This window comes from Candidatus Delongbacteria bacterium (assembly GCA_041675285.1).
GTDB lineage: Bacteria > CAIWAD01 > CAIWAD01 > CAIWAD01 > CAIWAD01 > CAIWAD01.
Window position 1 is genome coordinate 1 of the sequence record JBAYTZ010000007.1, and the last position, 57,671, is coordinate 57,671.

The window sequence follows — 57,671 nt, forward strand, 5'->3', positions numbered from 1 at the left end:
CGAGACCCTGGCCCAGATCCTGGCGCGCCGGCGCAGTCAGGATCGATCCCGTTTCGAAGTGGAGCGTGACCGCATGGCCACGGACCTGGAAGAGCAGGTCTTCCAGATCCAGCGGCTCTTGGCCGAGGCGCCCACCCAGGAGCAGTTCACCACGGTCGTCAAGACCCTGGAAGAGCTGCAGGCGAGTGCGTGATGGCCACGCTGGTCCAGAGCGGCCTGCCGGTCGGCGCCGTCTACGTCCTCCAGGACAATCTGTTCCTGGTGGACCGGGGCGGCCGGCAGCACGGCCTTCTGGTCCGCACGGGCAAGGTGCCCCAGACGGGTGTCCTGTCCCTGCCCGGCCTGCGCGACTCCAACTACGCCCTGTTCTTTCGGCCGCTTCACCTGGTGAACCAGTCCCGGCTCTCCATCGACGTTGGGGACCGGGCCTCCTTCCGCCGGCGGCTGGAGCACGTGGTGCCGCCCCCGGTCATCCTGCTCACTGCCATGGCGGATGGGCTCGAAGTGGAGCTCACCTGGACCCATCCGGCGGACGGCTTCGCCGGGCACCGAGTGGTGGCCCAGGCGAAAAGCACGGGAAGTCCCGTCTGGGAGGACGTGGCAGAAACCCGGGACCGCCAGGCGCGCCGGCTGGTGGCGGCTGGGCTTCAGGGCGGGACCTGCTACGCCTTTCGGATCCGGCAGGAGACAGTGGAAGGACGATTCCGCGGGACCAGCCGTGTCTTGAATGCGACGACGGGGGACGCCCCGGCAGGAGATGGATCCGTCAACCTGCAGCGAGGCGGGTCGTTTGAAACGGAAGTCTGGTAGGAGGATTCATGGCGAACGCAATCACACGATCCACGGAGTGCTCGGTCTTCGGCGGCTATTCGATGAAGATCCAGGCTCAGGGCGGGCCGGTGGCGACGGATCTGCTGAAGGTCAACTTCATCGACCTGCGTGGTCTGTCGAAGGTCTGCATTTCGGCATACATCCGCATGCACCTGCGCAATGCCGGCACCTTATACGCACGGATCACGCCCTACTACGAAGACCACATGCCCATGGTGCCCATCGACTGGACGGTGCTGACGCAGTCGGGGGAGACTCAGTTCACGCGCTACTGGCGCAGCTTCGATATGTCGAGGCTCGGTGATGCTGGTGAGCTGCCCCTGGGCACGGTCTTCATCAAGCTCTCCTTTGGCTGGGACGGCGCCCTGGCGTCTGGCACAGCCTACGTGGACGCGGTCAAGGCGGAGCAGGGGGTGTTCCCCACCCACTGGACGCCCTATGGTCTGAAGGAGCAGGACTCCCTGGACTTGGTTTCCGATGGGGAAGTTTTCAAGCGGGTGATAGATGTCTCCCGGGACGGCATGATTACGCCTGGCTCCATTGAGAACGGGGCGGTGGTGAACCCTAAGCTGGCTGATGGGGCGGTGAGCACGACCAAGATCGAGGACGGGGCCGTCCACCTTGGCAGTAAGGTGACGGGGGAACTGCCCAATGCCAACCTGGCGCGTATTGAGCTTCCCAGCCTGATCGCCGACAACCTCTTGCCCGAAACCAAGTTGGACTCGGCTTCCCAGGGCAAGCTGGCCGCCCTGCGCACGGACGGTCGGGTTAGGGGCAACTTGGTGCAGGAAGATGCCGGCGCACCAGGTGGGGTCCGAACCTTGATCAACACGGCCACAGGCCAAGTGACCTCGGACCTGAAGGCTTCGGACGGCTCGGTCATCGACACGGTCATCCGCAATTCCGCTTCCTTGCACACCCGTGCCATTGCCGAGCCCTATGAGGACGGCAACATCCCCGTTGGAAGCATCCACAGCGCTGGCGGCGGGGTCTACACCTACCGCTTGGGCTACCAGGCGGCGAGCGCGGCCATCAACATTGGCGAGTCGGGTGATACCCTGGCCGGCCTCTTTGACCTGTTGAACTCGGCGGGCGGGGACCTGCTGGATTCGGGGGGCAACCCGGTCAGTGTGACGGGCATGTGCCTGAACCAGAACGGTACGACGCCCATCTCCCCTGGGGATTCGCAATCAGGATCCAGTCTGGGTGCGGGCTGGTGGCTGAACGACGGTGGCGCCATTCCGCTCTCCACGGTCTTCATCAAGCTCTCGGCGTTCCCCGCCGTGAGCGTGACCCACTTCGACGTGCTTTACAGCCGGCGCAACACGGTGGGGGCGCTGGGGCGCAATGCCCTGGTGAAGAAGGCTGTCGTCTCCGGCGAGGCGGATCCCAACCTCACCAACACGATCCACGACCTGAAGGGCACGGGGGATTGGAATACGCCCGTGGCAACGGGCCGAAAGCTCATCGAGCTGACCGACTCTTCGGGGAACATCGCCCCGGGCAAGGTCAACACGGCCGCCATTGCGGATAGCGCCGTCAGCTCGGGGAAGATTGCAGCGGGGGCCGTGGGCTCCACACAGATCGGCACGGGCGCGGTCGGCACCACGCAGCTGGGCACGAGCTCGGTGACGGACGCCAAACTGGTGGCGGGGGCTGTCACCGAGACGAAGCTGGACAACGCGGCGGTCACCAACGCGAAGATCGCCAACGGCGCTGTCTCCACGCCCAAGCTCGCCGACGCGGCCGTCTCCACAACCAAGATCGCCACGAACGCCGTGGACAACACAAGACTGGCCCAGGACAACGCCTCGCTGGGCAAGCTGACGGGCAACTCCCTGCAGCGCCAGGCGGACGGGTCGGTCGCCCTGGGTAGCGGCACGCCCTTGGTGCATCTGGCAGACGGGTCCACAGTGGTGACAAGCCAGGGCCTCATCGGGGCCGCCAAGGTGGCCGAAGGCGCTTTGCAGGACGCGGCGGTGACGGGCGGCAAGCTGGCCACGGGCGCGGTGACGGGTACGAAGCTCTCGGACGGCTCCGTCTCCGCGGCCAAGATCGTCGACGGATCGGTGGGGGCTTCCAAGATCGCCACGGGCGCCGTCACCAGCGGCAAGATCGCGGCAGGTGTGGTCGGCTCCACCGAGCTGGGCGCCAGCGCTGTGACAAGCGCCAAACTGGCCGATGGGGCGGTCACGGGAGCCAAGCTAAGCGCGGGGGCTGTGGGCTCCAGCAACCTAGCGGATGCGGCGGTGGGCACAGCGAAGCTGTCGGATGGCGCTGTCTCCCAGACCAAGATGGGCTCGGCCTCGGTGGGCCAGTCCCAGCTCATCGACGGGGCTGTCTCCACAGCCAAGATCGCCCCGGGCGCCGTGGCCACCGACCGGTTAGCGGACGGCGCGGTCTCGGGCACGAAGCTCGCTTCCGGGGCCGTGGGGGCCGGCCATGTGGGGGCAGGGGCCATCGGGACAAACCAGCTGGCCGCGGACTCCGTGACGGCGGCCAAGCTCGCCACCGGAGCCGTCACGCGCGACAAGGTCGACGCCGGCGTCTTCTCGGAGCTGTCCACCGTCAACTTGGTGATCAACGGCTCCTTCGAGACAGGAGTCTGGGTGTAATGGCCACGGGCAGCGCCACTCAGTCCACCAATCGCGTCTTCCTGGGTGGCTTCACCATGCGCATCGAGGCCATAGGCGCCGACTTCTGGTGCGGCTGGTCCAACGCCATTGACGTGCAGCACTTCGCCACCTCGCTCATGCTCTCCTGTTGGGTGTCGGGCGAGACCTTCACCGGCGCCGCCAGTCTGAAGGCGGAGGTTCACTTCTTCAGTGTGCTGGGCACGGATCTGGGATCCGAAGTCGTTTGGGCCGACCACGCGGGGCTGAGTGCGGACTTCACACAGTACATGGCCCAAGTGAAGAAGAGCGCCATGCCAGCCGGAACGCGCTTCATCCGCCTGCGCTTCGGCATCACGGATGGCGTGGGCATGGCCACGGGCGTTGCATACGTGGATGCCGTGCAGGCAGTCCCGGGCGAGTGGCTGCCGGCCTGGACGCCCAGCCTGCTCGTGGAAGGAACCACGTTGGACGCCATTGCCGATGGTTCCACCTACGGTCGCGTGAGAAAGACCGCTCTGGATGGCACGGGGCAGCTCGATCTGGCGTCCACGGGCATCAAGAACCGCGGTGCGCTGGCCCTGAAGGACATGGTCTCAAGCAAAGAGATCGACAAGGATGCGGTGACGAGCGCAGTCATCCAGGACGGCGCGGTCATCCAAACCAAGCTCGGCGCCCTGGCGGTGGGCACGTCGCAGCTGGCCAACAGTGCCGTCACTTCCACCAAGATTGGCTCGGGCGCGGTGGGCGCCACGCAACTGGCCAGCAGCGTCAGCAGCCTGACCAAGGTCTCGGGCGGCATCCTGACGGGGTCCGGGAATGTGGCAACCTTACCCAGTGGCAAAACCCTGAACGCGGCGGCTGGCGTCGTCATGCTCAAGACCTTCACGTCCATGCCCACTGTTAGCCAGGTCATCGACGGGGAGTGGTTCGCCGTGACGATGGGCGGCAGTCGGGGGATCTACGTGCGCTCTGGGACGACAGCCTTCAATGGCGCAGGCATCGAGAGCGGGTTCAGTTCCTGACGAAGGGAGGACGGAATGCTGGGAGACACGGGACTGGCGACATGGGGCGGCTGGCTGTTCGGCGCTGTCACCCTTCTCGTGACCATCATCCTGGCCTATGTCATCAAGCCCATCAGCGACCGGGGCCTGCGAACCGAGCGGGACCTGAAGACTCTTTCGCAAACACACGCCGACCGGCTGACCGAACTACGGCGGGAACAGGAGGGGCGCATGGAAGCGCTGCGTGACGACCAGCGCGAGCGGTTGGAGGGGCTGGGCAAGAAGCAGGTGGAAACGGAGACCACGCTGCGCATCTACGTGGAGACCCAGGCCAAGATCCAGCAGGCCCTGGGCCGCATCGAGGGTGGTCTTTCCCAGGTGGTCGGTGCCCAAACGTCGCAGGCCGCATCCCTTTCCAGGCTGGAGGACGAGGTGGGCGAGATCCGGCGACTGCACATGAAGCGGGAGCCCGCATGAAGCTCCGGGTGGTCCTGGGTCTGTTCCTGGCCCTCTTGGGCATCGTTGCCTGGCAGGAATGGCGGGTGCAAGAGGCGCAGGAGGCCGCTGGCGCTGTCAGGCGCGCGGCCGTCCAGGCCGAGGTCCCCCTGCAGGTGGACGACTCGACGACGGTCACCCGCGGGCTGGAAGGCATTTTGCTGGAGCGGGATGCCAGCATCCGGCGACTGACGCGCGAGCTGAAGGCAACCAGCCGGGCCCAGTTGACCCTGGAAATGATGCTGGACCTGCGAGACGTGGAGTTGGCGGAGGCCGAGCTGCAGCTGGAGCAGGTGCGGAGCGCGCCAGCGGACTCGGGCCTGACGCGCTACGAGGTCCCCTTCACTCTGGACCAGGGGGACAGCCTCGATGGCGTGCACCTGGCCGGGCACGTGGCCCTGGACCAGCCAGGCCCCGACTGGCTGCCCAGCCTGGCCGTCCGGCTGGACGTGCTGCAAAACCGGAGCCGGGTAGAGATCGACCTGGTGGAGGGCGAGGACGGCTGGCGGGCCATCACCCGCACGGGCAGCCCGGCGCTGACCGCCGACGTGACCCTAGCCGTGCAGCCGCGGGAGCTTGGCTTCTGGGAGCGCTTGCACCCGCTGGCTGGATTGGGCGTGCAGGATGGCCACCCGCGGGTTATTGCCGGCGCCCGGCTGGATCCTTGGGGCACAGCGGTATCCGCTGGCGCGGGGGCCGTGGGCGTCTACGTGTTCAGGGCATTCTGATAGGAGGGATCCATGTTCGATCAACTGGTGCGCGCGGCTGCGGTGAACCTGGGCTACACGGCCCTGATGGTTTTACTGGCCGTGGGCCTGTGGAAGGCCGCCGACTGCTGGCTCTTCCCGGGCATCGACTTCATCCCGGAGATCCGAAAGGGCAACGTGGCCGCGGCCATCCTGGCCGGCGTGCTGCTGCTCTTCTGCGCCCAGTTGGTGTCCTCGGGATTGAACTGATGGGAGCGCCATTTATGGCATCGTGGTCAAGAATGGCACTGCTCGGTGTCGTCCTTTGCACGACACTGGCAGGGGCCGGGTGGACCACCCGGTTCGATCCCCACTTCCGGAAATACTCCAAGCGATACTTCGGGGCGGACTTCGACTGGCGCTGGTGGAAGGCCCAGGCAATCGCCGAGAGCGGTCTGGATTCGACGGCGAGAAGCTGGTGCGGAGCCCAGGGTCTGATGCAGATCATGCCGGGCACCTGGGCGGGCATCGCTCCTATACTGGGCGTCACCTCGCCCTGGCTGGTGAAGGACAGTATCCAGGCGGGGATCTACTACGACGCCCGCATGTGGGCGATCTGGAAGGCTCCGCGCCCGCTGATGGATAAGATCGCCTTCACCCTGGCCAGCTATAACGCCGGCCCGGGACACATCATCAAGGCCCAGACTATGGTGCCGGGCGGCCAATCAAGGGAGTGGGATCCGGTGGCTGCCCAGTTGCACAAAGTCACAGGTAGGCACGCTGAGGAGACGCGGAGCTACGTCGTCCGGATCGGTCGCTACTTCAAGGTCCTGCGAAGTGCAGAATAGACCGCGTTCATCCTCCAGCAAGCTGAGTGGTAACGGTGATGTCCTCGGCTTCTAGGAGCATTGTCTCTGTGTAGTCATCAGGCTTTCCATCCCAGAATCGGCCATCAACGTAGACCCACTTGCTTGAGGCGCTGAGACGCGCGAGTTCTTCCACGGCCTCCCAGACGGGCAGCGTCACCTCGCGGTGCCCTTCAATTGAGAACATTTTGTACGTGACCAACATGATGCTCTCTCCTTCAAGACTTTGGCCCCGGGCAGGTATGCGGACGTGCCAGGGATTCGTTTGCAGGATCAAGGTGGACTGTGGCAATCTTGGGGATCCATGGTCCTGTCTCCTTTGGAAAGAGACGGGTGCCGAGCCAAGGAGACGGGGAGGAGACCGATAACGAAAAAGGGTCCCGCCTTTCGGCGGAGCCCTTTGTCCATCAAACGCACCCATGCCCGGTTCGGTTCCTCCTCAACGGCGCGGAAGAAGGCCGGCAGCTCATCCGGCATCAGGCGTCGGCTGCGTTTGGTTGCCCGGCAAAAGAGACCGAGGCTACGAGTTGCGGATCCGGCGATTGCATCTGGGGCTCAGCCACCCGCCCTAGCATTCATGCCGGGTGTCGTTTGAAATGTCCCACCGCCCCGTTACCATTGGTTCCGAGGTTCCCGGAGGCGACAACCGTGGGACGATTCACGAGATCAAATTGCTGATCGATGGCCCCCCGCCTGGGGGCCATTTTATTGATCTCATCCTCCTCTTCGGCGCTCTCTGGACATTTCGGTCACATGCCGGTCAAATGATTTTCCGTGACAGGGCCATCACCGCCGGGAGTTTCCCAACACCTGACCATCTCGTAAGTCTTTGTCACAGCGCACTTACGGGAGCTTCCGGGAGAAAAACAGAGGAAGCCTTAGGCTTCCTCTGCTTGTCACTGGATCAGGAAAGACCGCTGAGCGCGGCATTGGAGGTTGGTGAAGGAGGCTGACCCCGCCAGCCGCGGGGCCGGTTTCGAAGTCAGGGCCCCTTATACCCGCGGAGCGGGTCGAGGTTCCAACCGGCGACAACTTTTTTGGACGCGGATTCGCTTCCGGGCGGCCCGGTGGATCCGCGGCCCGGTCCGGCCGGCGTCCGGGGCTGCCGATGGGCTGGCGCCCCTTTTTTACCTTCGGCCCGTCAGCCATCATCGCCAAAGCAAAGGCCGCCCCATGATCCCCTTCGTTCGCCGCCCGCGGATGCTCCGCTGGACCCTGCTCGTTCTGGCCCTGGCCAGTCTGCCCTTCGGGTGCGGATCCCGGGAAAAGACGCTGATCATTCTACACACCAATGATATCCACTCCTGGTTTGCCGCCTATGACGGGCAGTTGGAAGGCGGCGAGCCCGCCCGCTTCGGGGGCGCGCCCGTCCTGGCCGGCCTGGTGCGCCAGTTCCGGGCGGACAATCCGGGCCAGGTGCTCTACCTGGATGCGGGCGACATCTTCCAGGGCACGCCCATCAGCACGCTGACCGAGGGCCGGGCCTGTGTGGAAGTGCTCAACCTGCTGGCCCCGGATGCCTTCGAACTGGGCAACCACGAATTCGACTACGGCATGGAGGCCCAGCGCAAGGCCTTGAGCAACGCCACCTTTCCCTATCTGCAGGGCAACGTGCGGATGGTCGGACACGCCCAGCCCTACTGCCCGTCGGATCTGTTGATCAACCGCAACGGCCTGCAGGTGGCCGTGCTGGGCCTGAACACGGACCAGCTCCACCGGGTCTGCGACCCGCGCCTGACCAGCGGCTTCAAGGTGGATTCCAGCCAGGCCGTGACCCGCAAGTGGCTGACCCGCGTGACGGCCGATGTGAAAATCCTGCTGTCCCACAACGGCTTCGAAGCCGACAGCCTGCTGGCCCTGGCCGTGCCCGGGATCGACCTGATCGTGGGCGGACACAGCCACACGGCGCTGGCCCAGCCCGTCAAGGTGGGCGGAACCTGGATCGTCCAGGCCGGCGACAAGGGCCGCTATCTGGGCGTGGACACCCTCTGGGTCAAGCCGGGCAAGGGCGTGCAGCGCTGTTCGGGCCGTCTGGTGCCCGTGCTGGAGGGCGCCGCCGGGCCTGCCGCGGACGTGGCCGCCGTGGTGGAGGGCCACGAGCGGCAGGTCAACGAGCAGCTGGGCGGCCAGGTGGCCACCCTGCTGGGGGACTGGCCGGCGGACGCGCACAACGAATCGGCGCTGGGCAACTGGCTCTGCGCGGCCATCCGCCAGGAGAGCGGCGCGCAGATCGGGCTCTGGAACAGCGGCGGGATCCGCAAGGGCATGGTCGCCGGGCCGCTCCGGGTGCGGGACTTCTGGGAGATCTCGCCCTTCGGCAACGAGATCCTGGTGGCGCCCATGAGCGGCGGACAGCTGCGCAAGCTCTTCGTGGACGAGGTGGCCCGCGGCTCCCTGCACCTGCACTTCGACGGGTTGCGGGTGGGAGTGGACGAACAGGGCGGTGTGGGCAGCATCCTGGTGGGCTCGCAGCCCCTGGCCACCGACAAGACCTACAGTGTGGCGCTCAGCGACTTCCTCTGGAACCAGTTCCGCCAGCCCGCGGACAGCCTGATCCGGCCCCGGCGCACGGGCGTGATCGACCGGGACATGCTGATCGCCCGGGCCCGGGCCGAACAGCAGATCCAGCCCCTGACCGACGGCCGCTGGGGGCCGGGCCGCAGCCATGACACCCCCTGAGGACCCGGGCATCCGCTTCAATCTGGCGCCGGGACCCTCGCGCCTGCTGCCCCTGATGCCCCGGGCCGCCGCCAACTTCCTGGAGTCCGGCCTGGGCGGCCTGCATCACCGTTCGCCCGAACTGGGCGCACTCACCGGGCGGCTGGTGGAGCGCCTGCGGGCCTGCCTGGAGCTGCCGGCGGACTTTCAGGTCTGGTTCGTCTCCTCGGCCAGCTACGCCATGGAACTATGCGTGCGCAATCTGGTGCGCGATTCGTGCTCGGCCCTGGTGGCCGGCGCTTTCGGCGGGCGCTTCGCCCAGGTGGCCGAGTTGACCGGCCGCCGGGTCTGCGTGTCACGGAGCGCGCCCGGCACGGCCCCCACCGCCCCGCCGGAGGATCCGGCCTGGCGGTCCGGCGAGGCCTGGCTGCTCTGCCACAACGAGACGGCGACGGGCACGGCCCTGCCGCTGGAGCGCTGGCCCGCGCCGCGGCCCGGCGATCCCCTGCGGCTGGTGGACTGCGTCTCCAGCGCGGGCGCCCAGCGCCTGCCCTGGCAGCAAGGCGACCTGTGGTTCTTCAGCGTGCAGAAGGCCTTCGGCTGTCCGCCGGGCTTGGCCGTAATCCTGGCGGGCCCGCGGGCCGTGGCCCGGGCGCGCGAGCTGGAGGCGGAGGGCCGGGACACGGGGGCCTGGTTCTCCTTCGCGCGGCTGGCGGACAACGCCGCCCGGCGGCAATCCCCCTGCACGCCCAACAGCCTGGGCCTGCACCTCCTGTCCGAGGCCGCGGCCTGGCTGACGGAGCGCGGCCCCGCGGCGGTGGAGGCCCACGTGCGCGACCTGCGCGCGGCCTGTCTGGACTGGCTGGAATCCCATCCCGCGCTGGTGGCGGCGGTGACGGATCCCGCGGCGCGCTCGCTGACGGTCACGGCCCTGCGGCGGCGGGACGGCGGCGAGCTGACGACCCTGCAGCAGGCGTTGCGCGCGCAGGGCATCGTGGTGGGTGGCGGCTACGGCGACTGGCGCGGGACCTCGCTGCGGCTGGCGCACTTCCCCGTCCACGAACGGGAGGAGCTGGCCACGGTCTGCGCGGCCATCGACCGGATCGTGCTCGCTTGAGTCCGATGAACGCATGGTGCGGGCCCGTGGCGCGCCGGGAGGAAGAATGAAGGACACGACGCACGGCCTCGCGCCGGACACTGGCGCGGCCGCGCTGCGCTACGTGCGCGAGCTGCTCCTGGCCGACCTGGAGCAGCGGCCGGAGCCGGAGCTGCCCGCCGGGCCGGAACTGGAGCGGCTGGCTGGGGCCTTCGTCAGCCTGCACAAGGCGGGTCATCTGCGCGGCTGCATGGGCTGGCTGGAGGCCGACCAACCGCTCAAGGCCGTGCTGCGCCACGTGGCGCGCAACGCGGCCTTCGACGATCCGCGCTTTCCCGCCCTGCGCCTGGAGGAGCTGGCCCAGTGCGCGGTGGAGATCACCGTGCTGGAGCCCGCCCGGCCGGTGGCGGGACCGGAGGAGATCCAGCTGGGTCGGCACGGCGTGATCCTGGCGGCGCGCGGCCGGCGGGCGGTCTTCCTGCCCCAGGTGGCTCCGGAACAGGGCTGGACGCTGGAGGAGACCCTCACCCAGCTGGCCCGCAAGGCCGGGCTGGCGGCGGACGCCTGGCGCCGGGAGGACTGTCGCCTGGAGGTCTTCGAAGCCCAGGTGCTGCGCGAGGACTCCGCGCCTCCCCCGCCCGGGCACTGAGGCTGGGACGCCTGCTTTGCTACCTTGGCGGCGGATGGGCAGGAGGGACAGCGGCAGGAGGTGCGCGGCATGAGCGGAATCACGGACGAGGATCTGCTGGGCAAGGCCTGGGAGGCCCGCAAGGCCGCCCGCTGCGGCTACAGCGGATTCGCGGTGGGGGCGGCCCTGGAGGCCGCCGACGGTCGTGTCTTCAGCGGCTGCAACGTGGAATCCAGTTCCTACGGCCTGTCCTGTTGCGCCGAGCGCGTGGCGCTCTTCAAGGCGCTCTCCGAGGGAGCCGCGGAGTTCACGCGCATCGCCGTGGTGACGGACGCGCCCCAGGTCTGCCCGCCCTGCGGGGCCTGCCGCCAGCTGCTGGCAGACTACGCGCCCCGCGTCCGCGTGCTGATGGCCAACGCCCAGGAACGCCTGGATCTGCCCTTCGCCGACCTCTATCCCTACGGTTTCGACCAGCAGTTCCTGGCCCGCCCATGAAGCGGCGCCCCATCCTCATCGGCATCGCCGGCGGCACGGGCTCGGGCAAGACCCTGGTGGCCCGGACCCTGGTGGAGCGGCTGGGCAGCGACCGAGTGGCTGTGATGGAGCAGGACAGCTACTACAAGGCCAACTGGGAGCTGCCCTTCGAGGAGCGCGCCAAGGTCAATTACGACCACCCCGACGCCTTCGACCACGACCTGCTGCTGGACCACGTGCGCAAGCTGCTCAAGGGCGACGGCGTGGACATGCCGGTCTACGACTACGTGCAGCACGCCCGCTGCCGGGAGCGCTCCATCCGGGTGGAGAACCACCTCTGCGTGATCCTCGAGGGCATCCTGGTGCTGCACGATCCCGTGCTGCGCCGCAAGATGGACATCAAGGTCTTCGTGGACACGGACGCCGACGTGCGCTTCATCCGGCGCCTGCGGCGGGACGTGAAGGAGCGCGGACGCTCGCTGGACGGGGTCATCGAGCAGTACGAGACCGTGGTGGCGCCCATGCACCTGCAGTTCGCGGAGCCCACCAAGCGCTTCGCCGACATCATCATCCCCCAGGGTGGCCAGAACCTGGTGGCCATCGACCTGCTGCAGACCAAGATCGCCAGCCTGCTCAAGGATTGACGCCGCGCGCGCCGGCCCCTGGCGGACGTGCCAGCGCCCGGGCGGCCGGAACAGGTCAACAGAATCGATGCGGGAGAGGGACGGCATGCTATTCATGAGGCCCGGCAGCGGCTGGATCGAAGTGATCTGCGGCAGCATGTACAGCGGCAAGACCGAGGAGCTGATCCGCCGGCTGCGCCTGGCGCGCATCGCCCGCAAGAGCGTGCAGATCTTCAAGCCCGAGCTGGACACGCGCTACTCGAGCACGGGCATCGTCAGCCACAACGAGCAGAGCCTGGGCAGCCTGGTGGTCGCGCGGGCCCGGCAGATTCCCGAGCTGGCCGGCGACGCCGAGGTGATCGGCGTGGACGAGGCCCAGTTCTTCGACGACGAGCTGGTGCCCGTCTGCGAGGAGCTGGCCCGGGCCGGCCGGCGCGTGGTGGCGGCCGGGCTGGACAAGGACTGGCGCGGCGAACCCTTCGGCCTGATGCCGCGGCTGATGGCCGTGGCGGAGTTCGTCACCAAGCAGCACGCCATCTGCGTGGTCTGCGGCAACCCGGCCAACTTCTCCCAGCGCAAGACCCTGGCCCGCGAGCAGGTGCTGCTGGGCGCGGGGGACGTCTACGAGGCCCGCTGCCGGCACTGTTTCCAGGTGCCCAGCGAGGAGCAGCTGCGGTTGTTCGACCACAGTCCGGAACTGGACTGATCCACTGGCGGAGCGGAACAAGGAGCGTCCATGCTGGAACGTCTGATGAGCTTCGCGGGCATCTTCGCCCTGCTCGGCATCGCCTGGCTGATGTCCAACGACCGCAAGCACGTGAAGGCGAAACCGATTCTCTATGGCATGCTGCTGCAGCTGGCGCTGGGCGGCCTGCTGCTGGCCTGGGCTCCCGGGCGGGCGGGTTTCCAGTGGTTCTCCGACGGCGTCGCCTCGTTCCTGGCGCTGTCCGACAAGGGCGCCGAGTTCCTGTTCGGCAACCTCACCCGGCCCGAGCACTTCTTTCCCGGCGGGGGTTTCTGGCCGGGCTTCGGCTTCCAGTTCGCCTTCAAGGTCCTGCCCACGATCATCTTCTTCTCGGCCGTGATGTCCATTATGTATTACCTGGGCATCATGCAGGTCATCATCAAGGGCATGGCCCGCGCCGTGCAGAAGGTGATGGGCACCAGCGGCTCGGAGACCCTGAGCTGCACGGCCAACATCTTCGTGGGCCAGACCGAGGCCCCGCTGCTGATCAAACCTTTCCTCGCGGGCATGACCAACTCCGAGCTGCTGACCGTGATGGTGGGCGGCTTCGCCACCATCGCCGGCGGCGTGATGGCCGGCTACATCGCCATGGGCGTCAACGCCGGGCACCTGATCGTGGCCAGCGTGCTGAGCTGTCCGGCGGCCCTGGTGGTGGGGAAGATCATCCAGCCGGAGACCGGCGTCTCCCAGACCGCGGGCAGGACGGAACTGCCCGTCATCAACGTGGGCGACAACGTGGTGGACGCCGCCGCTCGCGGCACCACCGACGGACTGAAACTGGCCGCCAACGTGGCCGCCATGCTCATCGCCTTCATCTCGCTGATCGCGCTGGTGGACTGGATGCTGGGCGGCGCGGACGCGCTGATCGACGGGCGGCTGCTGGGTGGCGCGGCGCTGCCCTCGGGCGAGTTCGCCGGCTGGTTCCCGGGCAGCCTGCGCACCTTCTTCGGCACGCTGCTCGCGCCGCTGGCCTTCCTGATGGGCGTGCCCTGGCAGGACGCCGGGGCCGTGGGCAACCTGCTGGGCATCAAGCTCAGCATCAACGAATTCGTGGGCTACTCCACCCTGGCGGAGTTGATCCAGACCCAGAGCATCACGCCGCGCGCGCAGGTGATCGCCACCTACGCCATGTGCGGCTTCGCCAATTTCAGCAGCATCGGAATCCAGATCGGCGGGATCGGGGCGCTGGCGCCCGAGCGGCGCGGGGACTTGGCTCGGCTGGGGCTGAAGGCGATGTTCGGTGGCGCCATCGCCTCCTGGATCACGGCCTGCATCGCCGGCATGATGATCTGAGTTCCCGTCGGATCGGACGCTGCGGAGTCGGCTGGATGTTGGCAATCACGGATCCCGGCCTCCGCCGGGATGACAGCGAAGGATCGGCATATCCATGCATGAGCAGATCCGGCAGGCCGCCGCGTTCGTGAGACAAGAGCTGGGCGAGATCCCGCCGCGCGCCGTGGTGCTGGGCAGCGGGCTGGGCGTCCTGGTGGACCACATGGACGGGGCCCGGGAACTGTCCACGGCGGCGATTCCGCACTTCCCGGTCTCCACCGTGCCCGGCCACGCGGGCCGGCTGGTGGCCGGGCGGCTGGACGGCACGCCCGTGCTGGCGCTGAAAGGACGCGTCCACGCCTACGAAGGCTACAGCCAGGAGCAGGTGGTCTTTCCCATCCGCCTGTTCGCCGCGCTGGGCGTGAAGGCCCTGGTCACCACCAACGCCGTGGGCTGCGTCAACCGGCTGTTGCGGCCGGGGGACCTCGTGCTGCTGACAGACCAGCTCAACCTGATGTTTCGCAATCCCCTGCGCGGCCCCAACGACGATGCCCTGGGTCCGCGCTTCCCCGACATGAGCGCGGCCTACGACCCGGGGCTGAACCAGTGCGCGCGCGAGACCGCCCGGGAACTGGGCCTGGACCTGAAGTGCGGCGTGATGGCCGGGCTGCTGGGCCCCAGCTACGAGACGCCGGCGGAGATCCGCATGCTGGCGCGGCTGGAGGCCGACGTCGTGGGCATGAGCACCATCCCCGAGGCCATCGCGGCCCGCCACCTGGGCCTGCCCATGGCCGCCATCAGCTGCGTGACCAACTACGCCGCCGGACTGGGCGCCGGGACGCTGAACCACGCCGAGGTCACGGACGTGGCCGAGCAGGCCCGCGAGCGCTTCTCCGCCCTCTTGTCCGCGCTGCTAGCCAGGATCTGAGATGAGCGCGCGCTGGCTCCCCGCCTTGCTGCTGGCCTGCCTGGCCGCCCTGGCCCAGGAGGAGCCCGACGAGAGTGCGGGGCCGGCTCCGGGCGACTGGACCGAATGGCGCGTGCGCAGCCTGCACTGCACGGGCCTCATGCACACGGACTCCAGCGTCATCCTGCGCGAGCTGGAGCTGCGGCCCGGCGTGGGCTACAGCGACCGGCTGCTGCAGGAGGACGCGCGCGCCGTCAAGAACACCAACCTGTTCGCGCGGCTGGTGGTCTCGGTCAACCCGGACAGCAGCGAAGAGGCGGTGGACATCGTCTACGCGGTCAGCGAGCGGCCGAGCTGGCTGGCCTATCCCATCCTGACGCCCACCGATCGGCTGGGCTGGGTCTACGGCTTCGCCCTGATGAACCGCAACCAGGGCGGGATGGGGCGCCGGCTGGACCTGCAGGCCGAGTTCGGCGAACACCTCAGCTATTCTTTCTACCTGCAGGAACCCTGGTTCCTGGGACGACGCCAGCCGGTCTCGCTCTACGTCAACCGGCGCCGCAGCGACTCGGCGGACGGCGACTACCGCAAGGTCAACAAGGAAGTGCGGCTGGGCTGGCAGCACTACTTCGACCGGGAGACGCTGTTGGGGGTCCATCCCTCCTGGCAGGAGGTCACCGTGCACGACCGCCGGCCGCTGGCGCAGCCGGCCACCAGCAATCCGCTGGGCGTGGACGTGTTCGGCGGGCTGGGACTGGTCGTGGAGCGCAACACCACGGACTACCACGCCAGTCCGCGCACGGGCTCGGTGCAGAGCGCGGGGCTGAGCGCCTTCGGGCTGGGGGGGTCTGAGATGCCGGCGGGACTGGCCGCCGGGCTGTCCCTGAGCCGGTTCCAGCCCCTGGGCGACAACCTGGTGCTGGGCCTGCACAGCGCGGCCGACCTGCTGACGGGGCGGCGCGCGGACTACATGAAGCACTATCTTGGCCAGCGGGGCCGAGTGCGGGCCGGCGGCGTGGACCAGTGGCCGGGCTGGAGCCTGTGGCACGGCAGCGCCGAGTTGCGGATGACCCTTCTGCCCAGGCAGGTCTTCTTCCAGCACGTGGACTTCGGGCTGGGCGCCGTGGCCTTCCTGGACGGGGGCCTGGTCTGGAGCGACGTGTTCCAGGGCCGGCGGCTGGCGGCGGGGGGCGCGGGCGTGGGTCTGCGCCTCTACGCGCCGTTCGTGGAGGTGGGACGGGTGGACCTGGCCTGGTCGCCCACGCATGGAGCCATGATCCAGATCGGACAGGGGCATTCCTTTTGAATCGACTTGCCACCCATCGCCTGCCCGTCTGGGCGGGATTGATCCTCCTCTGGCTGTTGATCCAGGGCGCGACCAGTCTGGCGGGACCGCAGCCGGGGCGCTCCCTGGCCGCCCCCAAGGACACGCTGGCCCGGGACAGCGCCCAGGTGGATCCCTTCCTGCCCTTGACCCGCCGGCCGGCGCCGGGCGGGCTCTTCATTTCCACCTTGGTGAATTCCGGCAAGGAATTGTGGGCGGTGGGCGACTCGGGCTTCATCGCCCGCGGGCCGTCGGACAGCCTGCTGCGGCGCGTGGCCCAACCCGGCCGGGCGGCCCTGCATTGCGCCGTCTGGTGGGACGAGGCCCTGGTCTGCGCCGGAGACAGCGCCCGCGTCCTGCGCGTGGCGGGCGGCCGTGTCACACGCGCCCAGCTGCCCGGCCAGCGCGCCGTGCGCGATCTCGATTTCAACGACCGGCTGGGCCTGCTGGGCGGGGACGAGGGCCTGCTGGCCCGCTCCCTGGACGGCGGCGTGAATTGGGACACCCTGTCGGCCCCGCTGCCCATGCGCTTCCACGCCGTGCTCTGCCAGGACAGCGTCTGGTGGGCGGGGGGCGCGGGCGGACGCCTCTACCGCAGCAGCAATCTTGGCCTGGACTGGAGCGCGGCAGAAGGTTGCACCGGCGCCGTGGTGGATCTGGCCGAGCTGCCGGACGGCTCGCTGATGGTGCTGGAACGCTCCGGCGCCCTGCACGTGCGGGGACCGGGGGGCCGCCGCGAATTGGGTGTGGCGCCCGTGGGCGTGGCCCGGCACCTCTCGCCCGCACCCGGCGGCTGGGCCGTGGGCGGAGAGGGCGGTCGGCTGGCCCTGCTGGACCTGGCCACGGGTCAGTGGCTGGAGCAACGCCTGCCGCTGCCCACGGTGGTCTCCGGGATGCTGCCCTGGAAGGGCGGATTGCTGCTCAGCGGCGCCTGGAACACGCTGGCCCAGTGGCAGCCGGGCGGGACGGGGGCGCGCCTGCTGCAGCATTCCCTCTCCATCTCCCAGCCCGCCGCCGTGGAGGAGACCCGGCTGGGCGAGGGCGAGACCGCGCGGGCGGACTCCGTCGCGACCGCCGAAGTGGCGCTGGACGGCGCGCGCTATTTCCAGAATGTGCTGGACACGGACACGCGCTGCACCACGCCGCCCACGCGCTTGCGGCAGCTGGAGCGCTCCCTCAACCACATGCGCTGGCTGGGCGCTCCGGGGCGCGTGATGCTGGCCCTGGACGTGGATGCCCGCGGCACGCTGGACAGCGTGCTGGTGCTGGACGAGTGGCCCCCCGAGCTGGGTCTGGGCGAGCAGGCCCGCCGGCTGGCGGAGGGTCTGACCTTCACGCCGGGCTTCCGCAAATCCGGCATGGTGCAGTCGCGCCTGCTCTTCCCGGTGGTGTTCGCCGGAGTGCCGGCGGACCATTTGAGCTGGGCCAAGGGTGAGAGCGAGGCCACCCACCTGCTGGACAGCCTCTTGAAACGGCAGCCGCGGCCCTTCAGCCCGCTGGCGCCCAAGGCGCTGGTCAAGGCGCTGGGCTTCCCGCGCAAGGCCAAGCGCTTTGTCTGGGAAGGCGACGTGGCGCTGGAGTACGGGATGGACTCGTTGGGCGCCCTGCTGGAGCCGCGGGTGCTTTGGGAGTCCGACGAACGCTACGACTTCGGCGCCCACGCGCTGAAGGTCCTGCCCAAGCTGGGCATGCGCCTGCCCGACAGTCTGCGGATCGCTCCGGGCGACCATCTCCAGGTGACCCAGCGCCTGCGTTTCGATCGCCGGCAGTTCCGGCGGGCGGCCAAGGCGATGGCCGAGGGCCTGCTGTTCAGCGAGGTGCTGAGCGCCGTCTCCGTGGCGGACTCGGCCCGCTACGAGCCCGGCCTGGCGCAGCTGGAGTGGCTGCTCAACGATTTCCAGAAGGCCGATGCGGCGGGCTGGCCGGAACTGGAGCTGGACCTGGTGCTGCGTCACGACGGCCGGCCTCGCTCCTTCAACGCCCAGGTCCGCGCGGAAACCGGCGGGGCGCTGGACACGGAGATCCTGCGTAGCCTGGCCCTGCTCTTCACCTGGGGCCGGCCCTTGTCGGACACCCAGGACGGGCTGGACAGCCTCAGATTCACCTGGCGCCCACGGGCCTTCACGGCGGATTCCACCAACCGGCCGGCCAGCCTGACCCGGCTGTTGCAGGGAGTGGTCTATTGACGACGACGGCGCTCCCCCCCACGCGCGTCCTCTGGCTGGAGGACCGGCCCGCAGAGATCCGGGATCCGCTGCCCGAGGCCGTGGAGGCCGTGGTGGTGGGCGCCGGCCTGGCCGGACTTTCCGTGGCCCTGCACCTGCGGCGGCTGGGGGTGGAGGTCTGCGTGCTGGAGCGCGAGCATCCCGCGGCGGGGGCCTCCGGCCGCAACGCCGGCCATCTGCTGGCCGGGACCTCCGAGTACTACAACCGCGCCGTGGATTTGCTGGGGCGCGAGAAGGCCCGGGAGATCTGGGCCTTCACCGTGGCCAACCAGCAGGACTTCTCCGCCCACCTGCTCTCGCTGCCCGTGGAGACGGGCTACCAGCGCTGCGGCTACCTGGCCTGCGCCACCACCGAGCACGAGCGTCGCGAGCTGGAGCAGACCGCCCAGTTGCTGCGCGAGGACGGGTTCGAGAGCGAGTTCTGGAGCGCCGAGCAGCTGGTGAAGCGCACGGGGCGCAGTCCCTTCCTGGGGGCGCGCTACTCGCCGGACGACGGACAGGTGCAGCCCGCCCGCGTGGTCTGGGCCCTGGCGGACGAGTTGCGCGCCGCCGGCGGCCGCTTGGCCTCGCGCACGGAGGTTCTGGCGGTGGAGAGCGACCCCGCGGGCTGGCGCCTGGAGCTGCGCACGCCGGAGGGCGCCCGCCGGCTGCGCGCCACGGTGGTGATCCATTGCACCAACGCCTGGACCTTCCAGCTGCTGCCCGCCTTCACGGACCTGATCAGCCCCGTGCGCGGCCAGATGCTGGCCACGGAGCGCCTGCACAAGGTGATTCCCATGGCCATGGCCGCCAACTACGGCTACGAGTACTGGCGCCAGGCCCCCAACGGCGAAGTGGTGCTGGGCGGCTGGCGCTGGTCCCAGCAGGAGCAGGAGATCGGCGTCCTGACGGAGACGCTCAACCCGGAGATCCACGCCGGGCTCTCCACCTTCCTGCAAGGCCACTTCCCCAAGCTCGAGGGCGCGGCCATCCGCTGCGCCTGGACCGGCGTGATGGGCTTCTCCCGGGACGGCCTGCCCTGGGTGGGCGAGGTGCCGGGTCGCCAGGGCCAGTACCTGGCGGCGGGCTTCACGGGGCACGGTTTCGGCCTGGCGTGGCGCTGCGCCCAGGGGCTGGCAGAAGAAATCGTCCAGGGCCGCCTCTGCGAAAATCTGCGCTGGTTCCGGCCGCGACGGGCCTGAGTCCACCTTTCTGCTGGCGCCGGTATGGTGGCCCAACGCCTGTCATCCCCCGGCTTGACCGGGGGATCCCAACCCTGATCAGTCATCCAGGCGGGGGCTGGGGTGCCATGTTTTCCACCTTTCTGCTAGCGCCGGTATGGTGGCCCAACGCCTGTCATCCCCCGGCTTGACCGGGGGATCCCAACCCTGATCAGTCATCCTGGCGGGGGCTGGGGCGCCATGTTTTCCACCTTTCTGCTTGCGCCAGAAAGGTGGAGCCAAAGAGGCGCTTTTTCTCAGCGGCCAGAGTCAGGCCACCTCGCGGTGGCCTTCCGCTGGCCGGCGATTGGCCTTCCTGAAACCGTGTAGTTGGTTCCGCCTGACGGCGTCACCACCTGGTTCTGGTTCAGCCCTGTGGGCTTCACCTCACTCGATCAATGACTCCACCTGTCGCACGACTTCACTGTGCCTCTGTGACTCTGTGTTGAAGAGCCACACCGACCCCTCCAGCAACCACTTCGAGCCTTCGAACCTTCGTGTTCAAGGGCCTCACGGAATGGGCACCAAAACTCTCACGGCCGAGGAGAGCTGAGCGCCACAGATGAGCCGATCGCCACCCAAACTGAACGGCCTGGGGAGTTCCGGCTTTGGGGTGGCGCGCGATCCATATCAACATAGAACGGGGTCGATTGAGTGACGCGAGAGTCACACGGGGACGCCGGAGTCACGTGGCCCTGGAGTCACGCTTGCCGGGTGGGCGGTGGGACAGGTGGCGCCGGCAGGCTGCAGTGAGAGCGGAAGTGGTTGTTGTAGAATGGAATTATGCCCAATGGCGGCAGGGCGCCAGGTGCATCAAAACTGGCCCTGCCTTTGCATAGAGTTCCCCAGGATTCAACCTGTGACAATAACCCATCGAAGAGGAGTTCCCCATGAAGAAATTGCTGACCCTCGCACTGACGGGCGTCCTGGCCGCCGCCGCTCTGGCCGTCGAGTCTGAGCCCTCCAACACCGTCGGCTTCATCAGCCGTTCCACCACCGCCGGTTCCTACACGGCCTTCAGCGCTTGCCCCAAGGGCCTGGGCGTTGACATGCCGGCCGTCAGCGTCCTGGGCACCCAGGGCTTCAACGGCGATCAGATCCTGGCTTATGACGGTGGCTGGCTGACCTACAGCTACACGCCGGACAACACCTGGGGCGGCCTGACCCTGGACTACAACGGCATGTACATCTATCGCAACAACCACGGCGCCGCCGCCACCCTGGTCGTCGCGGGCGACGTCATCCCCGAAGGCACCAACGTGACCTTGGCCACCTTCCCGGGTGCCAATACCTACGTCGGCTTCGGCAACCCCCTGCCCATGGACGTGGATCTGGACACCAACGACCTGACGCTGGTCGCCGACGGCTTCAACACCGGCGACATCGTCCTGGAGTACAACGGTGGCTGGCTGACCTACGTGTACAGCGGCAGCTTCGGCTATGACCTGACCGCCGGTCGCTCCTACGTGATGCGCACGGGCGCCGCCTTCACCTGGGACTACACCATCCCCACGGGTGCTGTGGCCACCACGAGCACGGCTCCGATGAAGGTCGCCAAGGCTGCCACGTCGGTCGAGCTGAACTAAGCGCAACTGAAGCAAAAGCATCAATCATAACCCAAGGAGTTTACCCATGAAGAAGATTCTGCTCGGAACTCTGGCCGTTGTCAGCCTGGCTTCCATCAGCTCGGCCAACCTGCAGCTCAATTTCCCCTCCACGAAGCTCGGCGTCGGCCCCGAGAACGTGGTGGGCAACGTGTCCGCTGACGCCATGTTGACGGTGGACGGCACGGATGTCGCCCGCGTCCCGGCCAACGTGATCTTCGAAGGCGGCAGCCCGCTGGCCGTCTCCCTGGTGTGGGCCTACGATTCGGATCCCGCCTACAACCTCGAGTTCCTGATCGGCGAGGAAGGTTCCTTCGTGGCCATCCGCGACGTCAAGGTGTACCTGACCAGCTCCTGCGATCCGCCGCAGGTCCTGACCTATTCCCGTGGCGTGAGCAACCAGTATGCCTACAACCTGGGCACTCCCTTCCCGGGCACGCTGCCGACCTCCATGCCGGTCTTCGCCACCTTGGAGCCCTGCGGTCCGGCTTGCGAGCCTGGCTTCACCTTTGCGCCGGCTGGCTATGATTTCGGAACGGTGATCACCAATGTTCCGCAGACCACGACCTTCGAAATCTGCAACACGGCTGTTGGTGACTGCCCGCCCATCGGTGGCACGGTGACCGAGAATTGCGCCGTCTTCTCCGTTGAGCCCCTGAACTACGTGCTGGCCCCGGGCGAGTGCCAGATCTTCACCGTGACCTTCACGGGCGTCCGTGGTGGACCGACGGTCTGTGACATCATCACCGACCATGGCGTGTTCACCTGCACTGTGGACGATCAGGTGGCCGGCACCGAGACCCCCGCGGTCTTCGCGCTGGGCGAAGCCTATCCGAACCCCTTCAACCCCACCACCACCCTGAGCTACTCGGTGCCCGAGAATCAGGAAGCCGTGCTGAGCGTGTACAACACGAACGGCCAGCTGGTGAAGACCCTGGTGAACGGCATGGTCGAGCGTGGCGAGCACAAGGTTGTGTTCGACGCCAGCGACCTGGCCTCCGGTGTGTACGTCTACACGCTGAAGACCGCTTCCCAGAGCGCCATGCACAAGATGGTCCTGGTCAAGTAAGCTGCTTCACAGCCTGCTGATCCTGCGCCCCCCGCTTCGGCGGGGGGCGCTTTTTGTAGTGTGGTCGTAGTTGTGTTGGACGGAGCATTGACGGCACGCCGCTTCAGTTATCGAATGATTGGCCTTGTAATTGCTGCTGTTTCCGTAACCCAAGAGGGCTTTGCCCCAAGTGGATAAGCTCAACCTGTAGCAAGGAGACAAGAGATGAAGCATGTGCTCGCAGCCTTGGCGCTATGCAGTTTGGCCACGACCAGTTCGGCCAACCTGCAGCTCAGTTTCCCCTCCACGAAGCTCGGCGTCGGCCCCGAGAACGTGGTGGGCAACGTGTCCGCCGACGCCATGTTGACGGTGGACGGCACGGACGTCGCCCGCATCCCGGCCAACGTGATTTTCGAAGGCGGCAGCCCGCTGGCCGTCTCCCTGGTGTGGGCCTACGATTCGGACGCCACCTACAACCTCGAGTTCCTGATCGGCGAAGAGGGTGCCTTCGTGGCCATCCGCGACGTCAAAGTGTACCTGACCTGCCCGCACTACACAAATTATGTGTTCACGTATGCTCGTGGCGCAAATAATCAGTACGCTTACAACCTTGGAACTCCCTTCCCAGGCACCCTGCCGACCTCCATGCCGGTCTTCGCCACCCTCATGTGCGATCCGTTCCCGATCTGTGGCGTTGATGTCACCAGCCTTGACTTTGGCACCGTGTACAATCCTGCCCCCGTGCAGCAGAGCTTCCAGGTTTGCAACGTCGGTGGCGACATCCTGGTGGGCACCGTGACCGAGAGCTGCCCGGCCTTCAGTATCGTAGCCGGCGCTGACTTTTTGCTGGCCGCTGGCGAGTGCCAGAGCGTCCTGGTCGAGTTCGTCGGCGACCACTCCGGCCCGATCGTCTGCGACCTGCTGCTGGGCGACTGCACCGTGACCTGCATCGTGAACGACATCGTGGCCGGCACCGAGACCCCCGCGGTCTTCGCGCTGTCCGAAGCCTATCCGAACCCCTTCAACCCCACCACGACCCTGAGCTACTCGGTTCCCGAGAATCAGGAAGCCGTGCTGAGCGTGTACAACACGAACGGCCAGCTGGTGAAGACCCTGGTGAACGGCATGGTCGAGCGTGGCGAGCACAAGGTTGTGTTCGACGCCAGCGACCTGGCATCCGGTGTGTACGTCTACACGCTGAAGACCGCTTCCCAGAGCGCCATGCACAAGATGGTCCTGGTCAAGTAAGCTGCTTCACAGCCTGCTGATCCTGCGCCCCCCGCTTTGGCGGGGGGCGCTTTTTTGTGGCTGCTCGAGTTTGTCCGCCCCCGTTGCCCGTTGTCAACGGTCAGCTGTCCACTTGATCTGACAGAGTCGGGGCGCATTTCCTGACCCGCAGGATTCGGCTTGTGACCGGCACTTCCTGGTCCTATGTTGCGCCCGCCTACCTGGAAGTCCATCACCGTTAGACGCGCTGGCCACTGGGCATGAGTCGATCCTATGTTCGTGTCGCCGGCAGGGGGGGACCATGAAGAGTTGGAGTCTGTGGCTTGTGCTGCTGCTTGGGCTTGGTCTGGACAGCCGGGCCAACGTGCAGTTCAGCTTCCCGGTCGCGCGGCTGGGAACGGGACCCTACAACACCGTCCAAAACCTGAGTGCGGACGCCATTCTCGTGGTGGATGGCGTGGAAATCGCCGGGCGCCTGCCTGCCAACCAGATTTTCCAAGGGGGCAGTCCGGAGCAGGTGTCCTTGGTTTGGGCCTATGACAGCGACTTCGCGGAGTGGCTCGAGGGTGACGGTGCGCTGGTGCAACTGCGCAACATCCGCCTGACGCTCACCTGCCCGGACGGCAGCAACTCCCTCAGCCAGACCTGCGGGAGCAGTCCCATCCTCTACGAGCTAGGGTCCCATACCTGGTTTACGCAGTCCTGTCCGCCGCAAACCTTTCCAACCCTGGTATGTGGCTGCACGGGGCAATTGGCGCTTGCACCCTCCACGCTGGACTTTGGACGCGTCGGGCAGGCCGACCCGGTCAGCATGTCCTTCTGGATCTGCAATCCGGGACCCGTGGCCTGTCCACCGGTGGCGGGAAGCCTGGTGGCGGAATGCCCGGCCTTTTCCGTTTTCCCGGAAGAGTATCTGGTGCCAGGAGATTCCTGTCAGGAGGTGGTAGTCACCTTTGTCGGCAGCCATGCGGGTCCAACGAGTTGTGAAATCGTGACAACGCACGGTGTGGTGACCTGCGTCGTGGACGACGAAGTGGCTGCGACGGAAGGGCCCGCCGGGTTTGGGTTGGGCGAGGCCGTTCCCAATCCCTTCAACCCCACCACGACCCTGAGCTACTCGGTACCGGAGACCGAAGTCGTCACGCTGAAGGTGTACAACACGCAGGGCCAGTTGGTGAGGACCCTGGTGAACGGCCTGGTGGAGCGAGGCGAGCACAAGGTGGTGTTCGACGCCGCTGAGCTGGCCTCCGGCGTCTACGTAAGCACGCTGACCTCGGCGACCCGGAGCGCCGCCGCGCGCAAACTGCTCTTAGTCAAGTAGGCGCCATCCCAACGCTGTCGAAACCGAAGCGCCCTCCCTCGGGGGGCGTTTTCGCTCTGGCCGGATGACGCCGGCGTCTGCGCAGGCCCCCTGACCGCGGTGGACGGCGGGTTGTGCGGGTGCGGGTGCAGGGATTCCGCGACCGCGCCTGACGGGTAGAGCGGGGCGACTTGGCTGGTGCGGCTGCGGCGAGAGTGCTTCCTTGCCGGCGCAGGGATTTCACGATGAGCGGGAGGAACGGCGATGCGCATTCGACTGGGATGGCTGGGCCTGGGGCTGTGGGCGGCCAGCGCGCAGGCCAATCTGCAATTGAATTTCCCGCTGGAGCGCCTGGGCACGGGGGACTACAACGGCGTCGAGTTCCTGTCGGCGGACGCCCTGCTGGAGGTGGACGGCGTCGCCGTGGTCCGGCTGGCCGCCAATCAGCGGGTCGTGGGCGGCAGCCCGGTGATGGTGGGGCTGATCTGGGCCTATGATTCCGATCCCGCCCACCAGCTGGAAGAGCTGCTGAACCAGGGCGCCAGCGTGGTGCTGCGCGACGTCCAGCTGCGCCTGAGCTGCCCGGCCGGCAGCCCCGTCCTGAGCTGGTCCCGGGGCGTCAACTTCGCCTACCCCTACCAGCTCGGCACGCCCTTTCCCGTCAACCTGCCCGCCGCCATGCCTGTCTTCGACACCCTGGATTGTGACACGGCCCTGGAGGAGGGCGCCGCGCCCCAGGCCCTGAGCTTCGCCCTGGGGGAGGCCCAGCCCAACCCCTTCAACCCGACGACCAGTCTCAGTTACACGCTGCCCGCCAGCCAGGATGTCACTCTGCGAGTCTACAACCCCGGCGGCCAACTGGTGCGCACGCTGGCCCAGGGCCGGATGCCGCGCGGTGTCCACAACGTTCTGTTCGACGCCTCCCGGCTGGCCTCGGGCCTCTACTTGTGCCGGCTGGAATCCGACGGCCGGGCGGTCACGCGCAAGATCCTCTATCTGAAGTAGGCTGGCGCGTCCCCCGGCGGGGCCGGTTCGCAAAGCCGCGCCAGTCCGTCCTAACCGCACAAAAAGAACCGGCCCCCTGCTTGCGCAGGGGGCCGGTTTGCAGTTGGCGCAGGCCGGGAGTCTTACTTCTCGGCGGTCACCACGTAGAAGGCGCGGCCGGTGGCCGGCAGGGTCACGGTGGTGTTGGTGGTGGTGGTCTCCAGCGTGGCCGGGGCGGGATAGCCGTCGATCTGGCTGTAGACGCGATAGCCCGTGGCCAGCGGCACGGCCGTCCAGCTCAGGGTCACCTGGCCGCTGGAGTAGACGATCTCCAGGTTGGGCGGGCAGAACCAGTCGTCCCAGGCGGTGGGCGGCAGGGTCATGTTGGGCGTGGCATCATCCAACGTGAAGGGCCGGTTGGTGATGTTGTCCTCCCAGTTCCAGGTGCTGCCGTCGGTGGTGAAGGCCGTCTTGTACTCCACGTCGAAGACGGAGCCGGCGGGGAAGGTCACGTCCGCTTCCCAGACGCCGTCCAGGTCGGCATCCGTCATGGGCATGCTGCCGGCCGTCCAGTCCAGCGGGGCCACGTTGCCCTGCAGGGAGACGCCGCTCACGGTGCCGATGCAGTTCATGTCCTGGCTGAAGTGCGCCGTGATGGGCACCGTGGTGCCCGCGGGCGGGACGTAGTTGCTGAAGAAGGCGTTGGGCAGGGCGGTGAAGCCGGGGGCCATGCAGAGCCGGCGATTGACGCCGTCCTCATAGGTCCAGGCCGTGCCGTCCGCACTCTTGAGGAATTTGTACTCCAGCGTGTTCAAGGTGCCGGCCGGGAAGATCACCATGCCCGAGAACAGGCCGGGATGGCCCACGTCGCTCAAGGCCAGGGTCGTATCCCAGTTGAGCGGGGCGCGCGTGCCGCGGATGCCCACGCCGCCGGCGTAGCTGGCGGGATCCTGGTGCTGCAGGTCCACGGCGAAGATCACCATGGCGTTGGCGCCCAGGGGAGCCTCGACGCAGGGGCACTCGGCTTCGTCGTTCCAGTAGCCGCTGTATTCGCCGGTGGTGGCGCCGGAGGGCACGGTGAACTCGCGGTTGGCGAAGGGACCGCCGGGCAGGCTTTCCCAGTCGGTGCCGTTGCGGAACTTGAACTCGATGGTCAGGGCGGAACCCGCCGGCCAGACGATGTCGGTGGCGTAGACGCGCGGGCTGACTTGGGTCATGGCCTGGTAGACCCAGCCGTTGAAGGAGCCGGAGATGCCGGGGCCCTGGCCGTTGTTGGTGACACAGTGGAAGTCGCCCACCACGTGCAGGGTGAAGTCCTCGGTGGTGGCGTTCTCCACCAGGTAGAAGGCCGGGGAGGCGGCGTTGAAGGTCGCCTCGGGGCTGCCCGGACGCGCCGTAAAGGCCGCCGCGCCGTCCACGTCGGCGAACTCGCAGTAGAAGAACACGCTGTCGCCGCTCAGGGCCGCCATGGGGATGTCGGCGAAATGCTCGTCCAGGGGATCGTAGCAGTCGCCGATGTTCAGCTGCATGGGCACGCTGGAGTAGGTGGTTTCGCCCTGGGCGCGGTAGAACAGGGTCTTGGTCACGTCGGCGCATTCGGTGCTGTCACACGCACCCGAGCAGCCGGTTTTCAGGTAGCGGGCGTAGACCCGGACGTCGGCGCTGTTGGGCACCGTGTCGCCGGACTCCTGCCACTGCAAGTAGCTCTGCTCCACCAGGGCCGCGGCGGGCTGGGCCAGCAGGGCCAGCAGGGCGGCGACGGCGGAAAGTCGGGGAAAGAGTTTCATCGAAGACCTCTTGAATTGGGTTGCGATTGGGTGTTGCCTGCCCGCACGACGAAGAAGCCGCTCGTGCCGGAGGGCGGGAGGATGAATTCGCTGGCGGGCGTCTCCGCCAGGGGGGTGGGCCCGGGCTCGTCCCAGGGCGCCGCGAGAGCGTAGATCCGATAGCTGAGGGCGCCGGCCACGGGCTCCCAGTCCAGCTTGAGCGTGCCGTCGGCGAGCAGCGTGACGCTGACCAGCGGCGCGGCCGGGGCTGTGGGCACGGGATTGTTGGGCGCCACGCCCATCCGGGGCATGGGTCCGTCCATGGGCGGCTGGGTGAAGGTGAACCAATTGCCGTAGGTGACGTTGGTCCCCACCGGATTGGCCTGGGGCCAGGCCAGCACGGTGACCTGGCTGGCTTCCTGGGTGAAGCCCGCGCAGAGCGCCAGCTGGGTCGGGTTGCCTAGCTCGCTCCAGGGAATGCGCAGCTCGGTCAGCAGATTTCCGCTCCAGCCCTCGTAGCTGCTGCCCGAGTGGCTGCCGAAGGCCATGTAGGTCCAGGCCGCCCCCGTCCAGTGGTTGATCTGCATGCTGTTGCCGCCGCCTTCCACAGCGACGGAGTACTCGGGCCGGCGCGCGCTGCTGAAGCCGATCCGGCTCCAGGAGTCGCGCGGGGCGCCGCTGCCGGCCACGCCGTCCGTGTCCAGGTGGACGAAGAAATCGCCCGTGGCCAGGTTGCGGCCCCGGAAGGCCAGGTAGAGCGCCTGGGCGTCCCAGGTGAGGAAGAGGCTGTCCGCCCGATTCTCCAGCAGTTCCGTGGCGCGGATGAAGTCTTGCGCGCCATCCACCAGGGGCGTGTGCGGCGTGAGCCCGTTGGGCACGGCGAAGAGCGCCGTGTCGTGGGCCGGGTCCACGAGGTTGCCCGCCAGATCGGTCACGCCCGTGGCCGTGATGCTGCCGCCCACCCCGCCGGAGAGGCCGGCCAGCCGCAGGTGCACGCGCCGGGTCCAGGCCTGACGCTCCGCCGAGAGGATGCTGACGCCGCCGGGGAAGCCGCTCAGGCTCCAGTGGGCCGGGTTCTCCGCGCTGGCCTCGTCCACGGCTTCGCTGAAGTCCAGCACGGCCAGGTCGGGCGCCAGCCAGGGGGCGCTGTCCGCCAGCTCGGGACCCTTCACGTCCAGGTCTGTCAGCGCCAGGGACACCAGTTCCGGCACCTGACCCTGCGCGTCGGGAGCCGTGCTGCGCCCGGCGTAGAACAGGAAGCGGAAGCGGCCGTCGCCCTTGATCTCATCTCCCTTGACCAGCGTGCCCTGGAAATCACCGGCGTGCTGCGCGCCGCCGTTGCCCAGCACCAGGGCCGCCGTCCAGCCCGTGGTGGTGTTGCGCTGGCCCAGCCAGTCGCTCTGCGGCCAGGCGGCGCCGGGATCCCAGAGCCGCGTGGTGGAGCCGTTCCAGAGCAGATCCAGGTAGTCCGGCGTGAAACCGCTCTTGACGAGGGTCTCGCTGGGCGTGTCGTAGTCGCAGGTGATGAAAGGTTCGCCGGCGCGCAGGCTGAAGGTCTTCACCAGGCCCGAGGCGTGGCTGAGACGCACGCGCGCGAAGCCCACGCCGACGGAATCCACGCTCAGGGCGTAGGGATCGTTCTCCAGCAGCGGACTGACATCGCTGAACGCGGCCACGTGGTTGTTGGAGGAGCCGTCGTTGAAGTCGCCCTCGGTGTCCACCCAGTAGGCGCTGCAGCTGCCCACCAGGCTGGCGGCGTCCGTGGAATCCTTGGCGAAGATCCAGGGCGCGCGGCCGCCGGCGGGCTCGAAGACGGCCAGCACGCGGTCGCTGTGCAGGACCAGTTCCTCCACGCCGTCGGCGTCCACGTCCGCCAGCTGGGCGCCCGTGCCCTGCCAGGCCTGCCCGCCCCACCAGCGGCCCGCCTCGGCGTAGACGCGGGCGTTCTTGATATGGGAGGAATAGCGGTGGATCCAGCCGCTGATCTCGCCGCCGTCGTGCCAGCCCGTCTCGTAGACGTTGGTCATCAGCACGTACCAGGCCAGGGTGGAGAGCTTGTTGTCCGGGTTGCCCATCAGCCAGCTCCAGGCGTCGTTCCAGGCCTGGCCGTAGTTCCACTGCGGCACGTGCTGGTCGCTGTGCGCGGGCGCGCCGGCGAAGTGCCCGTACCACGAATTGGCCGTGCCGGGACTGAGCCAGTCGCTGCCGTAGCCGCCGCGTCCACCCAGCAGGCCGTAGGTGCCGTTCTGCAGGTTGATGGCCCCGCCGCCGAAACCGCCCAGGGCGGCGTCGAGCTTCATGGACTCCACGGAGCCGCCGCTGGCGGCGATCTGCTGCACGAGCCAGATCATGTTGTTGAGCGCGCTGGGGAACTGCCCGGCGAAGCCCGCCACCTCCGCGGCCACCTCCCAGTCCGTGCCGTAGACCAGCAGCTCGTCCGGCGAGGTGCCCAGGATCATGTTCCAGGCCGCGCCGGCGTCGTGGTGGCAGTTGCCCGTGAACGAGCCGTTGATGGGGATGACGTTCAAGTCACCCTGGCCGGGCACGGGGATGGTGTAGATGTGGCGGTCGTTGGCCCAGTTGTTCTGGTAGTCGCAGTGCTCCTCCTGGTCCAGCAGGACGCCGTAGACGCCGTGGGGCAGCCAGTCGTCGCCGATCCAGTCCAGCACGTGGGCGGCGGTGTTCCAGGGGTTGCCGTCGTTGTCCTCGGGGCTGACCCAGACGCGCTCGGGCACCCAGGCCACGTGGGGCGTGTAGCCGTAGCGCCAGGCGGTCATCTGGCTGTGGGTGTGGACGGCCCAGTCGTTCATGCTGTCCTGGACGAAGGGCATGATATGCTGGGCGTAGGCGCTGGTGAGCATGCCGGCCCAGCCCTCGGTCACGCCGCGGGCCAGCCAGTCGTTCCAGCCCTCCACCGTGCCGTCCGGGTAGTACCACTGGGCCGCGCTCTGCAGCGGGCCGCTGACGTGGAAGTTGCCGGGCACGTCGAGCACGTCGTGCAGGCCCAGCAGCTCATCGAAACCGCGGTGCTCGCTGCCCGTGTCGAGGTACTCGCTCCAGTGCTGTTCGTGGGAATCGGCCTCGTCGCCCCAGAGCACGTCGGTCCAGGTGAGGCCCTGGTTGCCGTGGTGGACGAAAGCCACGTGATGATCGCTGCGCTCGCCCTCCCGGGCGGATTCCAGTTCGTCGGCCAGCGGCGCGCCGGCTCCGGCACGGGTGGCCAGGCTCAGTCCGGTGCCGGATTCCAGCAGGCGGCTCCAGAGGGTCCACTCCGCCGGCAGCCAGAGCTCCAGCACGGCCGCGCCGCGCTCCCGGCGAATCTCCGGGCGCACGCTGGCGAGGGTTTTCCAGATGCCAGCCGTCGACATCTGCCAGCTCAGACGCTCCCGTCCCTCCAGCACCAGCCGCTGACCGTCCGGGGCTTTCACTTCCAACCGGCCGTCTCCCCAGGGTGCCAGGCTGCCCAGCCGCAGCACGCCACGGCCCTCCCGCACGCCGGCGCAGGCCAGGCTGAGGTCGAGTGCCGGGGACATGCCGCCCTCGGCGGGATCCAGGGCCAGCAGCCGCAGTCCGGGGGTGAATCCCGCGGGCGGAGAGGCGGGGGCGGCCGGGGCACCGAGGGGCGCCAGGCAGAGTCCCGCCAGGGCCAGGGCCGGGGCGGTGAGCAGAGACAACTGGAATGGGCGCAGGAGCATGGGGGGCTGCCTTTCTGGGTTCCTTCAGCCTACGCTGTAGAGCAAAAATAGCGCCAGCCCGATCCAGCTGTTGATCCTTTGATATTCAACGTGATGCAATGGAAGCAAACCCGTACTGATTCCACCGGGTTGCCCATCCCGCCGGAAATTGGACAGGCTGCCGGGCTTCAGGACTGGCCTCCAGAGGCAAGGCGGAGGTCCCGACGCTGGAATCAGCGGGTGGAGCGGGCCGCCGGGCGGAACAATTCCAGCCAGCCGGCGAGCAGTCCCGCCGCCAGGGCCAGTCCGGGTCGATGGGCCGCCAGGGCCAATAGCAGGGCGGCCGCGCAGCACCAGAGCGGGAGAGGGCCCAGCGGTCGGGGCTGCGCGTCGGGCAGCGGGCGCCGGTGCCAGAGCAGCGTAAGCACCAGCAACTCGGCGCCGGCCAGCAGCGGCAGGACGCCCGGCCAGAAGACCATGGGTTCCAGCACGAGGGCGGGCAGGCGGTGGACGTGGACCAGCCAGGTCAGGTCGAGGGCCCAGGCCAGCCCGCAGCCGGCCACCACGGCCTGTCCCAGCCACGCCGGGTGTTCGAGCAGCCGGGCGGAGAGGGCCGGGCGTCCGAAGCGGCGCCAGAGCACGGCCAGCATCAGCACGAGCAGCCCGGGGACGGCCTCCCTGCCCAGCGGGTAGGGATGGCGGTCCAGGCCCAGCCAGCCGGGATTCAACACCGGGGCGCTGAGGGCCAGGAAGCTCAGGCTGCGCGAGGCCGGCAGCCAGGCGGGCGCGCCGGACCAGTCCCGCTCCACCCGTCCGCGCACCCAGCGCAGGGCGGCCGCCAGCACCAGGGACGCGCACACCAGCAGGGCGGCCAGAATCCCCAGCCAGAGCGCGAGGAACAGCCGCTCAGGGTCGCTCGCGCCGAGGGCCAGCCACCCGGCCGTGCCCGCAGAGCCCAGCGCGCCGGTCAGGCAGGCCCAGGCCCAGCCCTTGAGGTGCCGCCGCAGGGTCAGGCCCCGCCAGGGGACCAGCCGACAGCCCTGCCAGAGCAGCAGGAAGATGGCGAGCAGGCCCCAGAGGTCGGGGTGGCCCCGGTCGCCCAGCGGCCCGGCCACGCACACGATCCAGCCCAGCAGCAGGAACAGGGCGAAGGAGTGCCCGCGGTCGCCGCTGGAGTTCTGGCCCTGGCTGGTGGCGGCGGTGGTCATGCGCGGGTCTCCTGTGGTGTCACACGAAGGCTGTGGTCTGGGGGGATGCCGGGAGCAAGGTATCGAAGGGCCGAGGGTTTGGCGCGGTTTCGTGAGCACGCGCAACGGGAAGAGCCGGCGCGGGGCCGGCTCTTCGACTGTGTCACGGGTTCGGGTCAGGCTTCTTCGCGCCAGCGCAGCAGCCAGGTGGAGGCGTAGAGCAGCGCCAGGCCCACCAGCACGCCGCCGGCCAGGTCCGGCCACGAGACGACTGATTCCTCCGCCAGTTGCATGGCCTCCACGTAGACGTCGCCCTGCGGCCCGCGGAAGGACCAGCCCGGCGGGACGATGTGGCGGGTGATCCACTGGGCCAGTTCACCACCCGTCAGGTAGAGCCGGTCCAGCATGGCCAGGCCCGCCACGGCCACCAGCGCCGCGAAGCGCCGGGAGGAGTGCCAGGTGTTGAGCGCGTAGCAGAAGCCCAGCGCGGGCAGGAAGAGCAGGAAGTCCAGCAGCAGCTCGCGGGCCATCTGTCCCCAGATCTGCGCCAGCGGGGCCGGCTGCCAGAGCAGCGGGACGGGGTTCATCCCGTGGACCAGGGCGGCGCCGGACAGCACCAGCAGCGGAATCAGCTGGGCCGCCGCGGCCGTGGCGAGCATCAGGACCAGCAGGAGCGGCCCGTTCACCAGGGCCTTGGCCAGCACGGCCTCGCCTTCGGTGAGCGGCATGGACTTGAAGAAGTAGATGCTGCGGTTGGCCGCCTCCTGACGGAACATGTTCAGGGTCAGGAGGGCCGCCATGAAGCCCAGCGGCAGCAGCGTGAACTTGCCGATGACCAGCAGGACCAGCAGCAGCATGTGCGAGCGCACCTGCACGGGCAGACGCCCGAAGAAGTCCAGTAGGTTGGCCACGGTGACGTCGCCCAGTTCCACCACGATCCCGCTGTCGCCCAGTCCCGGGATCAGGCGGGCCAGGTTGCTGTGGGAGCCGTGGAAGCTAAGGCTGTCGCGCCATTCGGTGGGCGGCTCGCTGTCCGAGCCGTTGAAGTGGATGGTGGACTGGTTGGAGCGCAGGTTGGCGTCGATGCGTCCCGGCAGCACCAGGGCCAGCAGGCTGCCCGCCAGCACCAGGCTGGTCAGGATCAGCGGCAGCATCCAGATGGGCCGGTGCTCCCAGAGTTCGCGGCGCATCAGCATGCCCAGGCGCCGCAACTTGCCGCGGAAGTGCGGATTGACGGGGGTGTCGGTTTGAGCCGTCATGAGTCATCTCCCTTCGGTCGCGCGAACGGTTCAGCGCTCTTCGCGCCAGTGCAGGACCTTGACCGCGGCCGCCATCATCAGCAGGCCGAGGAGCACGCCGCTCCACAAATCCAGCGGACCTCCTCTACCCGCCGGCGCGCCCAACCAGGCGGACGTGGACTCCAGTCCGCGCCAGCTCCAGGAGAACCCGACGGGCAGCAGGTGATGGAGCAGCCAGGCCATGAGCCCGCCCCCTGTCAGGTAGAGGCGGTCCACCATGACGGCGGCGAACAGGCCTGCGCCAATCCACATGCCGTTGCGCTGGCCCCGCCGGGCGTTGACACCCAGGCTGCCCAGCAGCAGGGTCCAGCCGATGCCCGGCAGGTACCACAGGGTGTCCACGACCATCTGCGCGGCCAGCACGGACCAGCCCGCCGGGAACTGGGCGGGGCGCCAGAACAGGTCGAGGGCGGAGTGGCCGTGGGCCCAGGCCGCCGCGCTGAACACCAGCAGCCAGACCAGTTGGGACAGTACGATGGTGAGCCAGAGCAGGGCCAGGCCCAGTGGCACGGCGGTGAGCAGTTTGGCGCCCAGGTACTCCCACGGTCCCAGCGGCATGGATTGAAAGAACAGGCTGCTGCGGGTCTGCTGCTCCCGGCTCTGCATGCGCCCCAACAGGATGAGGAGCAGAAAGCCGCCGATGGCCAGGGTCACCCGGGCGTGGCCCATGGACACCTCGCGCAGGAACTCCCCGCGCTCGGCCACCGGCGTGTGGGACGCCACCATCAGCAGGCCGGAGAGGTTCATCGTCTCCCAGTCCACGCGGCGTGTCACGGTGGTTGGCGCGGGCTTGCGCCCAGGGTCGGAGGAGTCCTCGAAAAGGTCTCCGTCGCTCGCCTGGACGAACTCGATGTTGCCGTGCAGGTGCTGGGGCAGCACCAGCGCCGCCAGCGCCAGACCCAGGTGCAGGAGGCCGATCACCACGGGCACCCAGAGCAGCTCCCGATGCTCCCACAGTTCGCGCCGCACCAGGATGGCCAGGCGCCGCCAGCCGCCCTGATACTCGGGGTTGGCGGTGGCGACGGGGACTGCGCTCATGCCGCGCCTCCCTCGCCCATCAGGCCGACGAACAGGTCCGCCACCCCGGGGGTGCGCAACTCGCCCAGGGGCGCCAGTCGCTCCCGTGACACACCGTCGTAGAGGAACACGTGGCGGCCCAGCAGCGACTCCTCCCGCAGCGGCGCAAGCTCCCGCGCCGCCGCGGCGCTGTCCGGCCCGCACACCAGCTGGGCGAAGCGTCCGGGCACCTCGTCCATGGGCAGGTTCAGCACGATGCGCCCCTGGCGGATGAACAGCAGGTCCGTGAGGATGTGCTCCACCTCCTCCACCTGGTGCGTGGAGATGAGGATGGTGCGCTCCTCGTCGAAGAAGTCCGTCACCAGACTGCTGTGGAAGGCCTTGCGGTAGAGGATGTCGAGCCCCAGCGTGGGCTCGTCCAGCACCAGCAGCCGCGCGTCGATGGCCATCACCAGCGCCAGGTGCAGCTGGGTCTTCATGCCCTTGGAGAGCCGCGCCACCTTGAAATCGGGCTTGAGCTCGGTCTTGGCCAGGAAGGCCTCGGCCTTCTCACGGCGGAAGCGCGGATGGACCTGCGAGCAGTACTCCAGCAGCTGGTGAACACGGATCCAGTCGGGCAGCGTGGCCACGTCCGCGATGTAGGAGACCTGCTCCAACATGGCGGCGCGTTCGCGGTGCGGGTCGAGGCCCAGCACGGTCAGCTCGCCGTCGAAGCGCAGCAGACCGAGGATGCTCTTCAGCAGGGTGGACTTGCCGGCGCCGTTGGGACCGATCAGGCCCACGATGCGACCGGCCGGGATGCTCAGGTTCAGGTCCGTCAGGGCCTGGACGCGCCCGTAGCGCTTGCCCAGGCCGGCGGCGTGGATCAGCTCAGGCATGTCGTGCGCCCTCCCCTTGGCCGACAGCCGGCGCGGCAGGCGCCGCGGCGGCCAGCAGCTCGCCCGTGCTCAATCCCAGGGCCTGGATCCGTTGCCGGATGCGCGGCCACTCCACCTCCAGGAACTGCTTGCGCTCCTGCGCCAGCAGCCGCTCGCGGGCTCCCGCCTGGATGAACATGCCCAGTCCCCTCCGTTTTTCCAGCACGCCCTCGTCCGCGAGGAGCTGGTAGGCCTTCATGACCGTGATCGGGTTGACGGCGTATTCGGCCGCCACCTGGCGGACCGAGGGCAGCTGCTCCTCGGTTTTGAGCGCGTCCCCCAGCACCATCCGCACGATCAGGTCGCGGATCTGCAGGAAGATGGGGTCCCGCTCGTTCCAGTGTTGTTGCATGGCCTCACCATTGATTTGGTGTTGTATCAGACTACACCACTAAACCACGCAAACACCCAGGAGAGAGTCAAGCCCCTGGAGCAAGTTTTTTCCACTGCATGAAGTTTCAATCCGGGGCCGCTCTCCGCCGGGCCTGTCGTTCTGGCTGGACGGGGAAACAGCAGGCGGGGCGGTTATCCACGGATTGACGACATGCGGTGCCAGGCCGGTGCCAGGCCGGTGCCAGGTCGGTGCCAGGCCGGTGCCAGGTGGGTGCCAGGTCGGTGCCAGGTCGGTGCCAAGTGGGTGCCAGGTGGGTGCCAGGTGGGTGCCAGGTGGGTGCCAGGTGGGTGCCTGGTGGGTGCCAGGTCGGTGCCAGGTCGGTGCCAGGTCGGTGCCTGGCGCGCTTCGTCAGAATCGGGCCACCAGCTCCAGCTCGGGGCTGTCGAACATGTCGCCGGGGGAGATCACGGTTTCCTCCAGGGGCAGGGAGGCGCCGTAGCGCTCGCGCAGTTTGGCCTGCACGGGCGGGGAGGTGAGGTCGAAGTCGCGCAGCTTCTGCAGTCGGCCGATGCGCACGCCGGCGCCGCGCTCGTAGATCTTCCAGACCAGTTCCAAGCAATAGATGCGCTCGTCGGACCAGGCGAAAGCCAGATCGTAGGGCCGGCCCTCCAGCGCGCGCGCCACTTCCCACATGCGCTCCCGCGCCTCGGGCGTCAAGCGCCGGTCGGCGTGGCGCAGGCGTTTGACCACGAAGTGTCCGTCCCGGCCGCGGGCGGCGAACTCCTCGAGGGGCGTGGCCTGGACGGACTCCGCCGCCTCCAGGACGAAGGGCTGGCCGTCCCGGTGGAAGATCAGCCCCTCGTGGCTGTAGCGCGAGCCCGTGGCCGCCTGGATGGCGCGACTCTGGCCGGAGAGGGAGATCTGGAAGATGAGGTCGCCGTCCTGGAGCGGACGATTGGCGGTCCGTCCGCACGAGATCGCTCCGCAGAGGGCGAGCAGCAGCAGGAGTCGCCAGGTTCGCCGCGTCATGGAATTCCCCCGCGTGTCCTGATCCGACCTCAATAGACGTAGGGAATCAGCTTGCTCACCTGGCGCTGGTAGTGGGCGTACTCCGGGTACTTGGCGAGCAGCCAGGTCTCTTCGCGCCGGGATTTCAGGTCCAGGAAGAGGAAGAGCAGCAGCGTGTAGCCCAGGGTCAGCCAGCCCTGCACGCAGCAGGTCCAGCCCAGCGCGAGGATCAGCCCGCCGCTGTAGATGGGATGGCGCACCAACGCATAGGCGCCGGTGCGGACGAAACGCGCCGCGGGCCGGGGATAGGGCAGGGGCGTCAGGGCTGGTCCCAGCCGCAGCGCCGCCGCGAAGAGCAACAGTCCGCCGGCGGCCATCAACACGCAGCCCAGCGGCAGGAAGAGGCGCGCTTGGACCCAGTGCGGCCAACCAGGCAGGGTACGTGGGCCCAGGAAGACCAGGGCCATCAGCACGACCTGTCCCAGCACCCAGGCCTCGCCGCGACTGCCGCGCCACCACGGCTCCCGCGGGGCGGACGACCGGCGCGCGGAACGCGGGCGGCTCACGCCGGCACCGTGGCGCGGGGCGGCAACAGGTCCACCAGCAGTTCGGCCGCGATGCGGACAGCGGGCGCGCAACGGGTGGCGAACAGATCCTGGGCGCGGGCCTGCTCCAGCCCCGCGGGAGTGCGCACGTCGCAGCCCAGGATGTCCGGACAATCCAGCGCGCCCACGCGCTCCCGGAAGCGCCGCGTGAACTCGCCCGTCACCTCGGCCAGCCGGTTGCGGCCTTCCTTGGTGACACAATCCGGGCCGGCCAGGGCCAGCCCCAGCACCAGGAAGGCGCCGCTGGCCGCACCGCAGATTCCGCCCTGGCGCATGCCGCCGGCGAAGCCCGCCGCGAGCCGTTGGGCCGTCTCCAGCTCCAGGCCGTACTCTGGCGCGAAGGCCTCCAGCACGGCCTGGGAGCAGGCGTGGCCTGCCTGATGCGCCTGCAGGGCGCGCTCGATGGGATTCATGGGGTCCTCCGGTTGCACGCAGGGTAACGCTTGGGCGCCGGACCGATTCAGACGGGTGGCCGCAGGCGCGCGGCCAGACCTGAACAGCGCACCGCCCGCCGCCCCGCCGCCAGCCGCAGGGCATCCTCGGAGGCCACGATCACCAGCCGCCGCCGGGCGCGGGTGGCGCCCGTGTAGAGGAGTTCGCGGCAAAGCAGGGAGGACGGGGCCTCCGGCAGGATGAGCAGCACGTGGTCCCACTCGGAGCCCTGGCTCTGGTGCACGGTGAGGGCCCAGGCGGGGGCCCAGCCCGGCAGTTGGGCCAGACGCAGCTCGCGCGGCCCGGCGCCGCCGGACAGCAGGCAGCGGGCGCCCTCGCCGGCACGCCCTTCCAGCAGACCGCCGTCGCCGTTGAACACGCCCAGCCGCGCGTCGTTGGCCGTCACCAGGAGCGGGGCGCGCACCGCGGGAACGGGGCCGCCGCGCCAGCGCCGCTCGCACCAGAAGTTGAGGCCCTCCACGCCCAGCCGGCCCCGGCGCTGGCCGCAGAGCACGCGGAAGCGTCCCAACGCCGCCAGCGCCGCTGCGGCGGACTCCGCGGCGACCAGCGGCTCATAGCCGGACTCCAGCTCTTCCTCGAGCCGGCGGTTCCAATCCGGTCCACCCGGCGGAAGCCACAGCAGATCCGGCCGACCCGCGCGCAGCAGCTCCGGCAGCTCGTGCGCGCGACCCTCGCGCAGCAGGGCCGTCAACCCGCCGATGCCGCTGTCCGGGGCGAAGCGCCGGCTGCCGCGCAGGCGCACCACCACAGGCAACGGGTCGACGGATGTCGGCTCCTCCAGCCCGGCGCAGAGTTCCTCCAGCACGGCCCCGGCCTCCACGGAGGCCAGCTGGTCGGGATCCCCCACCAGCAGCAGGCGGGCCTCGTCCGGCAGGGCGGCCAGCACGCGGGCCATCAGGGGCAGATCGGCCATGGAGGCCTCGTCCACGACCAGCCAGTCCAGCTGGCGCAGCCGGCCCCGGGGATCCGCCTCCTGCAGCAGGCGGTGCAGAGTGGAGGCCGGCGGCAACTCGCGCAGCCGGCGGGCCGTCGCGTCGGGAAGGCGCTCCAGCTGACCGGCCAGCGCTTCCTGCAGGCGCGCGGCGGCCTTGCCCGTGGGTGCGGCCAGGCGCAGGCGCAGGTCGGGCCGACGCTCCAGGGCCAGACCCAGCAGCAGGGCCACGGTGGTGGTCTTGCCGCTGCCAGGTCCGCCGGTGAGCAGCAGGAGGCGGCGCTGGAAGGCCGCCCGCAGCGCCGTGCGCTGCTCCGGATCCTCCGTGAGCGCGTCGATTCCGTCCGGGTCGGCGGGCGCCTCATCCAGGGACAGGCGGGCCAACACCTGCCTGGCGACCTGGCACTCGGCACTCCAGAGGCGCTCCAGGTACAGGTGGTCGTTCTCCAGCACCAGCGGCCGATCCTCCTCGCCGGCGGCGGCCACCACGGGACTGGAGACCAGCCACGCTTGCCAGTCGTCCAGTGAAGGGATCCGCTCTCCCCAGGGTGCGTCGGCCGCGGTGGGCAGCTGCTGGCCGGCCACGTGAGCCAGGGGCAGGCAGCTGTGCTGATGCCGGCGCCAGGCGCTGCAGAGCGCGGCGGCCAGCCCGATGGCGGGGGCAGCCGCCGGGCGGCCGTCCAGGCGGGCCAGCAGGCGGCCGAGCTCCAGGTCCAGGGTTCCCAGCCCTTCCTCCCGCACCAGTTCAAGCATGGGATCCCCCATGGACGACCTCGGGTCTGCGTGTGTCACGGCGTCAGTCACGGCTCGCTCCCAGTCGGCCGTCCAGCTCGAGGATCAGCTCCAGCGGCGGACGGTCCTCGAAGCAGCCCTGCCCCGGGTGCTCGGCCTGCACGCCGCGCAGGAAGAGATAGCGCAGACCGCCCAGGTGTTCGCCGGGCTGGTAGCCGGGGAGCGTGCGCGCCAGGTGGCGGTGCAGGGCCACCAGATAGAACAGGCCCTGGATGAAGTAGCCGGAGCGCGCCATCTCGTCGGCCAGGGCGCGGCGTGGATAGGCCGCGGCCGTGGCGCCCAGCCGGTTGGACTTCCAGTCCAGCACCCACCAGCGGCCGTCCTGGCAGTGGATCTGATCGATGTAGCCCTTGAGGAAGCCCGCCGGCAGGTCGCCGGGCAGCGGCGGCGGACTGGCAGGCCAGGGCGGCGCCAGCCCCAGCCGAGTCGCGGAGAAGAGGCCGTGGCGCTCCAGCAGCGCGCGGAACTCCGCCGCCGGCAGCGGGGCGGCGCAGAGGTGGAACTCCAGCTCGGACACGCGCTGCCCGTCCCCCAACGCGGAGAGCCGGAAGCCCCGGGCCGTTAGCGGTGTGTCCAGGATCTCCTCCAGCCAGCGGGCGGTGCCCGGGGCGAGGGCCTCGTCCAGGCCGTGGGCACGCAGCTGTCGCCGGCAGTGGTTCTCCAGCTGGGCGGATCCGCGGCCGGGGTTGAAGTCCACCAGCTCCAGCAGCTTGTGCAGGCAGGTGCCGGCGGTGGCTCCGCGGGGAAAGCGCCCGCGCCAGTCCTCGGGCTCGCCGGGCGCCGGCTCCGCCGCCGGGGCCGCGCCCGCGAACCACTCGTCCAGCCGCTCGTCGGCGTGGGCGTCGGTGAGCAGGCTGGAGAAGGAACTGAGCCGCGCGCCCGCCAGAATGCGACCCGTGAAGGGCCGGATCCGCGGGGGTTCCGCGGCGGTGGACCGCGTATCACCCGTCGCCGGGGCAGGTGGAAGTTCCAGTGCCTCCACGCCCAGCACTCCGGGCCGGGCGAGTTCCTCCCAGGCCCACCGCTGGGGTCCGGGACCCTCAGCCCACAGCGGTCTCCAGGACTCCCCGGCGCCGGGCGCGTCCTCCGGGAGCCGGCGCGCGAGCAGCAGCCAATCCAGCGCGCTGGGCCGCCGCCGGCTCGCCGGACTGGGCGCCACGCTGTAGAGCAGGGTGTGGTGGCGGGCGCGGGTGAGGCCCACGTAGGCCAGCCGCAGGCTCTCCGCCAGCTCCTCCTCCTGCCGGGCGGCGCGCCGGGCGTCCGACAGGGGCCGGGCCTTGGACCAGGCCACCAGCTCCGGCCGCTCCTCCCCGTCGTGCAGGAGGGTCGCGCCGAACTCGTCCCGCCGCCCGCTCTCGTCCCAGAGGAAGGGGCAGACCACCAGCGGGAACTCCAGCCCCTTGCTCTTGTGCAGCGTCAGCACGCGCACCAGGTTGTCCTCGCTCTCCAGCCGCAGCTCGGCCGCCGCGCTCTCCTGATCGCGACTCCATTCCAGCCGCAGGGCCAGCTCGTCCGGGGTCAGGCCACCGGGGCCTTCCAGCCCTGGCAACAGCTCCAGCAACTGCAGCCAGTTGGTGAGCCGGCGCTCGCCCCGGCGCAGACCCAGCAGGGCCTCCGGCAGACCGAGCTCCTCGAAGAGCCCGCGCAAGGCCCGGCTGGAGCCCAGCCGCCGGGCCGTCTGCAGGGCCGCGTGGAGGCGCTCCTGCAGCTCCTCCTGGAGGGGCGCCGAACCCAGCGCCGCCTGGGGGTCCGAGCCCAGCGCGAGAGCCAGCGGGCCGGCCAGCACCGTGCGCAGGCGCCGCGTGTCGTGGGGGCGCGCCAGGGCCAGCAGCAGGCGTTGCAGGTCCACGGCCTCGAGGCTCTGCAGGACGGAGCGCGGGCTGAGCTGCACGCAGGCCAGTCCCAGTTCCGCCAGCGCGTCCGCCACCAGCGTGCCCTGGCGGTGGCTGCGCACGAGCACGGCCACGTCCCGGCCTTCGACGGGCACCAGGCCATCGGGTCCCAGCCAGCCCGTGCGCTGTCCGGAGGCCGGGCGCAGCAGACGGGCCAGCAGGCGCGCCAGATGCCGGGCCACCCGTCGTCCGGCCAGGGGCCGGTTCAGGTCGGGCACGTCCTCTTGCAACACGCGGAAGGGCGGCAGCGCCCGGCCGTCCAGCCAGAGCTCCCGTTCCACCACCTGTCCCGACGGCTGCAACTCCGCCGCGTGGATGTCCGGGCGCAGGAACGCGCCGCGCTGCGCGGGAAAGCGCCCAGCGTCGAACAGGGCGTTGACCGCCCTCAGCAGGCCGGCTCCGGAGCGCCAGTTGGTGCGCAGTTCCTCGCGCCGCCCGGCTGCCCGGGCCGCCGCCAGGTAGGCGTGCAGGTCGGCGCCGCGAAAAGAATAGATGGACTGCTTGGGGTCGCCCACCAGGATCAGCGGCAGACCCTCGGCCTGGAAGACGCGCTGGAAGATGCCGGCCTGCAGCGGGTCGGTGTCCTGGAACTCGTCCACCAGCGCCGCGCGCCAGCGCCGGCCCAGCGCCCGGGCCAGCTCCGCGCCGCCCGGGCCGGCCAGCCCCTCGGCCACCAGGCTGAGCAGGTCGCTGAAGTCCAGCCGCCGGCTCTCCAGCCGCAGTCGCGCGGCCGCGGCGGGCCAGTCCCGGAGCGCCGCGTGTTGCAGCTGTTCCAGCACGGAGGTGTAGGCCGCGCCCACTTGGTCGTCCAGCTCCAGCAACGCTGCCAGGGCCTCGAACACCGGATGCTGCGGGCACGTGCCGCCCTTGGTCAACTTGGTGGACAGGATGGCGGGCGTGAAGCGGCGCGCGTCGGGACAACCCTGTGGCGTGGCGCCCAGCTCCAGCCAGTCCCGGATCCAGCCCAGCCACTTGGTGACGCTGGCCGGACGGTAGGAGTTCTTGTTCAGGCTGGAGGCGGCGATCAAGCCAGCCAGATCCTCGATCCCCACAGCCAGCAAGGTGGCCAAGGCCCAACGGGCGGACTCTGCGTGCCGGTGCTCCAGCTCCGGCAGGCCGGCCAGCGGAGCGTCCAGGTTGACGGGCGGCAGCGCGGGACCGGGATGCCGCCGGCCCAGTTCGGCCAGGTGGAGCCAGGGACCGGGATCCAGCAGGCCGCCCTGGCTGCGCAGCCAGTCCAACAGGCCGGGCGGGAAGGCCTGCCACAGGCGGCGCAACTCGTCCAGCCCCACCTGCCGCAGGGAGTCGACGGAATCCTCGCCCAGCTCCAGCTCCGCCGGCAGTCCCAGGGCCACGGCCCGTTCGCTCAGCACGCGCTTGCAGAAGCCGTGGATGGTGAAGATCGAGGCCTCGTCGAAGGACATCAGCGCCATGCGCAGCTGGCGCAAGGCCCGCGCGTCGTCCCAACGGCCGGCCGCCCGCAGGTGGGCGCGCAGTTCTTCCAGGAAGGGATCCGCTGGCGGACCATTGGCCTCCAGCGCCCGGCGGGCCTCTTCCAGCCGCTGGCGCAGCCGGTCGCGCAACTCGGCGGTGGCGGCCTCGGTGAACGTGAGCACCAGCAGCGAGGGCAGTTCCAGCCCCTCTTCCAGCAGAAAGCGCAACACCAGCGCGCCGATGGTCCAGGTCTTGCCCGTGCCCGCGCTGGCTTCCACCAGCAGGGTCCCCAGGAGCGGCACGCGGACGGGATCATGCACGGGGTGGTTCATGCGAGGGCCTCCTGCAGCGGGGCGCCCAGCCGCAGCGCCCACTCCGCCAGTCGGGGCGCGATCCCCGGGTGGGTGAAGGGATCCGCGCCGCCCAGCACGGTCTGCAGCCACGGATCCTCCCAGAGGTACTCGCGCTGCCGGTACCACTCTTTCTCCAGATCGGGCTCGCGCCCCTCGCCCTGCGCCTGCAGGCACTCCAGGGCCAGCGACTCGCTGACGGCGGGCAGCCACGGCAGCCAAGCCCGCTGTCCCAGTCGCCAAGCCTCCAGCCACTCCCGCAGCCGCGCGCGGGGGTCCGCCACGACGGGCAACTCCAGCTCCTCGTCCAGGAAGATCAAGCGTGTGACACCGGCGCCGCCCTGGGCGCTCCAGGCCAGATGGCGCAGCCAGGGCGTGCCAAGGGCCGAGCCGGCGCGACGCCGGGCCCAACACTCCACGCGGCGGGGCGCGGGAGCCGGCAGGCTGGCCCGCAGCATGAACCCATCAATCCGCAGCTCCACGTCGCGGACCTCCGGCAGGACCTCGCCCTGCAGGACCAGCGTGCGGCGCGCCAGCAGATCCTGCACCTCGCGCCGCCCGGCCAGCAACTCGGCGCGGCCGGGATGGCCCCAGGGCAGCAGGCCGGCGGCCCGCAGCCTGGGCTCCTGCTCATCCTCCGGCAGTCCCTGCCCGGCCCAGCGGAGCAGGGTGTGGCGCAGTCGCCCCAGCGTGGGGCGGTCGCTGGCGAAGGGTTCCTCCTCGGCCGGATGGCCGCCGTCCCAGGGCAGGCTGAGCCCCGCCCGGCGCAGCAGGCTGCGGGCTGGATTCGTCTGGAAAGCCTCCAGTTCCTCCAGCGTGAGCTCGGCGGCGGGTTCGGGCAGATCCAGCTCACCCAGCAGCGGATGGCTGGCCCGCAGCTCCGCCGGTTCGCGCCGGGCCCGGTCCAGACGCAGGGCGGCCCGGCCCCAGCCGGGATGGTGGCCCGCCGGCCGGGCCTGCGGGGAGAAGGCCGCGGGGCTGAAGGCCTGCAGGGCGTGCTCACGCACGCGCCCGGCGGGATCGCCCAGCAGGTCCAGCAGCTCGCTGACCACCGTGGAGGGCGGCCGGCGGCGATTCTCCTGCACGTCGCGTCCGGTCCAGAACAGCAGCAGGTTGTCCCGCGCGCTGCCCAGCGCCTCCAGGAAGAGCGCGCGGTCCTGCAGCCGGGGCTGGCGATCCCCCCGCCGCGCGGCGCCCAGGCAGAGGTCCAGCTCATCCCGGCGGCTGGGACGCGGAAAGACCGTGTCGTCCAGGCCCAGCAGCACGACCACCCGGGCGGGCAGGCCGCGGCAGGCCAGCATGGGGGCCAGGGTCAGCCGGCCGTCGAAACCGCCGCCGCGGATGCCCTCGTCCCCGGCCAGGGTGCGGAGCAGGAAGTCCCGGGCACAGGCGAAGGGCAGGACTTCGGCGGCCCCACCGGCCCGCGCGGCGGCCTCGCCGGCCAGCAGGCGCTCGCGCAGCTCCTGCAGTTCGCGCTCCTCGTCCTCGTCCGGGGAGAAGAAGCGCGGCAGCCACTCCAGCAGCCAGCGCGTCCAATCCTCCGGCGTGCGGGGGGATTCGCTCCCGGCCTCGAAGCGGCGCAAGACCTGCAGCCACTCGAGGAAAGCCTGCAGGCGCTCGGGCTGCTCGCCGGCGGCCGGCAGGGCCACCAGACCTTCCACCAGACTGTCCCGGGACATGGCGTAGCCCAGCAGCAGGCGATCCAGGCCGGCGCGCCAGCCGTGTTCGTCCACCGCCGGCAGCCCCAGCCGCCCGCGGGCCTCGGCATCCCAGCCCCAGCGGATGCCCGCCGCGCGACACCAGTCCAGGGCCAGGGCCAGAGCGTCCCCGTCCAGCCCCTGGCGCCGGCGCAGCGCCGCGCATTGCAGCGGGGCGAGCACGCGCCCGCTCTCCCAGCGCCCGCCGGCCAGCTGCAGCAGTTCGGCCAGCACCACGCCCAGGCCACGCCCCGCGGCGGGTCCCAGGACGCGCCAGGGGATCTGCCGCGTGGGTTCCTGGCTGGAGAAGACCGCCTCGAAAGCCGGCCGGACGCTTTCCAGCTCGGGGCAGAGCACCAGGATGTCGCCCGGGCTGAGCCCGGGCTCGCGCTCGAACAGGTCCAGCAGGCAGTCCAGCAGGACCTCCGCCTGGCGCTGGGGCGAGTGGCAGGAGTGGAATTGCAGGCTGTCATCCCGGGGCGGCGGATCGGGCAGCGGACTCACGTGGAACAGGCTGGACTGCAGGTGCTCCAGCAGGGTGCGCGGGGCCGGCGGCTCGTCCCGCGGGCCGCTGAACTCGGCGTCGCGCTCGAGCAGCTCGTCGATCCAGGCTCCCAGCTCGCTGCCGCAGGTGGCCAGCAGGGGTGCGCGCCCCTCGGCCTCGTCCAGGGCCTGGCGGGGCCGGCGGCCCGGCAAGTCGCCCCAGTACTCGCGGGAGGGATTGAGCAGGTAGAGGCGCACGGGCAGGTGGCGGGCGAGGGCCTCGAACAGGTCCAGCTGGGCGGGGGGCAGATTGCCCAGGGCGAACAGGCTCAGGCGCGGCGGCAGTCCGGCGGGCGGGCCAGAGCGCTCGAGGGCGGCCAGCCAGTCCGCCTGCAGGTTGGCGCGGTGGGGCTGGGCCAGCGCCCGGCGCAGGCGCCGCCAGAGCTGGCGCTGCCAGATCAGCGTGGGCGAGTCGGGCGGCGACTCCCCGCCGGGCAGGCGCGCGGCGTCGGGGTGACCTTCCCAGTCCAGCAGCCAGCGCGGCCGGTAGACGAGGTACTGGTCGAAGAGGCCGGCCAGGCGGCGGGCCAGCCCGTGGCGCAGGCTGCCGGTCCGGTCCCGCTCCAGCAGCCGGGCGACGGCCTCGGAACCCGGACCCTCCAGGCAGGCGGGCAGCAGGGCGGCGATCCGCCAGGCGAGGGCCTCGGGCTCCCAGGGCGAGCGCGCGTCATCGGCCGCACCGGCCGGGTGCAGGAGCTCCTCCCAGAGGAAGCGGGCCGGAAAAGGCGTGTGCAGGCCGGCCACTCCACCCAGGCGGGCGGCCAGCTCCAGCGGCAGGCGCCGGGCCATGCCCACGGATTCGACGATCACCACCTCCCGGGCGGCGGGCCCGGGCGGCGCGGCGGCCAGATCCTCGGCCAGGCGGTCGAAGAGGGATTCACCGCGGGCTTCCTGCACCACGTGGATCATGGGAGTCCTGTGCGCTGGGGGTTGGCGGGAGCGCCGGCGCGGCGCTCGCTCGAGGCACAAGATACAAGGAGGCTGGACGGCGGGCGCGATTTCCCGGCCCCCTCGCGTCCCCTACATTCAAGGCGGTTCAACGAAGGAAGCCCCATGCCCCGCCGCAGCCTCACCCGCCTGCTCCGCGACGAATTCGCCGGCTACAACCTCGGCATCTTCCGCCTGGACCTGATGGCCGGACTCACCGTGGCCGCGGTGGCGCTGCCGCTGGCCCTGGCCTTCGGCGTGGCCTCGGGCGCCTCGGCGGCGGCGGGCCTGGTCACGGCCATCCTGGCCGGCCTGGTGATCGGCGGACTCTCCGGCGCGCCCTACCAGATCAGCGGTCCCACCGGCGCCATGAGCGCCGTGCTGATCCTGCTGGCCCAGCGCTACGGGCTGGAGGGCGTCTGGCTGGCCGGCCTGCTCTCGGGCGCGCTGCTGCTGATCATCGGCCTGCTGCGGATGGGACGCTTCATCGCCTTCATCCCGGCGCCGGTGATCACGGGCTTCACCAGCGGCATCGGGCTGATCATCGCCATCGGGCAGCTGGACAATTTCCTGGGCACCCAGACGCCGGCTCACGAGAATTCCCTGCTCAAGCTGCTGGGCTACTTCCAGGGCGGCTGGAGCCCCGACCTGCCCACGCTCTTCCTGGGCCTGCTGGTGACGGGCCTGATGCTGTTCTGGCCCCAGCGCTGGGGCGCGCGCGTGCCCGCCAGCCTGGTGGGGCTGGTGGCGGCCACGGGTCTGGCCTGGCTCTTCAACTGGCAGGTGGCGACCATCGGGGTCATCCCCACCTCGCCGCTGCTGCCCGAGCGACTCAGCCTGGCCAACATCCCCTGGGAGCACCTGTCGGACTTCATCTACCCCGCGCTGACCATCACGGCGCTGGGGGCCGTGGAATCGCTGCTCTGCGGGATGGTGGCCTCCAACATGACCGGCGTGCGCCTGCAGGCCAACCAGGAACTGGTGGCCCAGGGAGTGGGAAACCTGCTGATCCCCTTCCTGGGCGGCGTGCCCGCCACGGCGGCCATCGCGCGCACCAGCGTGGGCATCAAGTCCGGCGGGCGCACGCGCATGACCAGCATCGTGCACGCCGTGGGCCTGCTGCTCAGCATGCTCCTGCTGGCGCCGCTGATGGCCCGGGTGCCGCTGGCGGCGCTCTCCGGCGTGCTGCTGGTCACCGCCTGGCGGATGAACGAATGGGGCGCCATCCGCTTCATCTTCGGGCGGCGTTTCAAGACGGCCATGCTGGCCTATTCGGTGACGCTGGTGGCCACCATCTCGCTGGATCTCACCCAAGCCATTGTGATCAGCACCTTCATGGCCGGGGCGATCTTCCTCAGCCAGATCGCCAGCCTGGACATCGAAGTGCAGCCGGTGGATCCTGACAAGCTGCGCGCCCGGGGCATCGAGGTCTCAGGCAGGTGCCAGCACGTGCGCGTGGCTTTCGTGACAGGTCCGCTCTTCTTCGCGGCGGTGGGCAACTTCAACGAGGCCTTCGCCGGACTGGGCCCGACCCAGACCCTGATCCTCTCCATGCGCGGCGTGCCGCTCATCGACACGGCGGGACTGGAGGCCATCACCCACGTGCGTGAACACCTGCGCAAGACCGGCGGGCAGCTGATGCTGGCGGGCGTGCACGACCGGGTGCGCGTCATGATGGAGCGCGGCGGGGTTCTGGACCAGATCGGCCGGGAGAACCTCTTCTGGAGCAGCGACCAGGCCATCATCGAGGCCGAGCGCCGCGGCTGTCCCTATTGCGCCCGGCCGGCCGTCTGGACCTGGCGCGGCGCGCCGGACCGGCGGCTCTACGAGGAAGGCCCCGACGACAGGGAGCTGCTGGACGACGACGACGAGTCGTAGTCGCCCGGGCAGTCCAGTCGGACGCGCCACTCCCGCTCCAGGGCCGACAGGCGCCGACCGCGCTGGAAGGCGCTCTCCTCGGCCGGCTCCAGGGTGGCCAGCACCTCCAGGCGAAAGGCCGCCGCCCCTTCCCGACTCCAATCCTCCTGCAGGGCCGCGCAGCGGTGCAGTCCCAGTTCCAGCTGGGCGCGCTGGGAGCGCAGCCGGCTCTCCACGCCGCTGGCCCGGGCGATGAAGCGCCGACCGCTGGCCAGGTGCGTGATACAATACACGCCGGCGGCGGCCGGCCCCGCCTCCGGGTTCCGGGCCGGGGCGGGTCCGGCGGCCATCTCCCGCAGCCAGGACGGTCCCGCCGGGGTCCAGGCCGGATTGAGCCGGTAGACCTGCTGCTCGCGCAGCAGCAGTCCGGCGTCCACCAGCTCCCGTCGCACGGTGCAGTAGTCGGCGTGGTGGACGGCGAACAGCTCGTTCAGCGCGCGCTCCGGATATTCGCGCCCCGGCTCCAGCAGCGCGGCGAACTCCTCCAGCAGCAGCCGGCGCTTTTTCTGCTGGACGGGCAGGCGCTCCACCCGGCCCGCGGGGGCGAAGGTCTGCAGCACGCGCCGGCAATAGCCGGCCAGGCGCTCGCGCTCCCGGCGATCCGCGCCCTCGCCGCCGGTGACCAGCTCGAGCAGCGGCCGCTCCAGCGGGGGCCAGCAGACCGAGTACATGCTGAAGTACTGCTCGCGGCTTTTGCTCACCAGGCCCGCCTCCTCCAGCTTTTTCAGATGGAAGACCAGGGTGGAGGCGGCCAGGCCCAGCCGTCCGGCCAGTTCCTCGACGTAGTGGGGACGCTCCAGCAGCGCGCGCAGGACCGCCAGACGCGCCGGGTCGGCCAGGGCCCGCGCCACGATCAGACCGGTGGATTCCGTCATGCTCCGCTCCAGAATTGATTCGGGATCCATAGAATCAAACTGAGAGCGGGAGTGCAAGTCCGTTTCAAGAATCATCGAAATGAATTGACGCGGCGACGGCGCTCAATCGGTTGTCGAGGGCGGTCGATGAGTGGCTCAGCCACCCCTGGGAAGGAGAGCCGAGATGGTGCGGACAGGAAGACGACTGATCCTGCTGGGAGTGATGATCGGACTGCCGGGGCTGTCCTTGGCCGCCCGGCCCTTCGCCACCCAGGATGCCGGAACCACGGGGGGCGGCACGGAGCTCGAGGCCGTGCTGGACGTGGCCGGGGCGCAGCTCTGCAGCGGACTGGGGTTCACCCAGGGCCTGGGGCCCCGGCTGGATCTGGCGCTGGGCGTCTGCTTCACCCACGCGCCGGCGGGCGAGCGCTCCTTCGACGGCACGGTGCTGGGGGCCAAGTTCGCCCTGCTGCCGGGCCTGCTCAGCCTGGCGGGCGGCGGCGAGGCCGGGCGGGCGGCGCGCAATCTGGAACTGGCCTGCACCCGGGAGTTGGCCGGCCTGACCCTGGACCTGAGCGCCGGCGCAGCCTGGGAGCTGTCGCGGGAGCCCGAGCCGGTCTGGGGCCTGGCGCTTTGCCGCCCCGGGCGCGCGCTGGATCTGGGGTTGGAGCTGGGAGGCGATCTGAAGCGGACCCAGAACTGGCTGGTGGGCCTGCGGCGGTCCATCGGCACAGCCTCGCTGGATGCGGGGTTGGGCGGCGCGTTCGGCGACGGGTCGAGCCTGGCCGTCACCGCCGGTCTCACGCTGGGGCTGGCCGCTCACTGATCAGCGGCCGAAGGCGATCTCGTCGGAGAGTTCGTTGCGGTCGTCGCTCTGGTAGGGGAAGTACTCGGCCAGTTTTCCGCCCACCCGGTTCACGGCCTCCGCCAGCCCGTCCCCGAAGCGGTCGGCGGCGAAGTGGGTGGACATGTCTTGGGCGATCTCCCGCCAGAAGGCGTCCCCCACGTGCTGGTGCAGGGCCTCGTCCCCCACGATGGCGAAGCGCTGGGAGCGGGTGGCCAGGTAGACCAGCACGCCGTTGCGCTCCGCCGTGGCGTGCATGCCCAGCCGGCCGAAGATCCGCCGGGCGCGCCGGTAGGGATTGCGGCCGAACCAGGGGATGCTCCCTTCCAAGTAGACGCGGATCTCCCCCGAGGTGAGCCGCTCCGCGTGTTCCACCGCCTGCTTGACCTGCTCCTGTTCAGCCTCGGTCAGGAAGGCCGCCGGTTTGCTGTCGCGTGCCATCTCACCACCCTCCACTGGCGCCGCCGCCGCCGGAGAAGCCTCCGCCGCCGGAGAACCCGCCGCCGCCGAATCCGCCGCCCCCACCGCCGCCGCCGCCCCGCAGGGTGGAGCCCAGGATGCTGCCGATGATGAAGGGCGCCATGCCGCCGCCACGTCGACCGCCGCCAAAGATGCCCAGGAGGGCCAGCAGTCCCACCAGTCCCAGCAGTCCCAGGCCCTGGGGGCGTTTGGTGCGCTGGGGACGCGCCGCGGGCAACTGGCCCTGGGCCAGCGGATCGTCCGGCGCGATGGCCTGGGCCACGCGGATCATCACGAACTGCAGGCGGGCCGCCGCCGGATCGCGGGGAATCTCTTTCATCTCGCGCAGGATGCGTCCGGCGCTGATGTCGGGCAGCGCCTCTTCCAGCCCGTAGGCCACTTCCAGCCGGGAGGCGCGCTGATTGGGCAGCACCAGGAACAGCACGCCGCGCTTGTTCTTGGCGTCGCCGATCTTCCAGTGCGCGAACAGGCGGTTGCCGTAGTCTGCGATCTCCGCGTCCGCCTCGGGCAGCACGGCCACCACGAACTGGATGCCCGTGCGCTGTTCGAAGGCGTAGAGCTGCTCGGCCAGCAGGTCGGCCTCCGGCGCGGAGACCAGGCCGGCCTCGTCCACGAAGTGACGGGCGGGCGGGTCGGGCAGTTGCTGGGCCTGGAGCAGGCCCGTGGTCAGGAAGAGCAGCAGGATGCACAGCCAGAGCCGGGAACGCAGGCGGAACATGGGCTCCTCCGGGGTTGGGGGGGACCGCCACGCTCCAGCGTGGCGGTCCGGGGCAGCTTACTTGCCGAAGTCCACCTTGGGAGCCTGCTCGGCGCCCTCGGCCGCCTCGAAGTAGGCGTGCTTCTGCAGCCCGGCGATGCCGGCGATCAGCGAGGCCGGGAAGCGCCGGATGCCGGCGTTGAACTCCTTGGCCAGGTCGTTGAACATGCGGCGCTCCACGGCGATGCGGTTCTCCGAGCCTTCCAACTGGGTCTGCAGGTCCAGGAAGTTCTGGTTCGCCTTCAGGTCCGGATACTTCTCCACCACCACCATCAGGCGGGCCAGCGCGCTGGAGAGCTCACCCTGGGCGGCCTGGAACTTGGCCAGGGTCTTGGGATCGTTCATGGCTTCCGGCGTGAGCTGGGCGGTCACCTGGGTGGCCTTGGCGCGGGCCTCGATCACGCCGGTGAGCGTCTCCTGCTCGTGGCTGGCGTAGCCCTTCACCGTCTCCACCAGGTTGGGGATCAGGTCGGCCCGGCGCTGGTAGACGTTCTCCACGTTGCCCCACTGGCTTGTGACGCCTTCCTCCTGGGTGACCAGGCGGTTGTAGGTTCCGACGGAACTGAGCACCGCCCAAAGCAGCACGGCCGCGACGACGGCCAGGATGATCCAGGTCTTCTTCATGTCAACACCTCTTTGCTTCTCGCGTGGGGACCCAATATCAGCAATGGCGGGCGGATGAGAGTCACGGCCGCCGGCTCGCGCCGTCCGCTGGATCCGCGCCGGTGGGAAGGGGGAATCAGGCCAGCTTGTGGTCCAGCAGGCGCAACAGCGGCTCCAGCTCCGCGCCGGGTCGCAACTCCAGCCGCAGGCCGCGGCCTTCCGCATAGGCTTTGCTGTCGGCCAGGGTCTGACGCAGGGCCGGCGGAAGGCCCGCATCCGCCAGGGCGGCGGCGCTGGCGCGCTCCCCGAGCACGATGCCCGCCCAAAGGAAGCCCTGCTGGGGCGTGAGGTAGAGCAGCACGCGCTCCTTGAGCTTCAGGCGCAGGGACCAGCCGAAGGACTTTCCCGGGTGCTTCCACTCCTCCTGCAGAGGCCCGTGGGCGGCTTCCGCCCGGCGGCGCAGCTCGCCCCAGAGGGCCGCCGCGGGACCGAGGGCCGCGGCCAGCTCCGCCGCGTCCGGCGGCCGGGAGTTGTCTGCGAAGCAGCTGAGGGCCATGGATCACCCCTGTTTGCCTGTGGCACGAGCGGGATGAATCAAGCCGGCGGGTCGCACCGGGCCGTCCGCCCCTGCCCCAGCCGGCGCCAGAACCAGCGGTGCAGCGCGTGCAGGCCGCGCACCGGCTCCAGGTGCAGCAGCAGGCACTGGCCGGCCACCAGCTCCAGTCCCAGTTCGCGGCCCAGGGCCGCGGCCTCCGGGCTCTCGGAGCCTTGCTGCAGCCAGACCCGGGGGATTCCAGCGGCGAGCGCCTCGCGCAGCAGCCCGGGCACCTGCGCGGGAGGCACGCAGAGCACCAGCGCCTCCACGGGCTCGGTCAGCGCGGCCAGACTGGACGCGCACGGCAACCCCTCCAGCTCGCCGGCGTGGGGATGGACGGGCGTCACCGCCAGCCCCCGGGAGCGGAGCTCGCGCAGCAGGGTGTTGCCGAATTTGCGCCCGCCGCGGGACGCCCCCACCAGGGCGTAGCGCCGCGCTGTCAGGAACCCGGCGGGTGCGCACTCCCCGCCTTGCGGGCTCAGACTTTCTTGACCTGCTTGTCGGCCTTCTTCTTGTCCTTCTGGTCGTGCTTGGCCACGTCCTGCTTCTTGGCCTTGTCCTTGTCCTTCTTGCCGCCCTTGTCGCCCATGATGTCCTCCTGGTGTCGAAACCCGGCGGGTGCAGCGCCCGCCGCCGCTGGGGCATCCACCCCGAACTAGGAAATCAGCTTTTGACCGATGCTGCGGAACTCGCGCACGAACAGCTCCAGCCGCTCCTCCACGGCCGGGTTGGCCAGCACGCCGTCGCGAAAGTCGCCGTCGTGGGCGTAGACCACCCGGGGCAGCTGCAGCATGCGCCACTCGTTCATGCACATCTGGGTGAGGTGCATGGTGCTCAAGTAGCTCTTCTCGCCGCCCGCCGCACAGAGGATGCCGAAGAACTTGCCTTCGCAGCCCTTCATGCAATTGTCCAGCACCAGCTTCAGCCCGTCGTTGATGCTGTAGCAGTGCACGCCCATTCCAAAGATGTAGTTGTCCGCCAGCGCGATCCGTTCCGCCAAGTCCCGCATGGAGGGCGTCTTGCCCAGATGGCAGGGGCGTAGCTCCACCTCGCGCAGGTCCACGAAATCCAGCTCCACCCCGGGCTCGGCGGCCAGGGCCTCCGCCACGCGGCGACACAGCTGACGGGATTGGGACGTGGGGCTCAGGGAACTGGACAACAGCAGAGTTCTCATGGGTTTCCCTTTGGGTGAGGGGTCGGGCCACCGTGCCATGGCCGCAGGACAGCATAAAATAGCTCATGAAACGGCATAAGGGTCAAGCCTAAGTTTGTTCTGAAAACGCCATGGTTAGAAACTAAACTTTCCAGACTTGATGAATGTCCTGCGAACTTTGCGGGCGGCGGTTCATTTTTCAACCGTGACCGCCAGCGTCCCGCGCGCCGCGCGGCGGACAAATGGTCCCAGAACCCGACGGGAGGAACGCATGCCGCAGCAAATCCCAGGTCCGCACGCACTCTTCGCCGCCGCCCGGGGCTGGCTCCTGGCCCTGCTGCTGCTCGGGAGCCTGTCCGCCGCCCGCGCGACGGAAGTCTACTCCCAGCCGCACACCGGCACGGGCGCCATCCACCTCTCGTCCTGGTGGGATCCGGACGGCAGCGACTACGATCAGGTGGTCTGGGACAGCTTCCAGCTCAGTGCCGACCAGGCCATCACGGAGATCCGCTGGCGGGGCGGGCACGATCCCGCCTACGCCTACTGGAGCTCCCCCGTGCTGGACTTCACCGTCTCCATCTGGGCCAACAACGGCACGCTCTGGCAGCCGGACGTGATCCACGTGCCGCTGGCCGAGTACCAGGCCGAGAGCACGTGCGGCGAGACCCCGGCGGGAAGTTTCGGCGGCGTGGCGCTGAGCGACTACCACTACACCCTGCCTTCGCCTTTCCAGGCGGCGGCGGGCACGCGCTACTGGGTCCAGATCATCGCCTGGATGCACGGCATCCCCGACTGGGGTTTCGCCACCGGCAGCGGGGGCAACGGCTCGCACTTCCGCAAGCTGCCGGAGGGCCAGTACCAGTCCATCACGGGCGACCTGGTCTTCAGCCTGCACACGTCGGCGGCACCCACGGCCACCATCGATGCCAGCGCCCTGCCGGTGGACGCGGGCACGGTTTTCGGGGCAGGGGTGTATCCGCTGGGCTCCAGCGCCACGCTGACGGCCACGCCGGGTCCCGGCTTCGGCTTCGAGCGTTGGACGGAGAACGGCGCCGAAATCAGCGTCAATCCGCAGTACACGATCCAGGTGAGCGGTGACCGCAGCCTGGTGGCCCACTTCGTGCCGGCCTGCGCCGTCACGCTGGAGGGCTGGCCGGCGCTGGGTGGACAACTCGCCGGGGCCGGCAGCTACAACGCGGGCACCCCGGTGACGGTGACGGCCACGCCCAGCCTGGGCTACGCCTTCACAGGCTGGCTGGAGTGGGGGGCCACCCTGGTCAGCACCTCGCCCAGCTACACGTTCACGGCCACGACGGACCTCCTGCTGGTCGCCCAGTTCGAGCAGCTTCCCCTGGCCGCCACCTTCGACTTCGACACCGGCTCGCCACCCTGCCAGCCCTACCAGTCCATGCCGGCCCTGCAGACCCAGAACGGGTTGACGGTCCAGTTCAGCGCGCCCACCAGCAGTTGGTCGGTGCAGAACACGCTCTGGGGCTACGTGCCCGGCGTCTTCTCGGGCAACTTCCTCTTCCCGTCGGGCTACTTCACCAACTCCCTGCAGCTCCGGTTCGACCATTGGCTGAGCGACGTCTCGGTGGCCTTCTGCACGGGGGACTACGAATCGGTGACGGACATCCCGACGCAGGTCCGCCTGCGGGCTTACGTGGACAACACGGACAACCCGCCCGTGGCCGAAGCCGTGGTGCGCGGGGAGTGGATCATCCTGGTCTATCCGGAGGGCATTGCGCGGCTGAGCTCGCCCGTGCCCTTCAACTTGGTGGTGCTGGACATTCCGCCCGGCCAGGGTCCCAACTCCACCACGATCTTCTACGCGGACAACTTCATCGCCCTGCGCACGGCCCCGCCCCAGGTCCAGCTCACCACGGCGGCCTGGCCGCCCGAGGGCGGCACGGCCAGTGGCGCGGGCAGCTACGACCTCGGCGCCAGCGCGGGGCTCGAGGCCCTGCCCGCAGCGGGCTTCACGTTCGGGCACTGGGAGGACAACGGCGTGAACATCGGCGGCGGGCCGCTGCTGGATGTGTTCATGGATGGCGACCACGCCCTGACCGCGGTCTTTGCCCCCGTGCTGACGGTGGAGTACGATTCCGCCGTGGACCCTGCGGTGGCCACCCTGAGCTGGCCCTGGCCCTGCGAAGGATTCGTGCTACGCGAACGGGGCATGCAGTCCGGCGCCCTCTGGCAGGATTCCACCTTGCCCGTCGAGGTCGTGAATGGCCGCAACGTGGTGCGTCCGCCCGTGGTGGATGGCGCGCCCCGCCAGGTTGAATTCTTCTTGTGGCACCTGTAGGCTGATCCCATCTACCAACGGTTCCGGGAGGACTCCATGAGCACGAACGCACGGACTCGGATACCTGGCTTGCGGCGTTTGTCGCGGCTGGCCCTGTTGCTGGTCTGCCTGGCCTGGCTGCCCGCGGCCCGGGCCCAGAGTTGGGACAGCGTGGGCGGCGGCCTGCCCTACTGGGTGCACGCGCTGACCCAGTACAACGGCCAGTTGGTGGCCGGCGGCGAGGCGCCGGACTATCTGCGCCGCTTCGACGGCGTCAACTGGCAGCCCTTGGGCGGCGGCGTGGACGGCCAGGTCAACGCGCTGGCCATCTACAACGGCGAGCTGATCGCCGCCGGGCACTTCTTCACGGCCTCGGGCCTCGAGGTGGGCTACATCGCCAAGTGGGACGGCACCCAGTGGCTGGACCTGGAGGGCGGCGCCAACAGCATCGTCACCTCGCTGGCCGTCTACAACGGCAACCTGATCGCCGCCGGCTACTTCACGGAGTGCAACGGCCCGGCCAACTACATCGCGCAGTGGGACGGCGAGAACTGGGATCCGCTGGGCAGCGGCCTGAACAGCCAGGTGATGGCCCTCACCGTCTACAACGGGGAGCTGATCGCCGCGGGCTTCTTCACCACCGCCGGCGGCCAGCCGGCCCCGCACATCGCCCGGTGGAACGGCAGCAGCTGGTCGGGCCTGGGCGCCGGGATCTCGTGGATCACCTACGCCCTCACCGTCCACAACGGCGACCTGATCGCCGGCGGCCTGTTCTCCCAAGCGGGGGACGTGGCGGCGCGCCGGGTGGCCCGCTGGGACGGGACGGCCTGGTCGGCGTTGGGCGGCGGCGTGGGCGGCGGACCCTACGGTTACGTGCTGGCGCTCTGCAGCTGGAACGGGCGCCTGATCGCCGGTGGGATCTTCGACGACGCGGAGGGCCAGCCGGCCGAGCACGTCGCGCAGTGGGACGGTTCTGCCTGGTCGCCCCTGGGCGGACTCTACGGCGGCGGCTCCACCTCGGCCGTCTTCGCGCTGCTGCCCCGCGCGACGGATTGCGTGGCCGGCGGGATCTTCTTCGGCAATGTGAGCGCCTGGACCGAGGCCGGCCCGACCCCGGATCCCGTCGTCGACCTGAGCATCAGCGCCAGTGGACCGGACGCCGTCCTGAGCTGGACGCCCACGGGCGCGCCGGAGTACAACGTCTACTGCGGCGAGCTGCCCGCCGGACCCTTCGCCACCTGGCTGGGCACCTCCTACGACGGGCAGTTCACGGACGCGGACGTGTTGGGCGCCACCCCGGCCCGCTTCTACCAGGTCCGGGCCGCCACGCCCTGAGTCCGCTTCCGCATTCTGACCGACCATTCATCCTGGGGGCGGGCTGGAATCCAGACGCCCCCAGTCCTCTTTTTGCACTTCCCGCGGCTTGACTGCTTGCGAGCCCGTTCTGCGAGTTCTACCTTGTTCATCAAGGACTAAAATCAGAACCTGAACGGTTCTACTTTTGGAGGGCGCCGTGCTGCGCATCACCAAACAAACAGATTACGGCAT

At 69.5% G+C, this 57,671-nt stretch carries 50 protein-coding genes (1 of these 50 running past the window's edge); 29 read left to right on the forward strand and 21 right to left on the reverse strand.

Features of this window, described 5'->3' with window-relative positions; all coding sequences use genetic code 11:
• From WC326_08545 to WC326_08580, 8 genes are all read left to right on the forward strand, one after another.
• Positions 1–193 (forward strand): hypothetical protein (locus tag WC326_08545; protein ID MFA7331107.1); only part of this gene is annotated, 193 nt, incomplete at its 5' end.
• Positions 193–810, forward strand: coding sequence for a fibronectin type III domain-containing protein (locus WC326_08550; protein ID MFA7331108.1), 618 nt, complete (start codon positions 193–195; stop codon positions 808–810). The genes WC326_08545 and WC326_08550, both read left to right, overlap by 1 nt.
• Before the next feature lie 8 nt (positions 811–818).
• Entirely contained in the window at positions 819–3,446 is a 2,628-nt protein-coding gene (locus WC326_08555; protein ID MFA7331109.1) for a hypothetical protein, read from the forward strand.
• Positions 3,446–4,468, forward strand: coding sequence for a hypothetical protein (locus WC326_08560; protein ID MFA7331110.1), 1,023 nt, complete (start codon positions 3,446–3,448; stop codon positions 4,466–4,468). Before WC326_08555 ends, WC326_08560 begins: the two co-directional genes overlap by 1 nt.
• 15 nt (positions 4,469–4,483) lie before the next feature.
• Positions 4,484–4,924 carry a hypothetical protein gene (locus tag WC326_08565; protein ID MFA7331111.1) on the forward strand — a complete coding sequence of 147 codons (441 nt, stop codon included), beginning with the start codon at positions 4,484–4,486 and terminating at the stop codon, positions 4,922–4,924.
• A complete protein-coding gene (locus tag WC326_08570; protein MFA7331112.1) occupies positions 4,921–5,670 on the forward strand; it encodes a hypothetical protein in 750 nt (249 codons plus the stop codon). Before WC326_08565 ends, WC326_08570 begins: the two co-directional genes overlap by 4 nt.
• Positions 5,671–5,682: 12 nt before the next feature.
• On the forward strand, positions 5,683–5,898 hold the full coding sequence (locus WC326_08575) for a hypothetical protein (protein MFA7331113.1): 216 nt from the start codon (positions 5,683–5,685) through the stop codon (positions 5,896–5,898).
• A 32-nt stretch (positions 5,899–5,930) separates the two neighbouring features.
• On the forward strand, positions 5,931–6,476 hold the full coding sequence (locus tag WC326_08580) for a transglycosylase SLT domain-containing protein (protein ID MFA7331114.1): 546 nt from the start codon (positions 5,931–5,933) through the stop codon (positions 6,474–6,476).
• 7 nt (positions 6,477–6,483) lie between these two features.
• Here the strand turns inward: WC326_08580 and WC326_08585 are convergent, their stop codons facing one another.
• Complete coding sequence (locus WC326_08585) at positions 6,484–6,699, reverse strand: hypothetical protein (GenBank protein MFA7331115.1); 216 nt, start codon at positions 6,697–6,699, stop codon at positions 6,484–6,486.
• A 968-nt stretch (positions 6,700–7,667) separates the two neighbouring features.
• On the opposite strand from WC326_08585, the gene WC326_08590 reads away from it, so the two are divergent.
• From WC326_08590 to WC326_08665, 16 genes are all read left to right on the forward strand, one after another.
• Positions 7,668–9,173: a bifunctional UDP-sugar hydrolase/5'-nucleotidase gene (locus WC326_08590; GenBank protein ID MFA7331116.1), complete on the forward strand. Its 1,506-nt coding sequence runs from the start codon at positions 7,668–7,670 to the stop codon at positions 9,171–9,173.
• Positions 9,160–10,269 carry an aminotransferase class V-fold PLP-dependent enzyme gene (locus WC326_08595; protein MFA7331117.1) on the forward strand — a complete coding sequence of 370 codons (1,110 nt, stop codon included), beginning with the start codon at positions 9,160–9,162 and terminating at the stop codon, positions 10,267–10,269. Before WC326_08590 ends, WC326_08595 begins: the two co-directional genes overlap by 14 nt.
• Before the next feature lie 46 nt (positions 10,270–10,315).
• Positions 10,316–10,897: an AmmeMemoRadiSam system protein A gene (gene amrA, locus WC326_08600; GenBank protein MFA7331118.1), complete on the forward strand. Its 582-nt coding sequence runs from the start codon at positions 10,316–10,318 to the stop codon at positions 10,895–10,897.
• Positions 10,898–10,966: 69 nt separating this feature from the next.
• On the forward strand, positions 10,967–11,371 hold the full coding sequence (gene cdd / locus WC326_08605) for a cytidine deaminase (GenBank protein MFA7331119.1): 405 nt from the start codon (positions 10,967–10,969) through the stop codon (positions 11,369–11,371).
• Positions 11,368–11,994 (forward strand): uridine kinase, encoded by a 627-nt coding sequence (udk, locus tag WC326_08610; GenBank protein ID MFA7331120.1) that lies wholly within the window; start codon positions 11,368–11,370, stop codon positions 11,992–11,994. Before cdd ends, udk begins: the two co-directional genes overlap by 4 nt.
• An 85-nt stretch (positions 11,995–12,079) precedes the next feature.
• Positions 12,080–12,679 (forward strand): thymidine kinase, encoded by a 600-nt coding sequence (locus tag WC326_08615; GenBank protein MFA7331121.1) that lies wholly within the window; start codon positions 12,080–12,082, stop codon positions 12,677–12,679.
• A gap of 30 nt (positions 12,680–12,709) precedes the next feature.
• Positions 12,710–14,011 (forward strand): nucleoside transporter C-terminal domain-containing protein, encoded by a 1,302-nt coding sequence (locus WC326_08620; GenBank protein MFA7331122.1) that lies wholly within the window; start codon positions 12,710–12,712, stop codon positions 14,009–14,011.
• Between the two features lie 94 nt (positions 14,012–14,105).
• The gene (locus WC326_08625) at positions 14,106–14,918 is read left to right on the forward strand and encodes a purine-nucleoside phosphorylase (GenBank protein MFA7331123.1); all 813 of its coding nucleotides are present in this window, start codon (positions 14,106–14,108) and stop codon (positions 14,916–14,918) included.
• Position 14,919: 1 nt separating this feature from the next.
• Positions 14,920–16,203 (forward strand): BamA/TamA family outer membrane protein, encoded by a 1,284-nt coding sequence (locus tag WC326_08630; GenBank protein MFA7331124.1) that lies wholly within the window; start codon positions 14,920–14,922, stop codon positions 16,201–16,203.
• Positions 16,200–18,407, forward strand: coding sequence for a hypothetical protein (locus WC326_08635; protein ID MFA7331125.1), 2,208 nt, complete (start codon positions 16,200–16,202; stop codon positions 18,405–18,407). Before WC326_08630 ends, WC326_08635 begins: the two co-directional genes overlap by 4 nt.
• Positions 18,404–19,627, forward strand: a complete 1,224-nt coding sequence (locus tag WC326_08640) for an FAD-dependent oxidoreductase (protein ID MFA7331126.1) — start codon at positions 18,404–18,406, stop codon at positions 19,625–19,627. The genes WC326_08635 and WC326_08640 overlap by 4 nt, the downstream gene beginning before the upstream one ends.
• A gap of 908 nt (positions 19,628–20,535) precedes the next feature.
• Complete coding sequence (locus WC326_08645) at positions 20,536–21,231, forward strand: hypothetical protein (GenBank protein ID MFA7331127.1); 696 nt, start codon at positions 20,536–20,538, stop codon at positions 21,229–21,231.
• A 46-nt stretch (positions 21,232–21,277) separates the two neighbouring features.
• Entirely contained in the window at positions 21,278–22,318 is a 1,041-nt protein-coding gene (locus WC326_08650) for a T9SS type A sorting domain-containing protein (GenBank protein MFA7331128.1), read from the forward strand.
• 204 nt (positions 22,319–22,522) lie between these two features.
• The gene (locus WC326_08655) at positions 22,523–23,545 is read left to right on the forward strand and encodes a T9SS type A sorting domain-containing protein (protein MFA7331129.1); all 1,023 of its coding nucleotides are present in this window, start codon (positions 22,523–22,525) and stop codon (positions 23,543–23,545) included.
• Between the two features lie 280 nt (positions 23,546–23,825).
• The gene (locus WC326_08660) at positions 23,826–24,845 is read left to right on the forward strand and encodes a T9SS type A sorting domain-containing protein (protein MFA7331130.1); all 1,020 of its coding nucleotides are present in this window, start codon (positions 23,826–23,828) and stop codon (positions 24,843–24,845) included.
• A 243-nt stretch (positions 24,846–25,088) separates the two neighbouring features.
• Positions 25,089–25,829, forward strand: a complete 741-nt coding sequence (locus WC326_08665; GenBank protein MFA7331131.1) for a T9SS type A sorting domain-containing protein — start codon at positions 25,089–25,091, stop codon at positions 25,827–25,829.
• Between the two features lie 122 nt (positions 25,830–25,951).
• Here the strand turns inward: WC326_08665 and WC326_08670 are convergent, their stop codons facing one another.
• From WC326_08670 to recC, 13 genes are all read right to left on the reverse strand, one after another.
• Positions 25,952–27,595 (reverse strand): hypothetical protein, encoded by a 1,644-nt coding sequence (locus WC326_08670; GenBank protein MFA7331132.1) that lies wholly within the window; start codon positions 27,593–27,595, stop codon positions 25,952–25,954.
• Positions 27,592–31,269, reverse strand: a complete 3,678-nt coding sequence (locus tag WC326_08675; protein MFA7331133.1) for a hypothetical protein — start codon at positions 31,267–31,269, stop codon at positions 27,592–27,594. Before WC326_08675 ends, WC326_08670 begins: the two co-directional genes overlap by 4 nt.
• Before the next feature lie 212 nt (positions 31,270–31,481).
• Entirely contained in the window at positions 31,482–32,456 is a 975-nt protein-coding gene (locus tag WC326_08680) for a hypothetical protein (GenBank protein MFA7331134.1), read from the reverse strand.
• A 155-nt stretch (positions 32,457–32,611) separates the two neighbouring features.
• Positions 32,612–33,694 (reverse strand): hypothetical protein, encoded by a 1,083-nt coding sequence (locus WC326_08685; protein MFA7331135.1) that lies wholly within the window; start codon positions 33,692–33,694, stop codon positions 32,612–32,614.
• 30 nt (positions 33,695–33,724) lie between these two features.
• Positions 33,725–34,771 (reverse strand): hypothetical protein, encoded by a 1,047-nt coding sequence (locus WC326_08690; protein MFA7331136.1) that lies wholly within the window; start codon positions 34,769–34,771, stop codon positions 33,725–33,727.
• Positions 34,768–35,628 (reverse strand): ABC transporter ATP-binding protein, encoded by an 861-nt coding sequence (locus WC326_08695; protein ID MFA7331137.1) that lies wholly within the window; start codon positions 35,626–35,628, stop codon positions 34,768–34,770. Before WC326_08695 ends, WC326_08690 begins: the two co-directional genes overlap by 4 nt.
• Positions 35,621–36,019, reverse strand: coding sequence for a GntR family transcriptional regulator (locus WC326_08700; GenBank protein ID MFA7331138.1), 399 nt, complete (start codon positions 36,017–36,019; stop codon positions 35,621–35,623). The genes WC326_08695 and WC326_08700 overlap by 8 nt, the downstream gene beginning before the upstream one ends.
• Positions 36,020–36,409: 390 nt before the next feature.
• Positions 36,410–37,030 (reverse strand): YiiX family permuted papain-like enzyme, encoded by a 621-nt coding sequence (locus WC326_08705; protein ID MFA7331139.1) that lies wholly within the window; start codon positions 37,028–37,030, stop codon positions 36,410–36,412.
• 29 nt (positions 37,031–37,059) lie between these two features.
• Positions 37,060–37,575, reverse strand: a complete 516-nt coding sequence (locus tag WC326_08710) for a methyltransferase (GenBank protein MFA7331140.1) — start codon at positions 37,573–37,575, stop codon at positions 37,060–37,062.
• A complete protein-coding gene (locus WC326_08715; protein ID MFA7331141.1) occupies positions 37,572–38,027 on the reverse strand; it encodes a C-GCAxxG-C-C family protein in 456 nt (151 codons plus the stop codon). Before WC326_08715 ends, WC326_08710 begins: the two co-directional genes overlap by 4 nt.
• Positions 38,028–38,074: 47 nt before the next feature.
• Positions 38,075–39,751: an exodeoxyribonuclease V subunit alpha gene (gene recD / locus WC326_08720; protein ID MFA7331142.1), complete on the reverse strand. Its 1,677-nt coding sequence runs from the start codon at positions 39,749–39,751 to the stop codon at positions 38,075–38,077.
• 43 nt (positions 39,752–39,794) lie between these two features.
• Entirely contained in the window at positions 39,795–43,448 is a 3,654-nt protein-coding gene (locus WC326_08725; protein ID MFA7331143.1) for a UvrD-helicase domain-containing protein, read from the reverse strand.
• Positions 43,445–46,615, reverse strand: a complete 3,171-nt coding sequence (gene recC, locus WC326_08730; GenBank protein MFA7331144.1) for an exodeoxyribonuclease V subunit gamma — start codon at positions 46,613–46,615, stop codon at positions 43,445–43,447. The genes WC326_08725 and recC overlap by 4 nt, the downstream gene beginning before the upstream one ends.
• A gap of 144 nt (positions 46,616–46,759) precedes the next feature.
• Between recC and WC326_08735 the strand changes: the two genes are divergently transcribed.
• The gene (locus tag WC326_08735) at positions 46,760–48,511 is read left to right on the forward strand and encodes a SulP family inorganic anion transporter (GenBank protein ID MFA7331145.1); all 1,752 of its coding nucleotides are present in this window, start codon (positions 46,760–46,762) and stop codon (positions 48,509–48,511) included.
• On the opposite strand, the gene WC326_08740 is transcribed toward WC326_08735, so the two are convergent.
• Entirely contained in the window at positions 48,457–49,425 is a 969-nt protein-coding gene (locus WC326_08740) for a metalloregulator ArsR/SmtB family transcription factor (GenBank protein MFA7331146.1), read from the reverse strand. The two genes, WC326_08735 and WC326_08740, sit on opposite strands and share 55 nt — an antisense overlap.
• 163 nt (positions 49,426–49,588) lie before the next feature.
• Here WC326_08740 and WC326_08745 point away from each other — a divergent pair, with 163 nt between their 5' ends.
• Entirely contained in the window at positions 49,589–50,230 is a 642-nt protein-coding gene (locus WC326_08745; GenBank protein MFA7331147.1) for a hypothetical protein, read from the forward strand.
• On the opposite strand, the gene WC326_08750 is transcribed toward WC326_08745, so the two are convergent.
• The 6 genes from WC326_08750 to WC326_08775 all read right to left on the reverse strand — a co-directional run bounded on the left by WC326_08750 (position 50,231) and on the right by WC326_08775 (position 53,857).
• The gene (locus WC326_08750) at positions 50,231–50,689 is read right to left on the reverse strand and encodes a TPM domain-containing protein (protein ID MFA7331148.1); all 459 of its coding nucleotides are present in this window, start codon (positions 50,687–50,689) and stop codon (positions 50,231–50,233) included.
• Position 50,690: 1 nt separating this feature from the next.
• Positions 50,691–51,446, reverse strand: a complete 756-nt coding sequence (locus WC326_08755) for a TPM domain-containing protein (protein MFA7331149.1) — start codon at positions 51,444–51,446, stop codon at positions 50,691–50,693.
• A 57-nt stretch (positions 51,447–51,503) separates the two neighbouring features.
• On the reverse strand, positions 51,504–52,109 hold the full coding sequence (locus tag WC326_08760; protein MFA7331150.1) for a LemA family protein: 606 nt from the start codon (positions 52,107–52,109) through the stop codon (positions 51,504–51,506).
• A 115-nt stretch (positions 52,110–52,224) separates the two neighbouring features.
• On the reverse strand, positions 52,225–52,644 hold the full coding sequence (locus WC326_08765; GenBank protein ID MFA7331151.1) for a DUF3788 family protein: 420 nt from the start codon (positions 52,642–52,644) through the stop codon (positions 52,225–52,227).
• A 38-nt stretch (positions 52,645–52,682) separates the two neighbouring features.
• On the reverse strand, positions 52,683–53,165 hold the full coding sequence (locus WC326_08770) for a CoA-binding protein (protein MFA7331152.1): 483 nt from the start codon (positions 53,163–53,165) through the stop codon (positions 52,683–52,685).
• A gap of 173 nt (positions 53,166–53,338) precedes the next feature.
• Positions 53,339–53,857, reverse strand: coding sequence for an NAD(P)H-dependent oxidoreductase (locus WC326_08775; GenBank protein ID MFA7331153.1), 519 nt, complete (start codon positions 53,855–53,857; stop codon positions 53,339–53,341).
• A gap of 250 nt (positions 53,858–54,107) precedes the next feature.
• Here WC326_08775 and WC326_08780 point away from each other — a divergent pair, with 250 nt between their 5' ends.
• From WC326_08780 to WC326_08790, 3 genes are all read left to right on the forward strand, one after another.
• The gene (locus WC326_08780; protein MFA7331154.1) at positions 54,108–56,144 is read left to right on the forward strand and encodes a hypothetical protein; all 2,037 of its coding nucleotides are present in this window, start codon (positions 54,108–54,110) and stop codon (positions 56,142–56,144) included.
• Between the two features lie 36 nt (positions 56,145–56,180).
• Positions 56,181–57,458, forward strand: coding sequence for a hypothetical protein (locus tag WC326_08785; GenBank protein ID MFA7331155.1), 1,278 nt, complete (start codon positions 56,181–56,183; stop codon positions 57,456–57,458).
• Between the two features lie 178 nt (positions 57,459–57,636).
• On the forward strand, positions 57,637–57,671 hold the start of the coding sequence (locus tag WC326_08790; protein ID MFA7331156.1) for an SUF system Fe-S cluster assembly regulator. 460 nt of this gene lie beyond the right edge of the window; only the first 35 of its 495 coding nucleotides appear in the window; the start codon lies at positions 57,637–57,639; the stop codon falls past the right edge of the window.

Coding starts and splice junctions, on each gene's coding strand:
- WC326_08560 (MFA7331110.1), top strand. CDS start 3,446: ATGGCCACGGGCAGCGCCACTCAGTCCACCAATCGCGTCTTCCTGGGT.
- recC (MFA7331144.1), bottom strand. CDS start 46,615: ATGATCCACGTGGTGCAGGAAGCCCGCGGTGAATCCCTCTTCGACCGC.
- WC326_08555 (MFA7331109.1), top strand. CDS start 819: ATGGCGAACGCAATCACACGATCCACGGAGTGCTCGGTCTTCGGCGGC.
- WC326_08715 (MFA7331141.1), bottom strand. CDS start 38,027: ATGAATCCCATCGAGCGCGCCCTGCAGGCGCATCAGGCAGGCCACGCC.
- WC326_08765 (MFA7331151.1), bottom strand. CDS start 52,644: ATGGCCCTCAGCTGCTTCGCAGACAACTCCCGGCCGCCGGACGCGGCG.
- WC326_08700 (MFA7331138.1), bottom strand. CDS start 36,019: ATGCAACAACACTGGAACGAGCGGGACCCCATCTTCCTGCAGATCCGC.
- WC326_08750 (MFA7331148.1), bottom strand. CDS start 50,689: ATGGCACGCGACAGCAAACCGGCGGCCTTCCTGACCGAGGCTGAACAG.
- WC326_08740 (MFA7331146.1), bottom strand. CDS start 49,425: ATGACGGAATCCACCGGTCTGATCGTGGCGCGGGCCCTGGCCGACCCG.
- WC326_08575 (MFA7331113.1), top strand. CDS start 5,683: ATGTTCGATCAACTGGTGCGCGCGGCTGCGGTGAACCTGGGCTACACG.
- WC326_08630 (MFA7331124.1), top strand. CDS start 14,920: ATGAGCGCGCGCTGGCTCCCCGCCTTGCTGCTGGCCTGCCTGGCCGCC.
- WC326_08705 (MFA7331139.1), bottom strand. CDS start 37,030: ATGACGCGGCGAACCTGGCGACTCCTGCTGCTGCTCGCCCTCTGCGGA.
- WC326_08780 (MFA7331154.1), top strand. CDS start 54,108: ATGCCGCAGCAAATCCCAGGTCCGCACGCACTCTTCGCCGCCGCCCGG.
- WC326_08570 (MFA7331112.1), top strand. CDS start 4,921: ATGAAGCTCCGGGTGGTCCTGGGTCTGTTCCTGGCCCTCTTGGGCATC.
- amrA (MFA7331118.1), top strand. CDS start 10,316: ATGAAGGACACGACGCACGGCCTCGCGCCGGACACTGGCGCGGCCGCG.
- cdd (MFA7331119.1), top strand. CDS start 10,967: ATGAGCGGAATCACGGACGAGGATCTGCTGGGCAAGGCCTGGGAGGCC.
- WC326_08725 (MFA7331143.1), bottom strand. CDS start 43,448: ATGAACCACCCCGTGCATGATCCCGTCCGCGTGCCGCTCCTGGGGACC.
- WC326_08775 (MFA7331153.1), bottom strand. CDS start 53,857: ATGAGAACTCTGCTGTTGTCCAGTTCCCTGAGCCCCACGTCCCAATCC.
- WC326_08670 (MFA7331132.1), bottom strand. CDS start 27,595: ATGAAACTCTTTCCCCGACTTTCCGCCGTCGCCGCCCTGCTGGCCCTG.
- WC326_08760 (MFA7331150.1), bottom strand. CDS start 52,109: ATGAAGAAGACCTGGATCATCCTGGCCGTCGTCGCGGCCGTGCTGCTT.
- WC326_08550 (MFA7331108.1), top strand. CDS start 193: ATGGCCACGCTGGTCCAGAGCGGCCTGCCGGTCGGCGCCGTCTACGTC.
- recD (MFA7331142.1), bottom strand. CDS start 39,751: ATGCTTGAACTGGTGCGGGAGGAAGGGCTGGGAACCCTGGACCTGGAG.
- WC326_08625 (MFA7331123.1), top strand. CDS start 14,106: ATGCATGAGCAGATCCGGCAGGCCGCCGCGTTCGTGAGACAAGAGCTG.
- WC326_08695 (MFA7331137.1), bottom strand. CDS start 35,628: ATGCCTGAGCTGATCCACGCCGCCGGCCTGGGCAAGCGCTACGGGCGC.
- WC326_08755 (MFA7331149.1), bottom strand. CDS start 51,446: ATGTTCCGCCTGCGTTCCCGGCTCTGGCTGTGCATCCTGCTGCTCTTC.
- udk (MFA7331120.1), top strand. CDS start 11,368: ATGAAGCGGCGCCCCATCCTCATCGGCATCGCCGGCGGCACGGGCTCG.
- WC326_08685 (MFA7331135.1), bottom strand. CDS start 33,694: ATGACGGCTCAAACCGACACCCCCGTCAATCCGCACTTCCGCGGCAAG.
- WC326_08590 (MFA7331116.1), top strand. CDS start 7,668: ATGATCCCCTTCGTTCGCCGCCCGCGGATGCTCCGCTGGACCCTGCTC.
- WC326_08585 (MFA7331115.1), bottom strand. CDS start 6,699: ATGTTGGTCACGTACAAAATGTTCTCAATTGAAGGGCACCGCGAGGTG.
- WC326_08735 (MFA7331145.1), top strand. CDS start 46,760: ATGCCCCGCCGCAGCCTCACCCGCCTGCTCCGCGACGAATTCGCCGGC.
- WC326_08655 (MFA7331129.1), top strand. CDS start 22,523: ATGAAGCATGTGCTCGCAGCCTTGGCGCTATGCAGTTTGGCCACGACC.
- WC326_08615 (MFA7331121.1), top strand. CDS start 12,080: ATGCTATTCATGAGGCCCGGCAGCGGCTGGATCGAAGTGATCTGCGGC.
- WC326_08595 (MFA7331117.1), top strand. CDS start 9,160: ATGACACCCCCTGAGGACCCGGGCATCCGCTTCAATCTGGCGCCGGGA.
- WC326_08620 (MFA7331122.1), top strand. CDS start 12,710: ATGCTGGAACGTCTGATGAGCTTCGCGGGCATCTTCGCCCTGCTCGGC.
- WC326_08785 (MFA7331155.1), top strand. CDS start 56,181: ATGAGCACGAACGCACGGACTCGGATACCTGGCTTGCGGCGTTTGTCG.
- WC326_08645 (MFA7331127.1), top strand. CDS start 20,536: ATGAAGAAATTGCTGACCCTCGCACTGACGGGCGTCCTGGCCGCCGCC.
- WC326_08665 (MFA7331131.1), top strand. CDS start 25,089: ATGCGCATTCGACTGGGATGGCTGGGCCTGGGGCTGTGGGCGGCCAGC.
- WC326_08650 (MFA7331128.1), top strand. CDS start 21,278: ATGAAGAAGATTCTGCTCGGAACTCTGGCCGTTGTCAGCCTGGCTTCC.
- WC326_08565 (MFA7331111.1), top strand. CDS start 4,484: ATGCTGGGAGACACGGGACTGGCGACATGGGGCGGCTGGCTGTTCGGC.
- WC326_08675 (MFA7331133.1), bottom strand. CDS start 31,269: ATGCTCCTGCGCCCATTCCAGTTGTCTCTGCTCACCGCCCCGGCCCTG.
- WC326_08660 (MFA7331130.1), top strand. CDS start 23,826: ATGAAGAGTTGGAGTCTGTGGCTTGTGCTGCTGCTTGGGCTTGGTCTG.
- WC326_08745 (MFA7331147.1), top strand. CDS start 49,589: ATGGTGCGGACAGGAAGACGACTGATCCTGCTGGGAGTGATGATCGGA.
- WC326_08580 (MFA7331114.1), top strand. CDS start 5,931: ATGGCACTGCTCGGTGTCGTCCTTTGCACGACACTGGCAGGGGCCGGG.
- WC326_08680 (MFA7331134.1), bottom strand. CDS start 32,456: ATGACCACCGCCGCCACCAGCCAGGGCCAGAACTCCAGCGGCGACCGC.
- WC326_08690 (MFA7331136.1), bottom strand. CDS start 34,771: ATGAGCGCAGTCCCCGTCGCCACCGCCAACCCCGAGTATCAGGGCGGC.